The organism is Flavobacterium maritimum, assembly GCF_040049085.1.
In the GTDB taxonomy this organism is placed as follows: Bacteria; Bacteroidota; Bacteroidia; order Flavobacteriales; family Flavobacteriaceae; genus Flavobacterium; species Flavobacterium maritimum.
Genome location: NZ_JBDLZY010000005.1, coordinates 220581 through 278251 on the forward strand (window position 1 = coordinate 220581; position 57671 = coordinate 278251).

Consider the following 57671-nt stretch of genomic DNA (forward strand, 5'->3'; position numbering starts at 1 on the left):
TACATCATGCATACGACAAACTTCATAAAACTGGAAGCCAAGAAGCCTATGAAGGATCCTGTGGCGGCTTTCAAAGCCCTGTGATGATCTTTTGAATTGTAAATAAGTTCTCCAATAAAAGCGCCTACAAAAGGACCAATAATGAATCCCAAAGGTACGGGCGCAATAATCCCAACAATCAAACCGATATTCGTTCCCCAAATTCCATAACTACTACCTCCAAATCGTTTGGTTCCTTTGGCCGGAATGATATAATCTAAAATAGAAATAAGAATAGTGACCAATAAACTGATGCCTAAAATATAATAATTGGCCGGAACGGTATCCGTAAAATAGAGTAGTGCCAATCCAATCCAACTGATGCTTGGGCCGGGTAAAACGGGTAAAAAACTCCCGAAAATTCCAACAATCATGCATAGAAAACCGACAATCAAAAGAAGAATATCCATAAATTAATTTTTAGTATTTTTGAAAATTAAAATTGTACTTTTAAATAAATTTAAAACAGTTTTTGTTTCGTTAACGAATATGAGAAAAATATTTCCAATACTACTTTTATTAGTACTACTTTTTAACTCCTGTCAATATTTTGACCAACAAATCCCTTCGGAAAAGGAATTGTTGCAAAAGGAATTAAAATCAATTAATTGGAAAGAAGTTGATGAATATCCGTCGGTGGTAGATTGCGAAAAAATCGATAATAAAGAACAACGCCAACAATGCTTTTTTGAGATTTTAACGCAACTTATTCAAGAGAAATTAAGTGTTGACACCCTGTCTGTTTTGTATCCGGAACTGGATACCATCGAGGTTAAAGTGACTATTTTTCCAAATGCCACGATGAAATTTGAACCACAATTCCCAAAAGATTCCGTGGCTTACGACAAAATTAAAATTGACAGTATCCTCAAAACGCGTTTGGTTGATTTTCCAAAAGTAAATCCGGCTATCAAACGCGGTATTCCCGTAAAGACCCAATTTATACTTCCCGTTATTCTAAAAGTAGAGTAGATTTTATTCTGTTTTTTTTGAAGCTATTTACCTCGTCAGTTTGTTACGCTTGTGTCCAGTTATGCTATAGCCACGCAGAAAAAGCGAGGGATTTCGATACAATCTGGGCTGGAGCCGTAAAGAAAAACAATCATCGTAAACGCAATCTAGAACTTTCGCCCTTTCCATTCATATTTACCGAATAAGGAATACAAAGCGACACTCACACTAAAAAAAGGATACCATAAACTGCCCAAAACCAAATGGTGCAGTTTGGTTCTTGTCAAAAAACGATTGGCTTTTTTAATTAAAATGGCATCAATCGTAAACTTTAAGATAAATAATAATAAGACATTCTGAAAAGCGGTTAAGCCCAGCAACCAATAACCATAAGCCAAAAGCCAACACAAATTCGCCGCAAAAACCAATAATCCCAATGCTTTTCCGAAACCACTTTGATAGGAACTTGTTTTTGACGCCCACCGTACTCTTTGATAGAATAATGATCTCCAGGAATTCAAAGGTTTTGTAGTTACGATAGTGTTTTCAGACTTCAGATACTGAACTTTTTCAGGTGATTTTGCAACCGCTTTTTGCAGCAAAAAAACATCATCGCCACTGGCAATACCGTCATTTCCTTCGAAACCATTCAACTCTTGGAAAAAAGTTTTGGTATAAGCCAGATTGGCACCATTGCACATAAAAGCTTTTTGGATGCCAAAACTTCCAATCGTTGCTCCTTGCAGACTGGCCAAATCCAATTGCTGAAAATGATGTAAAAAAGAATCCTGACAATCGTAAGTAACGGCGCCGGCAATCATCGAAACAGCATGAAACTGAATATAATTATCTAATGTTAATAACCAGTTTTTGTCTACTGTACAATCAGCATCGGTGGTAATAATCCAATCAGTGGTTACCTGCTGCATGGCGCTTACAATGGCATCTTTCTTCGGCGAATTAGAAACCCGAATATTCTTTATTATCTGAATACTCAATACTGAATACTGTCCCGTCGCTTCGGGACTGAACACTTCTTCTGATTCATCATCAACCAGAATCACTTCAAACAATTCCACAGGATAATTCAATTTCGAAAAACTGTTTAACAGGATGGGCAGGTTTTTGGCTTCATTCCGGAATGGAACGATAATCGATAATTTGGTTTTTGGCTTTAAGCCAGTGTATTCAAAAGAATTGATTTTTGTGAATCCATAAATCAGCACAGCTATCGCTAAGCAATATAAGAGCATGATTATGTAGAAAACAAAAATCATATGGTGGTTTTGGTTTTAAAATTCAACACATAATAACTTCCTATTACTACCGGTAAAACCACATTCAGGAACCACATCAAAGTCGAGATAAAAATCACAATCCATTCGTTCACTCCTAATATTCCAAAGAAATAGACAGCGACACTTCCTTTTACGGCAAAGTCCAAAAATTGAAATGTAGGCAAGGAAGAAGCTAGGAAATAAACAGTGGTAATGGTGGCAATCAGTGTCAAATAAGGTAAATCAACATCAAAGGCCAGAAACAAAAAGTAGTATTGATGTGAAAAAACCAAATAGCGACAAATGGCCAAAAGGATGTTTTTTTGATGAATGAATTTTGGAATTTCGTTAATCTTGTGAATCATTTTTTCGATGGAATAGCCCTTGATAGTGATTTTTTTGACGGAAAATAAAACAACAAAAACGATTAGCAGAATTCCAAAAAGAACAATTACAGTTTTGGTGGTAATCACATTGTATTGGGCATTGAAATACAATAAACCAAAAATCCCAAAAATAACGGTTAAAACCATTTGGATTCCATTGCAAATCAGATTTAAGAACAAAACTTTTTTAGTGTCCTTTTTCTCAAAAAACAAAGCTTTTCCCGCATATTCTCCCACGCCATTGGGCGTAAAAAGTCCGGCGGTCAGAGCGGCAAGAACTTGTTTAGTCGCTTCAGCCAAGGATATTTTATGAATAAATCCAACTAATGTCTGCCATTTCAATATCTCAAAAAATCGATTCAAAACACTCAATAATAGAATAAAACTAATCCCGGAAACCGACTGGTTTTTTTGGAATAAAACAATGAATTTCTGCCAATCCAGTTTATCGTTATTGGCCAGTTGATTGTAAATAAAATAAAACGCACCACCTACAATCAAAAGTTTGATCAGAAGTACGAGGAATTGCTTAGTTTTGTGAGGTATTGAAATCATGAGTACAAAGTAAAGGAAAAACTAGTACACATTTCTACATGGTTTTCTAATCCGTATTGAAGTATCTTAAATAATAAAATAAACTTTGTGCCTTTGCGCCTTAGCGGTTTAAAAAAATGGCAAACGAACGCATCATATTAGGAATTGATCCAGGAACCACCATTATGGGGTTTGGATTGATCAAAGTCATCAATAAAAAAATGGAATTTTTGCAACTCAACGAATTGCAATTGTCCAAATATGACAACCATTATCAGAAACTGAAAATCATATTTGAGCGCACCATTGAGTTAATTGATACCCATAATCCAGACGAAATTGCGATTGAAGCACCTTTCTTTGGTAAAAATGTGCAATCGATGCTGAAGTTGGGACGAGCGCAAGGTGTTGCCATGGCAGCCGGACTTTCGAGAGATATCCCGATTACCGAATATGAGCCCAAAAAAATAAAAATGGCTATTACCGGAAACGGAAATGCCAGTAAAGAACAGGTGGCCAAAATGCTCCAGCAATTATTGGGGTTAAAAGAATTACCAAAAAACCTCGATTCCACCGATGGATTGGCGGCAGCGGTTTGTCATTTTTTCAACTCAGGAAAAATTGTTGCCGGTAAAAGTTATTCGGGTTGGGATGCTTTTGTAAAACAAAATGAAGAAAGGATAGAAAAATAGCGGTCAGTGGTCAGTTTTTTAGTGGTCAGTGTATGACTGGTGAAAATGGTGCTCAATAGGATTGGATAAAAGATAGTTTTCAGTTTTTAAAAATGTAGTATGAGATTTCAAGATTTATTAGCTTATAAAAAGTCGTTTGCACTAGCAATGAAGATTTTTGAAATTACAAAATCGTTTCCAAAGGAAGAAACCTATTCCTTAACAGATCAAATTCGACGTTCCTCAAGGAGTGTTCCCGTTACAATGGGTGAAGCATATAGAAAAAGGATTTACCCTAAACATTTTTATAGTAAACTGACCGATTCTGACGGAGAAAATTCAGAAACGCAAGTTTGGTTAGAGTTTGCCTTATCTTGTAAATATATTTCTGAATCTATTTACCAAGAACTTATTTCTGAAAGTTTAGAAATAGGAAAACTAATTAATTATATGATATTAAATCCTGAGAAGTTTGGAGTCAAAAAGGAGTGATCAGTGGTCAGTTTTTTAGTATTCAGTTGGGAATCTTAAATGTAGTGGTGAGTGTTCAGATTAGTAATATTCAGTATTGAATTAGACCACTTCCTTGAAGTCTAAGCATTTGAAAACTGACCACTGACCACTTTTTCAACTGATCACTTTCTTATAGTCTGATTACTAAAAAACTGACCACTGACCACTATTCCATGACTGACCACTAAAAAACTGAATACTGAACACTACTAAATGAGCGGCATTTACATTCACATACCATTCTGCAAGCAGGCTTGTCATTACTGCGATTTTCATTTTTCGACTTCTATGAAGAAGAAAGAGGAGATGGTTTTGGCTTTGGCCAAAGAAATTCAAATGCGTAAAAGTGAGTTTGAAAGCGATCCCGAATTCTCGGGAGTGGAAACTATTTATTTCGGAGGAGGAACGCCTTCGGTACTGAGTTCAGAAGAAATTAATTTTTTGATTGAAGCCGTATACCAGAATTATACTGTAATTGAAAATCCGGAAATCACCCTCGAAGCCAATCCGGATGATTTGTCAAGTGAACGGATAATGGAATTATCCAAAAGTCCGATCAATCGCCTAAGCATCGGGATTCAATCTTTTTTTGAAGAAGATCTCAAAATGATGAACCGTGCACATAATGCTGCAGAAGCCGCAAGATGTCTGGAAGAAGCTACCAAATATTTTGATAATATTTCCCTCGATTTAATCTACGGAATTCCGGGTATGAGTAATGAGAAGTGGAAACAGAACATTGAAACAGCTTTGTCTTTTGGAATTCCACATATTTCGAGTTATGCCTTGACCGTAGAGCCCAAAACGGCTTTGAATAAACTCATTCAAACCGGAAAAATTGCGGAACCTAAGGACGAAGTGGCTCAGGAACATTTTGCCATTTTGGTGGAAATGCTTGAAGCAAATGATTTTATCCATTATGAATTATCGAATTTTGGAAAAGCTAATTATTTTTCAAAGAACAATTCGGCTTATTGGTTGGGCAAAAAATACATAGGGATTGGTCCTTCAGCGCACAGTTATGATGGCGTTTCCCGTAGCTGGAATGTTTCGAATAACTCCCTTTATTTAAAATCCATTCAGGAAGATAAATTGCCCAATGAAATCGAAGTCCTTTCGGTTGCTGACCGTTACAACGAATATGTCATGACGGGTTTGCGAACGATTTGGGGCGTCTCTTTGGACAGAATTGAAAAAGAATTCGGAAGTAAATATTTAAATTATCTCACTAAACAAGTTCAGAAATTCTTGAATGACGGATTGGTTTCTATTGAAAACAATATTCTTAAGCCAACTCCAAAAGGAAAGTTTTTGACGGATGGAATTGCAAGTGATTTGTTTTATATAAATTCGGAGGTTTAACCGCAAAGTTCGCAAAGTTTTACGCCAGGAGTACTATTGTGTAATTAAATATTTTTCTTACATTTATTTCAAATAAAAATATGCAAACTAAGCTTTGCAACTTTTGTGTAAAACTTTGCGAACCTTGCGGTAAAATGGATTATGACTGAAAATGAATTATCTAGAGTTGTTTTTGATTGTGCTTTAAAAGTGCATCAAGCTTTAGGACCAGGTCTTTTAGAAAGTGCCTATGAAGAATGTTTGTTTTATGAACTAAAAAAGACCGGGGTTGAAATTAAAAAACAGAAACCTTTACCTTTGATTTATGAAGAAGTTAAATTAGATGTGGGATATCGTCTCGATCTTATAATAGAAAATAAATTAATTCTGGAAATAAAATCTGTTGATGTTTTAAATGACATTCATTTTGCTCAACTATTAACCTATTTGAAATTAACAAATTGCAAGTTAGGATTGCTTATGAATTTTAATGTTGTATTAATAAAAAATGGGATTAAAAGAGTCGTAAATAATCTATAGATAAATAATAATTTCTTTGCGAACTTTGCGTAAAACTTTGCGAACCTAGCGGTTAAAATTATGATAGCATTCATCAACAACGAATTTAATATTGATCTCTCGAAACCAATCGATATTTCGATTCCGTTAACCAATACTGACGAAAACCCAATTGCTTGGTATATCGATAAACCGGTAATTGAACCCGTTGTTTTTGGGGATTGGATAGGGAAAGTTTCTGAAGGAAAATCATCGACAAACTTTAATAACATTTTCTTCAATCCGCACGGACACGGGACGCATACGGAATGTTTGGGGCATATCACACGTGAATTTTACAGTATCAATCAATCGTTGAAACAGTTTTTCTTTTTGGCTGAATTGGTTTCGGTTATACCGGAAATGCAAGGAGAAGATTGGGTGATTACTTTAGATAGTATCTCGGCGGCGCTCGATGTGACATTAAAGTTAGACGCTCCAAAAGAAGCTTTAATCATTAGAACATTACCTAATTTCAAAATAAAAAAATCTTTAAAATATTCGAATACCAATCCGCCTTATCTGTCAGAAGATGCGGCGCGTTTCATTCGCGAATGCGGTATCAAACATTTATTGATTGATTTACCTAGCGTGGACAAAGAACATGACGAAGGTAAATTATTGGCGCACAAAGCATTTTGGAATGTTAAAAACGTCGATAATTTGAATGCCGATGCACGATTGGATTGTACGATTACCGAAATGATTTTTGTTGGTGATGAGGTGCCAGACGGCAGTTATCTGTTGAATTTGCAAATTGCCTCATTCGAAAATGATGCGAGTCCAAGTAAACCCATTTTATACAAACCCTTGACCCTTGAAGGGGAAATGGAGAATTAAAATAAAATACTATGATTTACTCCGCCAGTTCGCCCCATGGACTCGTGTCCGTTTCAACAGATAAGAAGAAACTGGATGTTCCTTTTATTCAGAATTTCTTAAAAGATATTTATTGGGCCGCTGCCAGAAGCATTGAAGAAGTTCAAACGACCATTGACAATTCTTTTTGTTTCGGAATTTATCTGGATGAGAAACAAATTGGTTTTGCGAGAGTGATAACAGATTACGTGGTCTTTGCCTATGTGATGGATGTGTTTATTACCGAAGAGCATCGAGGCAAGGGGTATTCTTCTATTTTGGTTGAAGCAATGATAAATGAACCACAACTGAAAGAGGTTAAGATTTGGAGATTAGCCACAAAAGACGCCCATTTTTTATATGAGAAATTTGGCTTTAATCAATTGGCGCATCCAGAAAGAATGATGGAAAAAATAGTATGATGCAAACAATTATCAAACTCGAAGAATTAGGCTTATTTGTGCTTGGAATTTATTTTTTCAATCAATTGGATTATGCATGGTGGTGGTTTTTAGTTTTACTGCTAGCGCCCGACTTGTCAATGATAGGTTATACTTTTGGGAATAAAGCCGGAGCATTTTTGTATAATTTGTTTCACCATAGAGGAATTGCTGTTATCGTTTATCTTGGAGGGATTTACTTTTCGAATGAACTTGTACAACTGACTGGAATTATTCTGTTTACCCATTCCAGCTTTGACAGAATGCTTGGCTATGGATTAAAATATGAAGCTGGTTTTAAATTTACCCATCTGGGGGAAATAGGAAAAAAAGAATAAAATGGATATACAGACTTATTTTGATTATTGTCTTTCTAAAAAAGGAGTGACGGAGCATTTTCCTTTCGATGAAGATACTTTGGTGTTTAAAGTAGGAGGAAAAATGTTTGCCTTGTCGTCTTTAAGCCAATGGGAAAAAGGAGCGCCATCGGTGAATTTGAAATGTGATCCGGAAAGGGCAGAGGAACTGAGAGCGGAACATGACGGCATTCAACCCGGGTTTCATATGAGTAAAGCACATTGGAATACCATTGCCATAAATCAGGATGTTCCAGATTCGCTTATCAAAGAACTGATCGATCATTCGTACGATTTGGTTTTCAAAAGTTTAACAAAGAAATTGCAAGGCGAAATTCAGGAATTAGAAAATTAGGCATTACTTTTGCGAAACAAAAAAAAACTTAGCCCTTAATAACTTAGCATCTTAGCACCTAAAAATAATGAAAGAACAATTTAAAAAGTTTTTAAACGAAGAACAAGATCCAAAAGCCATCGAAAAAATCGCTTCAAAACTAAGTGATATATTGATGAAAAATGAAGAAATAGGCTATATCGCCGTTCAAAAGAAACCTGCAATTACAGTATTACCGGACAGTATTGTGATGACCAATAAACGAATAATCATTTGCCAGCCTAAAAATTTGGGACTTTCGATGAATTTTATTGATTATACCTGGGATGAGATTGAAGGTACTTTTGTAAAAGAAAATATTTTAGGATCGGAGTTTTCTTTTTCGACCAAAACAGAAATGCAGGTTACGATTGATTACATTCCGAAAATTCAGGCTAGAAAAATCTTCACTTATGCTAAAGAACAATTGGATATTTTGAAAAACGGAGCTGTTTCGAATACTGCAATTGTAGAAGAAGTTCCAGTTGATGCAACAGAAGCAGTAGAAATTATTGAAGAAATGGAAACGGAGGAAGTGACCAGTTTTGCTGAAATAATGCCAGTTACGACGCCAGGTTTTCATCAGGAAGAACAATCTTTTCAGACTACAACGGCTCCTGCAAAAGATAAATCTTTGAGCGAATTATCACAAGATGAATTGTTTGAAAAACTCCAGAATTATAAAAAACTCCTTGATAACGGACTGATTCTGCAAGGAGAATACGATACCTTCAAAAAGGAGATTTTGAGTTATATGTAATTCGATCCCATTTTAAAAATTAAAACCCTGACTTGTTTTGCAAAGAGTCAGGGTTTGTTTTTTATAGTAAATTCCGATGTAAATGTTTTACAAAAAAATATTTAAAAAATTTGGGGCTGTGTAACATATGTTACAGTTATTACAGAGGAGTAGGAGTAACTTTATGTAATAATTTAAACGGATTTAATTATGACTACAACAGTAATAGTGGGAGGAAGTTTTGCAGGAATGACAGCTGCACTAGAAATTAAAAGAAAAGGTAAAAACGAGCACAAAGTTATATTGATCGATAAATCACCTTTGTTTTTATTTATACCATCACTTATATGGGTTCCTTTCGGGAGAAGAGACATTAAGGATATTTCATTCAGAAAAGAAGATATTCTAAGAAAAAAAGGAGTGGATTTTGTCAATGAAGAAGCATTGAAGATTGATGCAGCCACTCAAACAGTAGTTACCGATAAAGGAGAGTATAAATACGATAATTTGGTGATTGCAACCGGCCCTAAAGTAAAATATGATGTAGCTCCGGGGGTAGAAGAATTTGCGCATTATGTGGGAACACCAAACGGTGCTATGAAAATAAGAAAAGCATTAGAAGAATTTAAGAATAACCCTGGACCAATCGTAATTGGAGCGACACAAAATGCGGGATGTATGGGCGCCGCTTATGAATTCTTATTCAATATCGAAAAATGGTTGCGTGAACAAAACATCCGTAAAAAAGTAGATTTATATTGGATCACTCCAGAAGATTATTTGGGTCATTTCGGAATAGACGGAATGCCGATGGGAGAATCAATGCTTAAAGGGTTTATGAAAATGTTCAACATACATTATCGTACCGAAGTAGGCGTAAAAGAAGTCAAAAAAGATAAAGTTATTTTATCTACCGGTGAGGAATTACCTAGTGATTTTACCATGTTGATGCCTCCTTTCATCGGGGTGGATTTGGTAACCAATTCTCCAGATCTCCATGCAACACCAAGTGGTTATATTCCAGTAGGGGATGACTACAGACATCGTGATTATAAAAATATTTGGGCGGCCGGAATTGCCGTAGATGTGAAATTGCCCTTTACACCAAAAAGCGTTCCTTTTGGTTCTCCTAAAACGGGATATCCATCTGATGAAACCGGTAAAATTGTTGCCGAAAATATCATTAGAGTAGCTAATGGTGAAACGAAATTGGTTCGAAAAGAATGGGGCAGAATTCCCGGTCTTTGTATCATGGATGCCGGAAAAAAAGAGGTTATTATCTTTTCAACCTCATTATTCAAACCACGTTCTTTTGCGATTATGATTCCTAATGTGATTTTTGATTTTAATAAAGTGATTTTAGAAAAATATTTCTTGTGGAAAAGTAAAAAAGGATACGCTTTCCTTCCATAAATCCGTTACGTTTTTCTAAAATAAAAAACCTTTCAGTCCTAATTCATCGGGGATTGAAAGGTTTTTTATTGGTAGTTTTTACAAAATTTATAGGCTGCAAATAGTAAAAACAGCTTTTTTAGGTGTTTGCTTTTCTGTACTGCAAAGGTGAGGTGTTTTTTATTTCTTTGAATTTTCTGTTGAAATTAGAAATATTGTTAAACCCACATAATTCGGCAATTTCCAATACCGACAGTTCATTTCTCTTTGACAATAATTGTCCGGCATGTTCAATTCTGATTTCTATCAAAAACTGGAAGAATGATTTGTTGGTTCTTACTTTAAAATAGCGACAAAAAGCATTCTTCGTCATATTAGATATAGAAGAAATCTCTTCAAGAGAAATATTCTTTTGATAGTTATTCATTACATATTCAAAAACAGTTTGCATTCGTTTCCCTTCATTATCAGTGATTTTTTTGTCATAGATATAACTGGAAAGAGGCTTTTTGTCCGTTTTGGAAAGCTGCTTTATGGTCTCTAAAAAAGAAATGAAACGGTTGAATTCATTTTTGGACTTGTTTTTTTTGAAACATTTGACAATTTTTTTGGGACTGTTTTTGACAATAAATCCGTTTTTACAGTTTTCAAAAAAAGGTTGTATGGTTTTGAATGTGGGTAATTCAAAAAAATCTTTTCCAAAAGAATTATTTGTAAAAAAAAGAGTCAGCATGACCGATGATTCTTCTGAATTGGTGTCACTTCTAAACACATGAGGCAAGTTGCTTCCAATCACTAGAATATCGCCTTTTTGGTATTGTGTTACCGTATCTCCTACCAAAACAGTACCTTCTCCCTTTTCGATGTAACTTATTTGTGTTTCTTCATGCTGATGCAGCTTGTTGTAAAACGTAAGTACTCTATCTTCTTGATAGAGGAGTGCATCTTCTTTTGCCTTGGGTATTTTAAAAGGGAATACTTTCATATATGTAAATATTTATTCCTCAGCGGTCATATTTATCGCCTTTTTATTTACTGGTGTTTGCTTCACTGAGTTACTATTTTTCATAGGTGTTCAGCGAATTTCATTTATCTCACAATATCTTATTTTCATCGGAGTTCGATGATTATTCAATTGTTTGCAACAAACTTGTATTAATGGCGATTTCATGACCTGAAATTAATAGACCAAATATATGCTTTATCAACAAAAAATGCGCAAATATTACTCTGTTATTTTACATGTAAAACATATTAGGGTAATATAGTATTATTTTGTGCTAATTTATCAAAAGATTTATTTGTGTTTAGTGGGTAATTTTGAATTAAAAATAAATTAGACATTATGAGTATTCAATGGAAAGGCGTAATGCCGGCAGTTACAACGAAATTTACTGCAGATGATAAACTAGACTTCAATATGTTTGAAGTAAATGTAAAAGCACAGCTTGAAGCAGGTGTGGAAGGAATAATATTAGGAGGAACCTTGGGTGAAGCCAGCACATTATTAGAAGAGGAAAAACGCGAACTGGTGCGAGGAACCGTCAGTATGGTTCAGGGTTCCGTTCCCGTTATAATGAATATCGCTGAACAAACCACCCGTGGAGCCATTGAAGCCGCAAATAAAGCAGAGCAAGACGGAGCAAAAGGATTAATGATGTTGCCTCCAATGCGCTATAAAGCAACCGATCATGAAACGGTAATTTACTTTTCTGAGGTTGCAAAAAACACTTCCCTGCCAATAATGGTCTATAATAACCCGGTAGATTATAAAATTGAAGTTACGCTGGATATGTTTGAAGAGTTAATGAAATTTGATAACATTCAGGCGGTAAAAGAATCTACCAGAGACATTTCAAATGTTACAAGAATCATCAATCGTTTTGGTGACCGTTTGAAAATTCTTTCTGGTGTGGATACTTTAGCCTTAGAGAGTTTATTAATGGGTTCTCATGGTTGGGTTTCAGGATTGGTGGATGCTTTTCCTAAAGAAACAGTGGCTATTTATAAATTGGCGAAAGCGGGAAGAATTGATGAGGCATTAAAAATTTACCGTTGGTTCTTACCTCTTTTAGAATTAGATATCAACGCACAATTGGTTCAAAATATTAAATTGGCTGAAGTGGCTACCGGTTTGGGTACCGAATATGTTCGTGCACCTAGATTGCCTCTTCAAGGAGCTGAAAGAGAAAGAGTATTGGCAATTATCAGTGAAGGATTGCGAACAAGACCTGTTCTTCCTGATTTTAAAAGTTAATAATTGAGTTAATAATTGAGTTAAATTTGGTTTGTTTGAGGTCGATTAGGAGATAGCTTTCATATAGCTATCTTTTGATTCGGCTATTTTGATGTTTAGATACTTAAAATGCAATTCTGATTTTAGGTGTCAATTTTTAGCAAAAACGGTTTGTAAATTAAAATTAAGGTAATGATTACAGGAAAAAATTATATCGGAAGTCAGCTGAAAGGAAATGGAGCTAAAAGCTATAGAACATTTAATCCGCAGCTGAATATAGAAAATCCATGGGAGTTTACAGAAGCGACCCCAGAGGAAATAGAAGAAGCGATTACTTTAGCAGATCAGGCATTTAAAAGCTATAAAAATTGTTCCGGTAAGGAAAAAGCAGCTTTTCTAAATGCAATTGCAGATGAAATTTTAGCTCTGGGAGAGGAATTGTTAGAAGTATATTGTGCCGAGTCTGGATATCCGAGAGGCAGAGCTGAAGGAGAGCGTGGTCGTACTATTTTTCAGTTGCGATCCTTTGCAGAGATGCTAAATGAAGGGAGTTGGGTTGAAGCGACTATAGATACTGCTGTTTTAGACAGACAGCCTCTTCCTAAAGATGATTTGCGTAAAATGTTGGTTCCATTAGGACCCGTTGTAGTTTTTGGATCCAGTAATTTTCCCTTTGCGTTTTCAACCGCAGGAGGAGATACGGCCTCGGCTTTGGCGGCAGGTTGTCCTGTTATTGTAAAAAGTCATTCGATGCATATTGGTACCGGTGAAATGGTTGCGTCGGCAGTGATTAAAGCCGCCAAAAAGACCAATATGCCAGAAGGAGTATTTTCAAATTTGATTGGCAGTGGAGTGGTTTTAGGGACAAGTTTGGTAAAATATCCTTTGGTTAAAGCAGTTGGTTTCACCGGAAGTATCAAAGGTGGAAGGGCCTTATTTGATTTGGCCTCCCAAAGACCGGAACCTATTCCTGTTTTTGCAGAAATGGGAAGTATAAACCCTGTTGTTATTTTACCTAAAGCTTTAGAGAATGAAAGTGAAAAATGGGCTGCTACCTATGCCGGATCGATTACTTTGGGAACAGGTCAGTTTTGTACGAATCCAGGTTTGTTACTAGCCATTAAAGGAGATGATTTAAATAATTTCGCAGTCCAATTGGCTGAGGAAGTGGAGAAAATAGCGCCTTCCTGTATGCTTCATCCGTCTATTAAAGCTGATTTCAATATTGGAAAAGAAACATTACAATCCCAAAAAGGGGTCAATACTGTTGCGGAATATAAAGGGGAAATAGCACCTAATTTCGCATCACAAACGATACTTACGGTTGATGGGAAAACATTTTTGGAGAATCCAACCTTAAGCCATGAAGTTTTTGGTCCGTTTTCTATTCTGGTTCAGTGTGATGATGAAGCACAGTTGGTTTCCATCATTAATCAATTAGACGGTCAGTTAACAGGGACTATTATTTCGGGAGGTTCAGAGATTGAAAATTATGAAAAGGTTACGACAGCTTTGCAAAACAGAGTGGGCAGGATGATATTTAATGGTGTGCCAACCGGAGTAGAAGTTTGTCCTTCGATGATTCACGGTGGTCCATATCCGGCTTCTTCTGATTCGCGATTTACTGCTGTTGGAATCCATGCGGTAAAACGTTGGGTGAGGCCTTTTAGTTTTCAAAACTGGCCTGATAAACTATTACCTTTAGAATTGCAAAATGAAAACCCGTTAGGGATTTCTAGATCAGTTAACAATAAACAAACCCATTCACCTATAGTATAATGCCTAGAAAAACTTTTTTTTGTGTAGATGCACATACCTGTGGAAACCCCGTGCGGGTAGTTGCCGGTGGAGGTCCTAATCTTATTGGGGCTAATATGAGTGAGAAACGCCAACATTTTCTCAAAGAATACGATTGGATTCGGAAAGGATTAATGTTCGAGCCCCGTGGTCATGATATGATGAGCGGGAGTATTCTTTATCCGCCAAGTAATCCTGAAAATGATTTTGGAATACTTTTTATAGAAACCTCCGGCTGTTTACCCATGTGTGGCCATGGAACTATTGGAACCATCACCATCGCCGTTGAAGAAGGGTTGGTTACTCCAAAAGTTCCCGGGAAAATACGAATGGAAGCTCCTGCAGGATTGGTTCAGATAGAATACCAACAAACAGGTAAAAAAGTAGACTGGGTGCGCTTGACGAATGTTAAATCTTATCTGGCTGCCGAAGGATTGACTATCGATTGCCCTGAATTGGGTGAAATTATTTTTGATGTGGCTTACGGGGGAAATTATTATGCTATCGTGGATCCGCAACAAAACTTTTCGGGAGTACAGGATTTTACGGCTGGTAAAATTGTACAATACAGTCAGGAAGTGCGCAAACGAATCAACCAGAAATATCCGGATTTATTTATTCATCCAGAGAATGATACCATTCGAGATGTGAGTCATATGCTTTGGACAGGAGAACCCTTAGACCCAACATCGTCTGGTAGAAATGCCGTTTTTTATGGTGACAAAGCCATCGATCGTTCTCCGTGTGGCACAGGAACTTCGGCCAGATTGGCTCAACTTCATGCTAAGGGCAAGCTAAAAAAAGGAGAAGACTACATTCATGAAAGTTATATAGGCAGTAAATTTATAGGCAGAGTAGTAGAAGAAACCACAATAGGAGACATCAAAGCGATTGTTCCAAGTATCCAAGGATGGGCAAAAGTGTATGGGTATAATAATATTATAATTGACGACGAAGACGATCCGTATGCTTTTGGTTTTCAGGTAATTTAATTAAGTAATTTAATTTTATATTGTATTTATAATGAAGAAAGTAAGTGTGATAGGAGGAGGGATAATAGGGTTGTGTTCTGCGTATTATCTGGCCAAAGAAGGATATGAGGTAGTTGTTTTTGATAAATCGGATATGAGTGATGGTTGTTCCTACGGAAATGCAGGAATGATTGTCCCTTCGCATATTATTCCAATGGCCCAGCCGGGAATGATTGCGCAAGGTATGAAGTGGATGTTTGATAGCCAAAGTCCATTTTATGTAAAACCAAGATTAAGCTATGATTTGATAAAATGGGGATTGCAGTTTTATAAACACGCTACGCCTCAGCATGTAGAGAAATCAATGCCGGCGCTTAGGGATCTGGCTTTGTTGAGTAAAGAATTATTTCAGGATTTAGATCGTGACAATCATTCTTTTTTCTATGAAGAAAAAGGATTATTAATGCTTTATAAATCGGATAAAGTAGCTGAAGAAATAGAACATGAGGGCAAGGAAGCACAGCGTCTTGGACTTGAGGTAGATTTTCTTTCCAAGGAAGGGGTTTCGAAATTAGAAACAGGAACCCGAACGGATGTTATAGGTGGTGTGCATTATAAAAGTGATGCTCATTTGTATCCGCAAAAATTTATGCAATTCATAAAAGAGGAGCTGCAGCGCATGAATGTTGTTGTGCATACTGATACTCTGGTGAAAGATTTTAGAATGCAAAACAATCTGATTGCTGAAATCATTACCGACAAAGGGGAGTTTGAAACAGATGAAGTGGTGTTGGCTTCGGGATCTTGGAGTCCTGAGATTGCTAAAAAATTAAATATTGGGATTTCAATATTGCCAGGAAAAGGGTATAGTTTTACTTTGAATAACCGCGCTGAAAAACCTTCAATTCCTTCTATTTTATGCGAAGGAAAAGTAGCAGTTACTCCAATGAATACGGATATCCGTTTCGGAGGGACTATGGAGATTACCCATACCAATGATTTGAAAATAAATCAAAACAGACTTCAGGGTATTGTGAATAGTATCAATGAATTTTATCCTGATTTAAAAATCAACAGACCTGAAGAAAAAGATACTTGGTTTGGTTTCAGACCGTGTACACCTTCAGGATTACCTCTGATTTCCAAAGATAAAAAAGTATCAAATTTGGTATTGGCTACCGGACATGCCATGATGGGATTGAGTTTGGCGCCTGCAACCGGTAAAATAGTGACCGAAATTATTTCGAATAAAAAGACCTCAGTAGATACTCAAATGTTTCAATTATAAGCAATGCGATACGACAAAATAGCCTCTTCCTTATTTGTAGAAAACAGACAAAGGTTTTCTGAAAAACTAAAAAATAACAGTATTGCCATTCTTTCATCTAATGATGTGATGCCTACTAATGCCGATGATGTGATGGGTTTTGCCCAGAATAATGATTTGTTTTATCTGTCAGGAATCGATCAGGACGAAACCATTCTGCTAGTATATCCGGATGCTTTTAAGGAGGAAAACAGAGAAATTCTTTTTGTAAAGGAAGTAACAGAACACAGCAAGATTTGGGATGGTGATTTTCTAAACAAAGAAGAAGCTTTCCAAATTTCGGGAATAAAAAATGTAAAATGGATTCATGAATTCGAGAAGACGTTACAGCTTTTTGCTTTTGAAGCGGATACTTTTTATTTAGGCCATAATGAGCACATAAAAAGAACTACTTTTGAAATGACCACCAGACAAGACCGGATGATACAATGGTGTAAAGAAAAATACCCCCTGCATCATTATGATCGGGTTGCCAAGATCACACGGGAATTGAGACCCATAAAATCAAACGAAGAGATTGCGCTTATTAAAAAAGCGGTTGCTATAAGTGTCAAAGGGTTTAAGGGGATTTTGAAAACAGTTAAACCCAATTGTAAAGAATACGAATTAGAAGCGGAACTTATCTACGAAGCGATTAAAAACGGAGGAAACCGTCATGCTTTTAAACCCATTGTCGCTTCGGGGAAAAATGCCTGTGCTTTGCATTACAATTCTAATGACGGTATTTGTAAAGAAGGGGATATGGTTTTGGTGGATTTTGGTGTTTGTTACGGGAATTATAATTCAGATACCACTAGATGTCTTCCGGTAAACGGAAAATTTTCTCCTCGTCAGCGCGAGGTGTATCAGGCTGTTTTGAATTGTTTAAAAGAGGGTTCGAAATTATTAAAACCAGGTGTTTTATCAAGTGATTATGAAAAGCAAATGGCTTCTTTAATAGAAAAAGAGTTGATAGGACTTGGACTTTTATCCAAAGAGGAGATTGCGAATCAAAATCCGGATTCTCCCGCCTATAAAAAATATTTTATGCATGGGACGGCGCATCATTTAGGATTGGATGTTCATGATGTTGGTTTGTATTCCCGCCCGTTCGAAAAAGGGATGGTACTTACTTGTGAACCTGGGATTTATATTAGAGAGGAAGGAATAGGCTGTCGTTTGGAAAATGATTATCTGCTTACTGAAGATGGAAATATCAATTTATCCGAAGGGATGCCTATTGAAATGGATGAGATTGAATATTTAATGAAATAATGAAGGTGTAACAATTTATATATATTATTGACAAACCAAAACATATAAATGGAGAATGGAGTAACTTAGTCCAATCATTCTGTATTAACCAAGACCACATCAACACTATGAAAAAAACTTTTCTTATTTTTTATCTTTTTGTTCAAACGATGTTTGCGCAAAACACCATCAATATTGATGAACTAAACTGGTTGCCGGAATCCCATTCTTTTTGGGTGAATGAACAGGATAATATCGCAGTTTATGATGCTAAAAAGCTAACGGAGAATAAAATTGTTTTGACAAAAGACCAACTGAAAGCTGCGGGTTTTCAAGGGGAAATTGAAAAATTGGTGTGGAATGCCGCTAAGACCAAAGTACTGGTTTATACCAATTCTAAAAAAGTATGGCGCGGGAATACCAGAGGCGATTATTGGTATTTTGATCTTGCAACTGGAAAAGGGGTTCAATTAGGTAAAGGATTGGAAGCTTCTTCGCTGATGTTTGCTAAGTTTTCCAATGATAATATGAATGTGGCCTATGTGTCTAAACATAATATTTATTTGGAAAATTTACAATCAAATACCATCAAACAATTGACCAAAGACGGGACAGCTAAAATTATTAACGGAACTTTTGATTGGGTGTATGAGGAGGAACTTAGTTGCAGAGACGGTTTTAGATGGAGTCCTGACGGGAGCAGCATTGCTTTCTGGCGTGTGGATGCTACCGATACTAAATACCATTTGATGATCAATAATACAGATTCATTGTACTCTTATGTTGTTCCGGTTGAGTACCCGAAAGCAGGGGAAAAACCATCATCAGTAAAAATTGGTGTTATCAATTTGGCTTCTGAAAAAACGAATTGGCTGGCAATTCCGGGAGAAGCCAATAATAATTATTTGCCAAGAATGGAATGGACAGGCAATAATGAATTAATGGTAGTGCAATTAAACAGACATCAAAATGAAGCCACAATCTACAGCTGTAATTCAAATACAGCTAAGGCGTCTGTGATTTATCAAGAAAAATCAAGGGCTTGGATTGATGTTTTTGATATCTCATCGGGCATTTATGATGGATTTTCATGTACACTTGTAGATAACGGAAAATCTTTTCTTTGGAGTTCTGATGCTGATGGCTGGATGCATGTCTATAAAATAAGTATGGATGGTAAGAAAAAAGAACTGATCACAAAAGAGAAATTTGATTCTTATTTTTTAGCGTATAATAAAGAGACCAAAACTATTTATTCGTCATCGAGTCCGACGGATGCCACACAACGATATTTGTACGAAACGAATTTAGACACCAAAAAGACAAAACGTACCACACCAGCAGAATTTGATGGTACGAATGAATATACTTTTTCACCTGACGGAGCTTTTGCAAAACATACGAATTCAAATATTAACCGCAATTGGAATACGCGTTTGGTTGCTCTAAAAAACCATGAAAAGATTTTTCCATTGGGAAAAGATAATTTTACAAAACCAGAAAGAGACTATTCATTAGAGAAGTTTAAAGTAAAGACTGTTGATAATGTGGAGTTAGACGGAATAATGGCTAAACCATTGGATTTTGATCCAACAAAAAAGTATCCCGTTTTTTTCTATGTTTACGGAGAACCGATGGCGTCAGTAGCCAATGATCAACCATATTTTAACGATTTTATTGCTGCTTTGGTGCCGGCGGGTTATATCGGAATCGCTCTTGACAATCGTGGAACTCCTGTCATGAAGGGAACAGAATGGAGAAAATGTATTTATAAGAATATTGGAATAATCAATACACGTGATCAGGCGATGGCAGCCAAAGAAATCTTGAAATGGAATTTTGTCGATACTGATCGTGTAGCAGTTCACGGTTGGAGTGGCGGTGGTGCCGTAACCCTGAACTTACTGTTTCAATACCCAGAAATTTATAAAACAGGTGTGGCAATTGCTGCAGTGACTGACCAGCATTTTTATGATAACATATATACAGAACGTTATATGGGATTGCCGAATGAAAGCGAAGCGGCTTACAAACAAGCGTCTCCTATTACCTATGCCAAAAACCTAAAAGGAAATCTGTTATACATTCATGGTACGGGAGACGATAACGTACATTATAAAAATGCAGAAGTGCTTATCAATGAATTGGTAAAATACGACAAAATGTTCAATTTGATGATTTATCCGAATCGTACGCACAGCATCAATGAAGGAGAAGGGACAAGTCAACATTTGGGAAACACATTTATAAAATTTATTCTGGAATATTCTCCTCCTGGAGCAAAGTAGAAGTTTTTATTTAATAAAAAAAGAGGATGTCTTACACAGGCATCCTCTTTTTAGTTTATTCAATTTTGTTAGTATCCAAAAGGGTTGTCAATACTATGCATTGGGGTCGTAAACCATTTTGGGCCGTCTTTGGTCATATAAAAATGATCTTCGTGTCGAATTCCAAATTCTCCCGGAATACAAATCATAGGTTCGTTACTGACAACCATTCCTTCCTGCAGTACGGTGGTGTTTCCTCTTACCAGATACGGATGTTCATGGATGTCCAATCCGGTTCCATGACCCACACGATGAGGTAATCCAGGTAATTGATAATCGCCACTCAATCCTGCAGCAGCGAGAACTTTACGGGCTGCATCATCTACAGATCCGCAGGTAGCACCAATTTGAGCTGCATCAAAAGCGGCTTGTTGGGTTTGTTTTTCAAGATTCCAAATTTCTCGGTGTCTTTCTGTTGGTGTTCCATACACATAAGTTCTGGTAATATCCGAAAGATAGCCTTCCAATTGGCAACCGGTATCAACTAATACAATGTCGTTTTCTTTTAAATTCTGAGGAACGGTTACGCCATGCGGATATTGGGAATCATCTGAAAATAAAACGATACAAAAATACGATCCGGAAGGGATACCTGCTTTTATGTGAGCACTATTTATAAATTCGGTTACTTCTTTTACACTAATGCCCGGTCGTAGCATGCGCGCCACGGCTCGGTGTACTTCCATGGTGATGTCTTTGGCTCTTTGAATAATTGCAATTTCATTGGCCGATTTTTGAATTCGACAGCCCGTTGTTATCGGTTGTGCGTTAATAAAGTTGTAGGTAGGATTTGTTTTAGAAACACCGTCGACCAGGAAGTAAGCTGCGGATTCGTCAAGGGCAATGGTACCGTTTGTGATATTTTTGTTTTTTAATAAATTCCCCAGTAATGCGTAAGGAGATTCGTGTTCTTCCCAGCAGTTTATTCTTGCATCAACGGTCATATATTTTTTGAAAGTGCCGTCTTCAAATTTAGGTACGATGTATTCTAAACTTCCATCAGCATACAATAAAGCCCCGACCATTCTTTCAGACGCATTCCATTTGGTTCCCGTAAAATAATACAAGTTGGTTCCCGCATTGAGATAAACGGCTTTAATGTCCAAGTCTAGCATTAATGAAGCTGCTTTTTTTATTCGGTCTTGATATTCTTCCAATTGAATGGGTTGAACACCTTGGGTTCTGTTTGCTATTTTGTCTAATTCGATTTGGGCAGTAGAACCGCCAATTCCATTATTCATATAAAAGAGATTTAATTTTTTCGAGTTTATTTTATCTTAGAATAAAGCCATTTTTCATCGGGTCGTTCGGGTCAATAATAAAAGTATTCATTCCGGTAATATGTGCTGTTCCTTCTACTTGCGGAATAACCGCATTAAAAGGACCATACTCTTTTTCGGAAATCAACGAACAATTAAAAACACTTCCCGTAATACTTTCGATGGTCAGTTTACTATTGTAGTCTATTGTGTTGCGCGCTTTTTCGATAGCAATTCGCCCAGACACACCCGAACCTGTTGGGGATCGGTCTACTTCTCCTTCGGCAAAAACACACACATTTCGGCTGTGATTTTCTTTTTTTTGAGCGTCATCTATAAAGATGGTTCCATAGAGAAAACTCAAGTCAATTTCAAAAGGATGGAGTATTTCACTGTCTTGATGCATGACTGCCTGTTTTATTTCCATGCCTTTTTGAATGATGGTACGATAATCAGTATCGGTTAAAACAAATTTTAAGGTATTGTTTTTTCTTAAATCAACATAAGCATAGAATGCACCTCCATAGGCCAGGTCATAGATAACTTTACCTATTCCCGGAACATCCACTTCTCTGTCCAAGCCTACAACAAAACTGGGAACACAATGAAATCGAACTCCTGTTACCTCACCCAATTTTACAGCTACATAAGAGGTAATTCGTCCACACGGTGCATCTATTTCCAGTTTGTTTTCTCCTTCTTTAACCGTAATCCAGCCCATGTTTACCGCTAATGTGCTGATAGCGATAATGGCATGGCCGCACATGGTACTGTATCCTTCATTGTGCATGAATAGAATACCAAAATCGGCTGTTTCATCATTTGGCGGAAGCAAAATACAGCCATACATATCAGGATGACCACGGGGTTCAAACATTAAGGCAGTTCGTAAATAATCATAATTCTCTTTAATATCCCTACGGTATTCTAATACTGATTTTCCTTTCAATTCAGGAAAGCCGGAAACAATCACCCGCAGTGGTTCTCCTCCGGTGTGCATGTCGATTGTTTTGATTTGCACCCAATGTTGCGGTGCAATATAATCCGTATGTGAAAGAATGTTTTGGTACGTACTTGACATATTCGATTGTTTATTTGGAGATAAATTCATTATAAAAATAGGAGGCTGCAACCAGATCTTCTAAAGCATGCCCAACCGATTTAAAATAAGTGATTTCTGTTTCTGATGTTCTTCCTTTTTTGGAACCATTACACAGTTCGAATAGATCGGCTTTGATCGCTTCTGTTGTTAAGGTGCCGTTGTTTAATGGGATTACAATATCTCCACTTTCTTTTAGCCCTCCTTGATAGGTATCCAAAAACACCGATGATTTTGTAATTGCTTCATCATCGGCTTCCCGCATGTCTTTTTTATAAGCGCCAACCAAGTCAAGATGTTGTCCTTCTTTCAGCCATTTTCCAAAAACCAATGGAGTAGGCGATAAAGTCGCGCAGGATATAATATCAACTTCAGAAATTTTATCTTCTATGTTGGTAATTGCGGTGCAGCTATACGATTCGTTAACGAGAGTATCACAAACGGCTTGTGCTTTTTCTAGAGTTCTTCCCCAGACATATACTTTTGTAATGGGTCTGGTGCTGGCATGCGCTTGGATTAGGTTTTTTGCCAAAGCTCCGGTTCCTATCATTAATAAAGAAGAAGAATCTTCCCGAGAAAGATAACTGCTGGCTAATGCTGAGGTCGAAGCGGTTCGTTTTGTAGTTAATGATTTTGCGTCTAAAATGGCTTTTACATTGCCTTTATGAGCATCGAGATAAAGGTAGGTTCCTTGAATGGCCGGAAGATTATATTTGCCATTATTAGGGCTTACCGTTACAATTTTTACGCCCAAATCTACACCCGGATTAAATGCAGGCATTAGCAATAATGTTGAATCCTTATCTTCGGGAGGATTAGGGTAATCGTGGTGATGACGCATCGGTACTTGTATGGATGGCGTTGCAAAACCCTTTTTTAGACTTTCGATAAGTTGTTTGAAATTGCAATTGTTTTCTACAAACGAATCGGGAATGAGTTGAATAGTTTTCATTTTTGGAATAGATTTCCATAAAATTAAGTTATTTTTTTTTCTGTGCGTATTTCTAGTGTAAACATGATAAAATAGGTCAATATCGGGTTAATATAGTATTGGTTTTTGGTGAGTTGAGATAGTAATTTTAAAAAATAATTTAAACCAATGTAAGAATGAAAAAGATAAAAAATGTCTTATTCCCGTTGTTCGTAGTTTTTTGCTTCTATTCCGGTTTGGCGCAGACAGAAACTACTGTTGCAACTGATTTGAAGAAAAGATTGGAAGATTTATTTCCTAATGTTGCCATTACAGAAATGAAAAATTTGGAGGGCTATTCAGAATCGTATCAGTTGGTTTTAGAGCAACCTTTAGATCATGGGCACCCTGAAAAAGGGAGCTTTAAACATTTTATTTATCTCTCACATGTTGATTTTTCCAGCCCGATGGTAATTGAAACAGAGGGTTATGCTGCACGCTATGTGAAAAATGAAGTCAGCAAGTTACTCCATGCCAATCAAGTGATTGTTGAGTATCGCTTTTATGGAAAATCGAGACCCAATCCGGTTCCGTGGGAGTATTTAACAAATGATCAGGCTATTGCTGATTATCATGCTATAGCGACCAAATTGAAAGAATTGTATAAAGGAAAGTGGATTTCAACCGGAATAAGTAAAGGAGGAGAGACCACTTTGATTTATAAATCCAAATATCCTAATGATGTAGATGTTGCCATGCCGTATGTAGCCCCGTTGATTGATACGCAGGAAGACCCGAGAACCGTCACACATGTGAAAATAGTCGGTACCTCAGCATGTAGGGAAAAAATAAGTCAGTTTCAAAGAGCATTATTACAAAACAGAGAGGCTCTTTTGAAAGAGATTCAGGATTTTTCTGATCGTGAAAAGATGAGTTTTACCGAAGTTTCTATAGAGGAAGCCTTAGAATATGGCACTTTAGAATTTCCTTTTTCGTTTTGGCAATGGGGCGGTAAATGTGAAGATATTCCTGTCGGAGGAAGCACACCAAAAGAATTATTTGATTATCTGAATAAAATTGTTGGAATCGGGACGTATAATGATGCGACTTATTTTGAATTACTGCCATCGTACTACCAACATATGACGGAACTGGGATACTATGGTTTTGATTTTAGTCCCGTTAAGGATTTATTGAAAACTGTAAAAAGTACGTCCAATTCGCGGTTTGCGCCAAAGGAAGTGGTGATAAAATACAATCCAAAATACATAAAGAAGGTTCGTAAATACGTGGAAACGAAAGGAGATAAAATACTCTATATTTATGGAGGGTATGATACATGGGGTGCTTGTGCGCCAACGCCAAATCCTGATGTGGATGCTTTAAAAATGGTTCTTCCGGGTGGGAGTCACGGCACAAGAGTGAAAAATTTCCCGAAGGAGGATCAGGAAAAAATTATGGCAACATTGAATCGCTGGTTGCAGTAGAAAAAGATTTTTTGGATTTTTGTAGAAACCTTGAATTTTTTAGTTAGAACTGCGTACAGCTTAATGGTTCTACCAAGAATTGAATGGCTTTTGTGTTTTTAACAAAAAAAGATGGTAGAATAATTTTCGAAACTTTAGCTGTTTTAATTCAGAATAATTTATAGAAAAGGGATTTCAAATCATTGAAATCCCTTTTTTCGATTTATTTCTGAGGTATTATTTTTTAAATAAACTAATCAGGAAAAGTAAAATCCAAGCGCCAACAGCTGCAATTATAATTTGCCATAGTAAGCCACCACCGCCAATTCCTAATTTACCTGCAAGCCAACCTCCAAAAATACTCCCTATTATCCCTACAATTATATTACCGAATAAACCAAAGCCACTACCTTTCCATAGTTGCCCGCCTAGCCATCCAGAAATGGCGCCAATTAATAGAAAATAAAAAAATCCCATAGGTTTATTTTTTTAAGTTAATTAACCGAAGTTAACAAAAAAATCAACATAAAACACAATAAATCAGTATTTTATATAAATAAACTTGTGGTAAAATATTACCTTAAGACGTGGAAAGATCTAATTTCTTGATTATTTTTTCCTGCTTCTTGTTTTGTACTTAATTTTTATAGTGTTTTGATCTGCTTTTCAACAAAGTTATGAGATTGCTGTTCTAATAATTCGGTTGCGTTTTTTCTTTGCAAATCGTAGAGTTTCTTATCCTGAGCAATATCTTCGTAGACTTTGTCATGCATAGCTGCACTGGTTTTTACCAATAAAGTACGTTGGTATTTGTCTTGTTCCAAAGTTGCTTTTAAAGCAGTTTCCAAATCCTCCAGCTTATAATCGTATTCTCCTTTTGGAGATAAAAGTTTAGCAATTATTGGAGATGTTTCAATGGCTAAAAATAGCAGCATAATGAAAAAGGAAGGTAGCCAAGGCAATTCGTTCAGGGCGTTAATTCGTGCCATTAAACCGTCAAAACCTTCAATGATAGGTTGGGTTTCAGTAACTTTTTTGTCTAAATCGCCCTGCAATGTCTGAGAGGTTTTTTCTAATAAAGCAATTTTGGCTAAGTTGTTTTTCTGTAAAGTATCCAGTTCTTTTTTGGCCAAATCATGTTTGGCTATTTTTTCTTTAAAAACAGGGCCTTTCCCTAATCTCTTGGTTCCTGCAGTTCCTTCTGCTTCGGAAATGTAGGTTTCGTATAAGGTGTTTACTTCTTTTTCTTTCTTCGCGATTTCCGATTTTAAACTCGTGATTTCGGCTTTGTTTTTGTCTAAATCTGATTTGAAATAATTAGCCACTTCTTTTTTGTTGTTCAAAGCCATGGCATTTTTCTCTTTCAACAGAACGGTATTGATCTCTTTTTCGAAAATTTTAATCTCCAGAGGCTTCGAAATAACGATGGCAATGATAATCGCTAGAATAATTCGCGGTGTTGCCTGAAGAAATTCGCCCCAGAAAGAATCTCTTTTTCTGATCGTGGAAACAATAAAACGGTCCAGATTAAAAATAAGTAAACTCCAAACGACACCAAAAAGAATGGCGGGATATATATCGTCAAAAACGGTGAAGAGGGCGTAAGCACTGGCGATAAAAGCCATAACAGCAGTAAAGAAAACGGTGGCGCCAATACCAACAAATTTGGTTTGTTCACCTTCGGAGCAACCTTCGAGCAGGTTTTTATCAGCCCCGGAACAGAGGATAAAAAATTGTTTTAACATGATTGATTTGATTTGTCCCGATAACTGTTATCGGGTGATTGATTTTTGATTGATTGATTGTTTCGCCAGTTCACCTTTTAAGGGCGTCTGGAGATTGCAAATTTAGTACCAAAAAATGAATATTGGTATAAATACTTGATTTGTTTTCACTTAGAGTATTGCTTTGTGGGAAATAGTAGTTTTTTTGTAAAAACAAAAAGGAGCCGTTCGTAATGAACAGCTCCTTTCCTTTTTTGAATTTATAATTAACTTATGCTAATGGGGCTCCCGCCAAAATTTCTGAATTTGCGAAAGCAGCAAATTTATCAAAATTAGCTTTGAATTTTTGAGCCAATTCTACCGCTTTTGTATCGTATAATGCAGGATCTTCCCAAGTATTTCTTGGATTTAATATTTCATTAGGTACGTTTGGACAAGATTGCGGAATTGCAATTCCAAAGACATCATGATTTACGTAATCAACAGCCTCTAATTCTCCGTTTAGTGCTGCTGTGATCATCTCACGAGTGTATTTCAGTTTCATACGACTTCCTGTTCCGTAAGCACCACCAGTCCAACCAGTATTGATTAGCCATACTGTTACATTGGCATCTTTCATTTTTGTGCTTAGCATCTCAGCATATTTTGTTGGATGCAAAGGCATAAATGGCGCACCAAAACAAGCAGAGAAATTTGGTTGAGGTTCAGTAACCCCAGCTTCTGTTCCGGCAACTTTAGCAGTGTAACCAGAAATAAAATGGTAGGCTGCCTGACCTGGTGTCAATTTAGAAATAGGAGGCAAAATCCCGAAAGAATCAGCCGTTAAGAAAAATATATTTTTTGGATTGTGTCCTATTGAACCCGGTTGAATATTATCAATGTGATAAATTGGGTAACTAACTCTGGTGTTTGGAGTGATAGAAACATCTTGGAAATCAACTTCATTTGTTCCTTCTTTGAAAATCACGTTTTCCAGAATTGCACCTTTTTTGATGGCTCTAAAAATGTCCGGTTCGTTTTCTTCAGTAAGGTTAATTACTTTGGCGTAACAACCCCCTTCAAAATTGAATACGGTATTTTCATTGGTCCAGCCGTGTTCGTCATCACCAATTAATTTACGATTAGGATCGGCAGATAAAGTTGTTTTACCCGTTCCGGATAATCCGAAAAATATCGCAGTATCACCATCTTTTCCAACATTGGCACTGCAATGCATCGGTAAAGTGTTTTTGAAAACTGGCAGAATAAAATTCAAGGCTGAAAAAATTCCTTTTTTCATTTCTCCTGTATAACCGGTTCCTCCGATAAGAGCAATTTTTTTAGTAAAATCCAAAATGGCAAAATTACCTTGACGTGTACCGTCTACAGCAGGATCAGCAATAAAATGTGGTGCACAGATAACAGTCCATTCAGGAGTGAAATTTTCTAATTCCTTCTCTTCCGGTCTCAAAAACATGTTGAAGCAAAATAAATTTGACCAAGCTGTTTCTGTAACGACGCGAACATTCAATCTATAATTGGGATCAGCGCAAACATAAGTGTCACGCACAAAAACTTCTTTGTTTGAAAGATAGTCGGTCACTTTGTTTAACAAAGCTTCAAACGCTTCCGGTGCGAAAGGAATGTTTACATTTCCCCACCAAACATCGTTTTCTGTAATGCTGTCTTTTACAATAAATCGGTCCTGAGGAGAGCGACCTGTAAATTCGCCGGTGTTAATGGCTAATGCTCCGGTAGAGTTTTCAATTCCTTGTCCGGATTCTATCGTAATGCGGTGTAATTCTTCCGCAGGTAGTTGATAATGAATAGTTGGGTTTTGTATTCCTAAGTTTTGTAACGAAATCGATTGCGTAAATAAGGCGTAATTCTCCATAAATTTATAGTTGTGATTTGTTTATCAGACCGCAAAAGTATAAATTAATTTCAAAAAACCCTTTTGTATTTTATATTTTCTTTTTTGAAGCTCTTAAAAAGTCAAATATTAACATTCCCCAAGCGCTTATTAATAAGAAACCCCCGATAGGAGTTATAAAACCGATAACTTTAAAGTCGAAAGAAGTAAGGTCATTTGTTGCCAATAAATAGATCGAACCGGAGAAGAAAAGGACTCCAAAAACGACTAAATAATAGATGCTTTTTTTTGTTTTTTCGGACAGGCTCGGGAGCAGTCCGATGAATAATAAAAACAAGGCATGGTACATTTGATAGCGTACTCCGGTTTCAAAAGTAACAAGTTGTTCAACGGACAGTACTTTTTTTAGGGCATGTGCTCCAAAAGCGCCTAAAATTATGGCAATCATTCCCAAAACAGCTCCTGTAGAAATTATCTTTTTATCCATATCTGAATTTATTTAGTGCAAAAGTATTCCTTATAGGTGTAAGAGAAAAATTTTTTCAAGATTGTTTCGATGATTTTCATTTCTTTGAACAAATATATTTTTTATCATTTTTTTTACAAATTTGATTTTTTTTTCTTTTTAACAAAACTTATTTGTTATAAATATAACAATATTGTATGTTTGTGTTATATTTAACTAATTTATGAGAACAATTTTAATAATTGGTGCCGGAAGATCAGCTTCATCGTTGATACAATATCTCTTGAATAAATCAGAAAAAGAAGATTTACATCTTATAATTGGTGATTTGTCATTAGAGTTAGCACAAAAAAAAACCAATAATCATCCCAATGCCACACCCATTGCATTAGATATTTTTGATGAAAATCAAAGAAAAAATGCGATCCAAAAAGCTGATATTGTTATTTCGATGTTGCCGGCTCATCTTCATATAGAAGTAGCCAGAGACTGTATATTCTATAAAAAACATTTGGTTACAGCATCTTATGTAAGTGACGCTATGCAAGAATTAGACGCTGCTGCAAAAGAAAACAATTTGATTTTCATGAACGAAATTGGTCTTGATCCTGGGATTGACCACATGAGTGCCATGAAAATTATTGATGAAATCAAAGACAAAGGCGGAAAAATGCTTTTGTTTGAGTCTTTTTGTGGTGGATTGGTGGCTCCGGAATCAGACAATAATCTTTGGAATTACAAATTTACCTGGGCACCGCGAAATGTGGTTTTGGCAGGGCAGGGCGGAGCGGCTAAGTTCATTCAGGAAGGGGCTTACAAGTACATTCCGTATTGTAACTTATTCCGCAGAACCGAATTTCTTGATGTAGAAGATTATGGCCGTTTTGAAGCCTATTCTAATCGGGATTCCCTGAAATACAGGAGTGTGTATGGTTTAGATGATGTACTGACTTTATACCGGGGAACCATCCGTAAAGTCGGATTTTCTAAAGCTTGGAATATGTTTGTACAATTAGGTATGACCGATGACAGTTACATTATGGAAGACTCAGAAAACATGAGTTACCGACAGTTTGTAAATGCCTTTTTGCCCTATCATCCAACGGATTCTGTTGAAATAAAAATGCGATTAATCCTGAAGATTGATCAGGACGATATCATGTGGGATAAACTTTTGGAGCTGGATTTGTTTAGCCGAGAAAAAAAAGTAGGTTTAAAAAATGCCACTCCTGCACAGATTCTGGAAAAAATCCTTAGCGACAGCTGGACATTGCAACCAGATGATAAAGATATGATTGTCATGTACCATAAATTTGGTTACGAATTAAATGGCAAAAAAGAACAAATAGATTCCAAAATGGTATGCATTGGCGAGGATCAAACGTATACGGCCATGGCCAAAACAGTAGGTTTGCCGGTAGCAATGGCTACTTTATTGATATTAAACGGAAAAATAACTACTCCAGGTGTACAACTTCCAATTCGTAAAGAAGTGTATTTACCAATTCTGAGAGAGTTAGAAGAATATGGTGTTGTTTTCAAAGAGCAAAGCATGCCGTATTTGGGATACAATCCTGATAAAGATTTTAGCTAGTTTTTTTTTAGAATTATTAGTTTGTTAGATCCGCTTCTCCCTGTAAACACGGGGAGTTGCGGGTTTTTTTGTACCCCACAGATATACCGTAATTTCCTTTGGGCGTGACCCCAGCCAGCAAAAAGGGCTAGCAACAGTCCGGTCAGGGCCCTTTTCCTGTCTGCTGTCGGGCTATCCGCGCTACTTCGGTAGCTTGCTCCTATCCCTCACGCGAATCGTCCTGATAATGAGGAAAATCAATTTCAGGAAAAACAGCCGCCAAATAAGGAATTCTTTTAAATTTTATAAGATAATTTCTATATATTTGGTAAATATAAATACTGGCACCTGTCAGACAAAGCCACCCATTTTAGCATATACAAGTTAGGCGTCACTTTAAACAGAAATCACAGAATAAACCAAATGAAAAAAATAATTGACGGAAAAATAAATGATATTGAATACGATAAAACGGCGTGTAAAATTTTATGGATTTTGAAAGAAGCAAACATTTCCTCAAAAGATAAAGAAGAAGAAATAGATGTATGTGAAGGTTTCCGTAATGGTTGGCATATTAAAAATGCATTATCTGTGCCTACATTTCGAAAAATAATTTATGCAACATATGGAATCTTAAATCCGAACGTTGAATGGGAAAATGTACCTTTTGCAAATCAAGAAGCTTATGAAGTGGTTCAAAAGATTGCATATATCAACATTAACAAATTTCCTGCTGATTCTTCATCAAATGATTGGGAAATTAAAAAAGCATATAATGACGGAAAGTATGAACTTTTAAAACAAATTGAAGATTTAAAACCTAACATAATAATATTTGGAAACACATTAAAATATTTTGAAGAAGAGGATTTAGCCAAAATAAATTGGGATATTTCAAAAACAGAGAAAAAATACGCCGATAGCAATACTAATAATACAGCTTTTTATATAATTTCTCCTGATAAGATGTGTATAAATGCATATCATCCTTCATATCCTAAAATAGCAGACAAAACATATTGGGATGAAATTAGAAACACATTTAAAATTTGGAAATCGAATAAGTAACACAAAAAAAATGAAACTATTAAAAATTACTATTGTTGGTCTGCTAATTACATTATACTCTTGCTCCAAAATGGACACTAATAGCGGAAGTGGAAAGGTCAAAATTTTTAAGGAATTAAATAATTGGATTGTGGACAAAACAACATCCGAACCTACTTTGGATAAAAAAATTGAATTACAATTAGATTCAATCACTTACCAAGTTAAAACACATTCATTATATCCAGATGAATTAGAAATGGAGGTTATTAAAAAAACTGATATTGACCTAGAAAAAATTGTTAATGAATATAAGAAAAATGCCAATCCAGGCAAAAATTATGTATTAGACAATTTAAGTAAAAAAACCCAAACTGAACTGTTGGCTAAATTTAAAACCGATAACATTAGTTTTAGAGTACTTGCTTTAAGATTTAAAAATAGAATAACTGATAATCAACTTCAATTTGAATACCTGAACGTATTATTTGATCAAAATGGCGATTATAGACTTCTTGCAGATAGAACTAATCTCAATGATATTTCATCTAATGCCGTAGCAATTGCTGCCTTATATATTAATGATTTTATTAAACAGACTTTAAGTGAAATGAATAGTGAAGCAATTGTTGAGCAATCAAATTCAGATAGTAATATTACTTATTTAACAAAAGAGGAGTTTGCTACTATTATGCCATCAGGAAGGAAAGATTTTATGGAGCATAATTTAGAATGGATTGAGAAAACATACAAAGAGGATACCGAAAACATTAAGAACGATGAAACTTTAAGTTCAACAGATAAAGCAGATTATATAAAAGAAATTAAAAACGATTATGCTAAAAGAATTGAAGGTGTAAAAAGAGACGGAGAATGCAGATTCAAGTAAAAAAACGAACGCCTAACACACACTACAAGCAAGCTGGGCATTTGGCTCAATTGAAAATGGTTTGTATTTTAAAAATTAGTTTTTAACCGAAAGTTTAGGCTTTCTAATCCCAGCCTACGTGTAGCGCGGGGACGTTAGGCACAACTATAATGTAAAACTATAAAAATAAATTATAAATGAGAGAAGATTTAAAAAGACTAGTTTTAGAAACAGCTAAAATTAAAGCAAGAAGTTTAGGTTATAATTTAACATCTGTCGCTGAAGGAGATTTAAAAGGCTTTATCGACAATGGTATTGACAGAATGTCAACATCTGAATATTTATCAAACTCAGATAATCTTAGAGCATTAAATAATGTGGAAATTTTAATTGAAAGAATGTATTCTGACGCAAGATCAAGATCTATAAATGAAAGTTTAGATTATAAAAGTTTTTCAAATGCAAGAGCGAGTATTTGTCCTTTGTGGCCATTTTGTTAAATCATGAAAACAAACGAACAAAAAGCTTTTGATTTTGCAGCAGACACAACAAAGCAACTAATAACTTTAGCGACAGGTATAATTGCATTAACAATTACTTTTTCAAAAGATATTATTGGAGCATCTCAATTATCTAATTCAAGCTTAATTTTTTGGTCTTGGGGTCTTTTTATTTTTTCAATTATTTGTGGCATTTGGACTTTAATGGCTTTGACAGGAAATTTACAGCCTATGAAAAAGAAAACAAATGAAATAGAAAAAACAGAAGATCAAAAAGTTGAAGAAATAATAACTGAAGAATGTGAAATCAACATCAACATTAACACTAACAATGTAAAAATCCCTTCTGTTGTTCAAATTCTATCTTTTATTATAGCCCTAATTTTTACAGTCCTTTTTGGAATTAATTCTATCAAAAATTCAAATAATAAAAATGACAGTAACGAAGAATCTATAGAAGTAATAAAAAAAACAGAATACCAAATAGTTGAACCAAAGAAAACGGAAAAATTAACGTTCAAGCGAGAATAGCTGCGCCTACCAGCTACTACAACGGATTTGGGGCAATTGTCTTAATGGAAAATTGTTTTTGTATTTGGGATGATTTGCTTCGCCTGTTCGTCCCGATAATTATCGGGACTCGGGTGGCAAATCCGAAGAATGGGCTTAAATTAACCCCAAACCCGCTGTAGTACCAGAACGTTAACTGCAAGTACAGAACTACATGCCGTAAACAAAGAACTGACACGATTATGAAATTTATATTAACAATAATAACTTTTTCTCTACTTTCATTTGGTTGTATTGCACAGAAAGTAAATAATCTAAAAGTTGAAAAGGTTTACCTTGACAATGCTGACACAACAAAAAACCATTATACTATAATTTATCCACCCCATTTACCATGGAAAGGATACATGTTTTTAATCCCAGGACTTGGACAAACAGCCGAAAATGTTTTACAACAAACTGAACTACCGAAAAAATTAGCTTTGAATGGAATTTTGACGATTATACCAACTTTTCAGAATGGAGAATTATCTTTTGGTGTGGATAGTTTAAGTCAACAATCTTTTAATAGAATTTTAATAGACGTGACTTCTAAACATAAACTTATTGACCAAAGATTTTATGTTGGTGGATTTTCAATTGGCGGAAGTTGTGCGGTTAAATATGCAGAAAACCCAACTATAAAACCAACCGCAATTTTTGCGATTGACCCGCCACTTGATTTTGAACGAGTTTATAATTCAAGTAAAAGAGAGATAAGACTATCCGTAAACAAAAGTCCAGATGAAGAGAGAGTTTATACGATTGAGAAACTAGAAAAAGAAATGGCGGGTTCACCAAAAACTGCATTAAAAAATTATTATAGTATATCACCTTATTCATTTAACGACACAACCCAAACAGCTATTAAAAAAATAATAAAACTTCCTTTGAGAATTTACTCTGAACCTGATATTAATTGGTGGTTGAAAGAAAATGCAGAGGATTTCACAGGGATGAATGTTACGGAATGTTCGGCAATGATTAATGAATTGAATAGACTCGGAAATACTAAAGCAGAATTGATAATTACGCAAAATAAAGGATATAGAAAACCTGACAATAGTAAGCATCCGCATTCTTGGAGCATTGTGGACAATAATGAATTAATCGAATGGTTGTTAAAACAGAAATAAAGCCAGCAGGTAACAGCTACTACAACGGATTTGGGAAAAGTTGGTTTTGTATTTGGGATGATTTACTTCGTCTGTTCGCTATCGCTCGGGTGCTTCGTCTGTTCGTCCCGATAATTATCGGGACTCGGGTGGCAAATCCGAAAATAGGACTTAATTTAATCCCAACCTCGCCAAGCACCAGAGCGTTAACGGTAATACTAAACAGCAATTGACTATTAAAAGAAATTATGGTAAATAAATATTCTCTCCTTATATTATTTTTTGTGTTCTTAAACACTTCTAATTTGAAAGCGCAAACTCAAATGGAAATGAACCGAACTGCACACAATGATTTTAAGAAAGCTGATGCAGAACTTAATAAAGTGTATAAGCAAGTAATGAAAATTCTGAATGAGAAAGAAAAGAAACTAATGATTAAGGCTCAAAAAGACTGGCTGACTTTTCGTGATTCACATTGTGAATTTGAGATTGAGCAATATGATGGAGGAAGTATGCAACCGTTAATTCATTCTAACTGTTTAACAGAGCGGACAAACGACAGAATTGAAGACTTAAAAGCAATTTTAGAAGATGAAGCAAGATAAGTACTATCGCTAACAGCGGTTTCGCAAGATTTGGGTTTTAGGCTTGATTTAAGGTTGGTTTTGTATTTGAAAATTTTGTATCTAACCGAAAAATAAGTCTTAATTTAGTCCCAAACCCGCTGTAGTATCAGAACGTTGTGCGTCAGTTTATTGAAGTAACATAATAATAACAATAACAAAAGAATATGAGAAATTTAGCTTACACGATTGTATTAACATTAATCGCGAATTTTAGTTTTAGTCAAGAAAGTGCTCAACCAGAAACAAAAACTTATGATTCAAAATTAGTTGGTTGTTGGAAGGGTTCAGAGGTTGGACAACAACAAAAAGGATTAAGTAAATATTGGGTTTCTTGTAGATTCGAAAATGGTACAAGCACATTATTGTTTGTATCAATTGATAAAAATGGCGAAATAACACAAGAGACAGAAAATGGGAAATGGTGGGTAGAAAATGGAAAATATTATGAATTGCACAATTATGATGGAGTAACAGATGTTTACGATTATGAAATAATTGAAGATAGCGTGAAATTTAAATCAATAGAATTAATGGGGAAAAAGGATTCAACTTATTCTTTCTTTGATTACAAAATTCAAGAAGATTAAATAAAAAAACCGAACGCACAACAGCTACTACAACGGATTTGGACAATAGGCTTAATGGAAAGTTGGTTCTGTATTTGGGATGATTTACTTCGTCTATTCGTCCCGATAATTATCGGGACTCGGGTGACAAATCCGAATAATGGGCTTAATTTAATCCCAAACCCGCTGTAGTACCAGAACGTTGACGGAAACCCAAAGAAAAGAATGGAAGACAAAATTTCGATCACATATAAAAATTTAATAAAATTCTCAGGTTCTATTTTGAGTTTAGGAAGCCCAATAATAGACAAGCGAATTGAAGAGTTTGAAAATATAATTGGATATAAACTGCCGAAAGATTTTAAGTGGTTTATTGAAAAAAATAATGGCTTTTCTTTATTCGGAAATGAAGTTAATGGACTTGGAGAAGAGTTTTTAAATGCTTCCCTTGACAAAGTTTATAATTTTGAAAATTCAGAAGTTGAAAATCCAATGCCAAAATATTTTTTACCATTTTCTCCTGATGGTTATGGAAATCATTATTGTCTTGATTTTTCTCGAATTGAAAATGAAATTTGTCCAATTGTTTTTTGGCAACACGATTTTAAATACGAAAACTTAACCGAAGTTGAAACTTGTAATGATAGTTTCGTTGATTGGGTCAATGAAGTGTTAATTGAGTGGACACTTGAAGAATATAATTATGATGGAACTGAAAAGTAAAATGGGTTACCCGCCAACAATTACTACAACGGATTGGGCAATTGGCTTAATGGAAAAATAGTTTTGTATTTGGGATGATTTACTTCGTCTATTCGCTATAGCTCGGGTGCTTCGCCTGTTCGTCCCGATAATTATCGGGACTCGGGTGGCAAATCCGAATAATTGACTTAATTTAATCCCAAACCCGATGTAGTACCAGAACGTTGGTGGCAAGTTAACCTCAAAATTCCGCTAAAATGGAAATGATAAAAAATTCCGCAAAATATTTCTTTATTGTTATAACTATTCTATTGTGCAATTGCAAAGGCAAAAACGATACAGAAATAAATCTAAACGGATACTACGGAATGAGTCAATATTTCCAATCTAAAAACACGAATACTAATTATGTTGAAACGTTTCTACTGAAAATTGACAAAAACAAAATAAAAATGTTTGGAACTGTTCAAACTTGGGGAAATAGTTATAGTTACAAACTTAATAGAACAAAAGATACTATTCTGTTAGGACAAAATACTAAAATTTACGGTAAAATTGATGATCATAATATTCTATATTTTGAAACCAACTTAGATAATAAAATCAAAAAAATAGAATACAAAAAAATACCGAATATTGAAAAAATAGTCGAAAAAGATGGAATCAATAGTGTAAAGTTAGGAAATCTATTAAGTAACTTATTAATCGTTGGGAAATATAAATACAAAAACAAAATCATTACTTTTAACAAAGAAGGAACTGTTGAAAATTTGGATGAATTTCGTAATTATCGGATTAGACCAAGATTAGGGACTTGCTCTTATTATGATGATAGAATAATAGAAACTGAGAATGGAACTTGGAAGTATCAAAAGAAAAATGAGAATCTAATTTTAAACAAATACTCAGCCAAAAGAGACGAATATGAAATGTATATTTTAGGAAATGAGAAAATTGAACTTGAAAAAATAACCAGCCACTAACACACGTTTCAATCGATTTTCGAATTTAGTGGAATTAGCGTTTTTAATTGTGTTTTCGTTAAGCCGAAAATACTCTGCTATTAATTCCGCTTGAAGCGTGGGAACGTTGGCGGTAATATGACTCACTAAACTAAAATTGAAAACAAATAAAAAAATCTTTATGAAAGTTACTATTTGCACTTTATTCTTTATTCTAATTTCACATACAACTTTGTTTAGTCAAACTATTGACAAACTAAAAATTGATAATACTGAAATGCCTAAAGAGTATTCTATTTCAGAAACTCCAAATTGCATTTCAATTCAAGCGTGTATGTTTTATAAACAGACTGATATGTACAGTATGTTTCTTGGAAAAATAAAAAATAAATCTGTTCAAAATTTTGAATGCAAAAACGATAGCGGAAGTATAATGTATTTTGAGTTTGAAGAGGATTTTAAAGGAGAAGGTTTTTTAACTGGATTATTATGGGGACAAGCAAAAAAACCAACAAAAGAACATCCAGAACAAATCTTTACAAAAGGCAAATTTTTAGTCATTTGGAGTTTTAACGACAAAAGTGAACTTCAGAAAATATCTGAAACCAAAGTGAAACAAGTACTAAATTAAAAATACTACCGTCAACAGTTACTACAACGGATTTGGGCATTAGGCTTAATGGAAAGTTGGTTTGTATTTGTGAGAATTTAATTAATCCGAAAATAAGGCTTAATTTAGTCCGAAACCTGCTGTAATACCAGAACGTTGGTAGTAAGCTTAACAAAAATCGTAGATGAATAACGAAAAATGGAAAGAAATATGCTTTTTGCTATCCGAAAATATTCGGACAGAAATTAGCGAAAGTGATTTTGAGCAAAATGTAATTCAATCCTTGCGAGTTTTAGATTGGAAAGAATATTCTGGAGATTTACAAATTCGTCCATCATTTCCTATTGGTGCTTCAAACAGAATTGTTCCTGATATAGTTATAAATTCAGCAGAAAAGAAAAACTTATTTGTAATTGAAATCAAACAACCAAATATACCGCTGAATACTAAATTTCAACAACAGTTATTTTCTTATATGCGCCAATTAAAACTTCAATATGGTGTTTTAATTGGTCAAGTTATTCAAATATTTTATGATGGAGATTTAACAGAATATGACGAACCAGTTCTACTTGAAACGATTGATTTTGAAAAAAATAGTCAAAAAGGACAAAAATTTGTGGAATTATTTAACAAAGAGAATTTCAGTTATAACTCATTAAATACATTTGCACAAAATTCACTGAATAAAATCAATAGAAAAAATGAGCAAAAAATATTGTCGCAGATAATCTTATCACCTGATTACGAACCGAAAATTTTAGAATTAATTAAACTTGACTTTCTAAATAAGTATGACGGAGAAATAATCGACAATGTCCTGCAAGGGTTATCCATAAACATTACAACAAAGAATCCAACTGAAGTTGGAATACCAAAAATTCAAACCGATATTTCCGAACAGTCTGAAATTAAAAGTTCGAGAGACAAAACAAAATACATTATTAACGGAACAGGAACAAAACTTGCGAAAAACAAATTTGTTTTAGAATTAGTTCGAGCTTATTTAAAAGAAAAACCTTTAAATTTTAGCAGTCTTAAAAATATTTTTCGTGACGAGTATCAAGGTTCAACCGGAGTTATTAACGAACTTGAATTAGTAGAAACAAAATATGCCAATAAATCTAATAAAAGACATTTTACTGGAAATGAAAACATATTGGTAAGCAATGATAATGTAAAGTTTGTAGTTTCGACAGAATGGGGTAAAGGAAATATTGATAATATTGTTGATTTGGCTAGAAAAGAAGGGTTTAAAATTGAAGAAGTTTAAACTAAACCTACAAAAAGCCAGCTACTAACAAAGGCTGCTACAACAGATTTGGGTAATTGGCTTAATGGAAAGTTGGTTTTGTATTTGGGATGATTTACTTCGTCTATTCGCTATCGCTCGGGTGCTTCGCCTGTTCGTCCCGATAATTATCGGGACTCGGGTGGGGAATCCGAAAACAGCGCTTAATATAGTTCCAAACCCGCTATAGTGCGAGAACGTTAGCGGTCATTGCAGCTGACAATCCAACTAGTCCTAACTCTGACAAGTCAAGTTCTGAATTTGTAAAACAGTTTGATAAAACAAAGAGATTACTCTTCTAATGTTTTCTATAAACAATAATTATTTATTGTTTATCAATAAATAATTATTACATTTGCAGCAGTAGAATCTAAAAATCTAGAATTATTATGAAAAGAATTTCAACAATATTTCTTCAGGCAGTAATCGTGCTTATTGGCATTGTGGCGCTTGCCATTTTGATTCGGCTTCCCTTAACCGAGGGAAGAGCCGTAAACTTAGATTTGGTCAGCATTTATTCTGATCCGTTCATCTTGTATGGATATGCAGCATCAATCCCTTTCTTCTTTGCGCTGTATAAGACGTTCAAATTGCTAGGATACATCGGACAAAATAAAGTATTCTCAACTAATGCTGTTGGAACTTTAAAGAGTATTAAGTATTGTGCAATTGTATTAAGTATTTTAATTGTGACGGCAGGACTATACATAAAGATATCCCATAATAAGGAGGATGACCCTGCGGGTTTTATTGCTATTTGCATAGTGACGACTTTTGCTTCTATCGTAGTTGCAACTGCTGCAGCAATATTTGAAAAAATCTTGCAGAATGCCATAGATATGAAATCTGAAAATGACTTAACAATTTAACCATGCCAATCATTGTAAACTTAGATGTGATGATGGCAAAACGAAAAATTTCGCTGAATGAACTTTCTGAAAGAGTTGATTTGACATTATCTAACCTCTCTATCTTAAAGACGGGTAAGGCGAAAGCAATTCGTTTTAGCACCTTAGAAGCAATTTGTAAAGCATTAGATTGCCAACCAGGTGACATTTTGGAATATGTAAACGACAAAAAAGCAACAACGAACCGCTAACACGGGTTTTGCGTCAGCCGGACTGACGTGCAAACTTGGAGTTTTATGCTTCTATTCAACATTTCTGGCAGACAGTTTTGTACTCCGTAAGCAAAGCCCGAGAACGTTGCGGGTCATTGTAACTATAGACACAAACAATTAAAAACAGACATTATGGAAAAACAATTTTATGCAGTTTATTTGAACCCTTCAAGACCTGACTTTGCAATGACAATGACAGACATTGAAAGAGTAATTATGGGACAGCACGTTGCTTATTGGACAGAAAAAATGAAGCAAGGTAAAGTTTATGCTTTCGGACCTGTTATTGACCCAAAAGGAATTTATGGACTTGGAGTTGTAGCGGTAGACAATGAACAAGAACTAAAGGACATCATCGCAAACGACCCTGCTGGAAAAATAAATAAGTACGAGTATTTTCCAATGAGAGCTGTCGTGCCTACTATTTCAATCGGCTAATAGCAACTTTCGTCCAGAAATTGTTTTTGGCTCGACAATTATTTTATTGCGGACAATTGCGCAATGGGACGACGAGCGAAAGAAAATCAACGAACCGCCAACAGCTATTACAACGGATTTTGGCCATTGGCTTAATGGAAAAATTGTTTTGTATTTGGGTGTTTTGCGACAACCGAAAGAGAAATTCAATTTTTTATAGCTATATCCGAAAGTAAATTGCCTTCTTCGTATTTTTTCACTCCAATTAATTTACCTTTTTCGTTATAAAATTTCCATTCGCCATCATAAAACCAATGGGTTTGTATCGTGTCTGTGGTTGTTTTTGTTTGTCCCTTTGATTGGGTTTTTCCGTTTTTATGGTAGGTTGTTGTATGACAAACATTGTGTTTGTAATTTTCTTTTTTGATGAGTTTTCCATTCAGATAATACCGCCATTTTTTTACAGGATCTCCCTGATGGTATTTTCCAACCGATTTATAATGAGCGCTGTCTATGGAATAGTTTTCTATCCAAAGACCTTCTCTTTTTTTAGCGATTTTTTGATTGATTGGATTTGTTTTACAACCGAGTACTACTAGTAAGAATGCAAATGAAATGAAAAGATACCGCATAGTTTGAAATTTTCTGAAGGAAATAGTTTTATAAATATAAGAATATTATGATGGAATTTAAAAATAAAACATCTAGTGTAGCAGGAGGTTGCGTTAGGGGTAGGAGCGGCATCCTTTTGCATAATGCAATGAAGCAAAAGATACAGCGGATGACCCGACCGTAGGGAACGCCCAAAAAAAAAATCCGCTCATTGCTGAACGGATTTTAGATATTTTTCTTTGTGACTTAGCTTTTGCAGTAAAACTACTTGCTTAATTCTACAAAATATTTATAAAATAACGGAATGGTTTCGATTCCTTTTAAATAATTGAAAATTCCGAAATGCTCGTTTGGAGAGTGAATGGCATCACTGTCTAAGCCAAAGCCCATCAGGATTGTTTTGCTTTTCAGTTCTTTTTCGAATAAAGCCACGATAGGAATACTTCCTCCGGAACGTACCGGAATAGCAGGGACTCCAAAGGTTTCGGTATAGGCCATGTTGGCGGCTTTGTACCCGATGCTGTCAATTGGGGTCACATAACCTTGTCCGCCATGATGTGGTTTTACTTTTACAGTAACTCCTGCGGGAGCAATGCTGATGAAATGTTTGGTAAACAATTCGGTGATTTCTTCCCAATCTTGATTAGGAACCAAACGCATAGAGATTTTAGCAAAAGCTTTGCTGGCAATCACGGTTTTGGCGCCTTCACCAGTGTAACCTCCCCAGATTCCGTTGACATCCAGTGTTGGTCGGATAGAATTTCTTTCGTTGGTCACATATCCTTTTTCACCGTACACATCATTTAGGTCTAGTGCTTTTTTATATTTTTCTAAATTGAAAGGAGCTTTGGCCATTTCGGCTCTTTCTTCCAGAGATAATTCTTCTACTTTATCATAGAAACCCGGAATGGTAATGTGGTTGTTTTCGTCGTGAAGGGAGGCAATCATTTTGGCTAAAACATTTATGGGATTAGCTACAGCGCCTCCGTACAAACCGGAATGCAAGTCACGATTAGGTCCGGTAACTTCAACCTCTACATAACTCAAACCGCGAAGTCCGGTGGTGATAGAAGGCTGTTGATTGGAGATCATTCCGGTATCCGAAATCAAAATCACATCATTTTTTAGTTTTTCCTGATTGCGTTCTACAAACCAGCTCAAACTTTTGGAACCAATTTCTTCTTCGCCTTCAATCATAAATTTTACGTTACAAGGCAAAGTATTCGATTGTACCATGTACTCCAATGCTTTTACATGCATGTACATTTGGCCTTTGTCATCACAGGATCCGCGGGCAAAAATGGCACCTTCGGGATGGATTTCGGTTTTTTTGATAACAGGTTCAAATGGAGGAGAAGTCCATAATTCCATTGGATCTGGTGGTTGCACATCATAATGTCCGTAAACCAGAACAGTGGGTAAATTAGGGTCAATTATTTTTTCACCGTAGACAATTGGGTAGCCTGGTGTGTCACAAATTTCAACAAATTCACAACCTGCTTGCTCCAAACTGGCCTTTACAGCATCGGCTGTATCAAAAACATCTTGAGAGTAAGCAGTGTCTGCACTTACGGATGGAATTTTCAATAATTCTATTAATTCATTGATAAACCGATCTTTGTGTTGTTGAACGTATGATTTTATATTTTCCATATTGGGTATTTTTTTTATGGTTTCAAAAGTACAAAAAAGAGTATGAATATTTTTTGCATAAATTGCTTTGAAAGTTAGAAGATATGTTTATATTTGCACTCACAATTTCGCGGATATGGTGAAATTGGTAGACATGCCAGACTTAGGATCTGGTGCCGCAAGGCGTGTAGGTTCGAGTCCTATTATCCGCACCGAAAAGCTTCTCAATTTGAGAAGCTTTTTTTTTTGGTCTATGATTAAAACTGCCGTTTGTGTAAAAAGTCATCCTGTCAAAATAACTATTCAAAGCTTTTTAAATTGAAAATCTAACTTACATGAGCTTATAGGGCTTATAGTGTTCAGAAAAAATCCTAAATAAGAAAGCTGCGGATTATACATAAAGATTGGATTGAAGACTGGATTGCGAGAAGAACTGAAATAACATCCTTTATTTTTCTCCTTTAATAGATTTTCGGATAGCTATTGGGATTGTGGTTATGACCAAATTTAAAATGTATTACTCTATTTCAAACGCGTCTTGCCAGACAGCCAATATTTCTTTCTAATAAATTCAACTCATTACTCCTAGTTGTTAGAGTCGTAAATGACTCAAATTTTTGCTACTATTAAATGAAATAGCCCATCGTAAATAGTAAAGGTTGACGAACCAGTGAAAAACAGTACCCTTAGTTTACTATTTAAACATTTTTTTTGCCGTACAGGAATATCTTGACATTAAAAATGTTAATTATGTTAAAAAAAGGGTAATATAGTACTATCATGTGGTAATATTAGCATTTTTGTGAACTCCGATTTAACATAGATTTGTAAGTGTAAATAAAACACTAATCAAAATTATTAACCAAAATGTTAAATTATGAGACTAATCACACAAAGCTTTGGGATTATAGAGAACTTTCTTTTGAAGAAGAAAGTGGTCTCTACGATACTCTTTCTGTTTGTAGTTTGTACTTCATTTTCCCAACAGAAGATAAAAGGTACAATTAAAGATATTAATAATATTCCGATACCCGGAGTATCTGTACTTGAAAAGCAAACCAATAATTCAGTAATCTCTGATTTTGACGGAACTTTCGAAATCAACATCAAAGGAACAAACCCCACATTAATTTTTTCATACGTTGGGTTAAAAACAAAAGAAGTTAAGGTAAGTGGTCAAAGTACAATAAACGCAATTTTAGAATCGGAGGTAAGTGAATTGTCTGAAGTTGTTGTTATTGGTTACGGAACACAAAAGAAGGGACAAGTGACCAGTGCCATTGCAACTATAAAAGAAAAAGATTTTACACAAGGGGCTGTTCGAGATGCTTCGGAACTTATTAAAGGGAAGGTTGCAGGTTTAACTATTTCTAACGGATCGGGAGATCCTTTGGCGACTCCTACTGTTTCTTTGCGTGGAATATCTTCTTTACAAGGGGGTACGACTCCGTTAGTTTTAATTAATGGAATTCCAGGATCATTTGATAGTGTGGCGCCCAATGACATCGCTTCCATTGATGTACTTAAGGATGCATCCGCAGCTGCAATTTATGGTACACGAGGGGCCAATGGAGTTATTTTGATAACAACAAAAACGGTGGGGCGTGATGTGCCAACAACTTTGTCGTATACGGGTTATACTGCCATGTCAGATTTTGGTAAAGAAGCAAATTTTTTAGACGCATCGCAATACAGAAAATTGCTTGCCGATAATGTAAAGATGCCTTTTATAGATGAAGGATATGACACAGACTGGCTTGATGAAATTTCAAGAGGCGGCTTGAATATCAACCATAATATTAACATGAAAGGTGGTAGTGCAAAATCAAACTATATTGCCAATGTTAATTACGGAAATCAAGAAGGAGTATTTTTAGGTTCCTATACCAAAGAACTTAGGGTCTCTTTTGATGTAAATCATTATATGTTTGATGATAAATTAAAATTCAATCTTAATGTAGTGAGAGGAACACAACAATCAGGAGGATTTGATACTAATGTTTACAGACAGGCTTTAATTAGAAATCCTACGGCAAGACCACAAGACGATAATGGAGATTGGACACAAACCAGTAGATTTCAATATTCTAATCCGGTGGCTTCCATTTATGAGACTGACCGAATGAATGAGGCTGACAATACAAGATTATCAGCTGGATTAACATTGACCTTATTACCAGGTTGGGATACCGATTTGCGTTTATCATCTGTAAAAAACTCTGGTTTGAGTGGTTATTACGAAACTAAAAAGCATTATTCTAATACGGTTCAAGGAAAAAATGGTGTGGCTTCCAGATCAGATAGCAGAGAAGACTTAGATATATTGGAATTTACTTCAAAATATGCTAAAACATTTGATAAACACAATTTTTCTGTCTTAGGTGGATATAGTTATCAATACAATATGTCTCAAGGAGGATATGCTTACAATTATAATTTTCCAACAGATGCTTTTTCGTATAATAATTTAGAAGAAGGTCAAGCTCTTTTAGACGGAAAAGCTTTTATGGACAGTTATAAAGAAGACAATAAGTTAATTGGTTTTTTTGGAAGAGGTAGTTATTCTTTTGATAATAAATACCATTTGTTGGCTAGTGTTAGAAGGGAAGGGTCTTCTAGATTTGGAGACAATTATCAATGGGGAACTTTTCCATCAGTTTCTGGAGGATGGACAATTAGTAATGAATCTTTCTTAAAAGATGTTTCGGTTGTAAATAATTTAAAATTGCGTGCAGGATATGGTGAGACCGGAATCATTCCGAATTCTTCTTATATGTCTCAAACCTTATTAAACTATGAAGGCTATTTTTATAATAATGGCGCATGGGTACAAGGTTTAGTGCCTGCCAGTAATCCAAATCCTGATTTACGTTGGGAAAAATCACAAGAAATCAATTTAGGGGTCGATTTTTCACTTTTAGATCATCGCATAAGCGGTAGTGTAGACGTGTATCATAAAAAAACTAAAGATATGTTGTGGGATTATAATGTTCCTGTTCCTCCTTATTTATATGGTGTTATAACTGCGAATGTTGGTAAAATGGAAAATAAGGGGATTGAAATCTTATTAAATACTGTTCCTGTTAGAGTGAAAGATTTTGAGTGGGATTCAAGTATGACATTTTCTCACAATGAAAATGAGCTTACCAGCCTTTCTAATGATTTGTATGAAATCGAAGGGAATTACATAAACGTTGGAAATACGGGTGACCCTATTTCGTTTTCAACACATCGATTAGAAGTGGGACAGTCAATAGGTAATTTTTGGGGACTTAAAACGGTAGATATTACAGATGATGGAAAATGGATAATTGAGACCAAAGACGGTACTAGAAAAACACTAAATGAAACATTATACAATGATGATAATAAACAATATTTAGGAAATGGAATCCCGAAATTTAATGCAGGATGGACGAATACATTTAAATATAAACAATTTGATTTAGGTGTGGTTCTAGTGGGAGCTTTTGGTTTTCAAATTCTGAATTACCAACGTATGTTTTATGAAAATCCGACCATTAATTACAACATGTTAGACTCATCTCAAGATTTAGTTTATGGAAAAGCAAAATTGAATTACTCGCAAACTTATGTTAGTTATTACATCGAAGATGGAGATTATGTGAAACTGGATAATGTAACCTTTGGTTATAATCTGGATGTAAAAAAATTAAAGTTTGTTAATTCGGCCAGAGTATATGCATCGGGTGCAAATTTGGCAACTTTTACAAATTATAAAGGTATAGATCCTGAAATAGCAGGAGGAAATGGTTTGACTGCCGGTAACGATAGTCGTGACAAGTATCCGACTACAAGAACATTTACTTTGGGAATTAATGTAAACTTTTAAATAAAAAAAGATGAAAAAGTTAAATAGAAAATATAAAATAGCGCTATTAAGCCTTGTGTTTTCCTGTGCAGCATGTACAGATTTAGATGAGACTGTTTATAGTAATGTTACAGCCGAAGGAACAGTTTTTACTTCGGCAGATATTGCCAATATTATAGCGCCAGCTTATACAGCATTTAGAAATATTTACTGGGATTGGGATGGTCAATTTGATATTAGCGAGGAGTCTTCAGACTTAATTGTAACACCATTTAGAAATGGAATAGGTTGGGGTGATTATTATATTACGATGCACCAACATACTTGGGGACCAACGGTCAGTCATGCAGAAGCTGGTTGGTATTATGGTTATCAGGGTGTTTTTAAAATTAATAAGGCAATATATCAAATCGAGAATTTAAAAAATTTAGAAAATGCCGATGTCTATATTAAGGAGTTAAGAGCTTTGAGAGCAATTTATTATTACATTTTATATGATAATTTTAGAAACATACCTATCGAGACAAATTTTATAAATCCTCCTGGTTATTTGCCTAAACAGAGTACAAGCCAAGAAGTTTTTGATTTTATAAAAACGGAACTTACAGAAGCGATGCCTGCTTTAAGAGATGATAACAGCACCGCATCGTATGGTAAAGTGACCAAATGGGCAGCCAAAATGACCTTGGCAAAGTTATACCTTAATGCTGAGGTGTATTTAGGAACGCCAAAGTGGAATGAAGCTTTAAGCGAAGTAAATGATATTATTAACAGTGGTAAATTTAGTTTAGCACCCAATTATCTGGATTCATTCGCCATCAAGAATGAAGGTTCGCCGGAAGAAATTTTGTCAATTCCGTTTGATGAAAAATATACAGGGGGGTCTTATTATCCATTTAAAACACTTTACCCGGCAAGCCGAGCTACATTTGGCATGCAAGATTCTCCTTGGGGAGGAAGCGGAGCTATTCCTCAATTTATTGATACTTATGATGTTGATGATGCCAGGTTAAAGGATTGCTGGTTAGGAGGATTGCAATACACTAAATCAGGCGCTCCGTTGTTATTGGAAGACGGGACACAATTGAATTATATTAATTATATGTCAGAGGTTAATGGTACCGAGTATAATGAAGGATATCGCTTAGTAAAATATGAGATAGGTTCAGGAACTTCTGTTAACAGTTCTAATGATGTTCCATTTTTCAGATATGGGGATGCTTTAATGATAAAAGCAGAGTGTTTGTTAAGAACCGGAAATGCAGCCGAAGCGGCAACTATTGTAAGTGAGGTAAGAGCCCGAAATTTCAAAACAAATCCAACGAAAGCGGTCGTTACAGGAGCTAAATTAATGGGAGGAAGCACCTATAAATATGGGGAGTACTCTTATGGTACAATAACCAAATTTGAAGGTGGGGCGGACATTCAGTATGGTGGATTGCTTGACGAGTTGGCTTGGGAATTTGTTGGAGAGCATCATAGAAAACAGGATTTGATTCGTTTTGGAGTTTATACTAAAAAATCATGGTTCTCACATAAACCTAATGGAGATTTTAGAATTTTATTCCCTATTCCTCAAAGTCAAATGGATGCCAATCATAATTTGGTTCAAAATCCAGGGTATTAGTTGTTCCTTTAAATTAAAGCAATTCGTAATGTGAGATCTAGTTCGTTTTGTGTTGCGAATTGCTTTCAATTAATTTTTAAATGATTATAAAAATATTTACGGTTGTTTTACTAGGTTACTTGTAAGTGTGTGGAGAAGCCGTCCCTAATTTTTTGGGATGGCTTTTTTTTTAACGTGTACTAAAAATAAAGAAAATGAAAAAGAAATTTTTAATAGCCCTGTTACTGGCTCAGTCTATATTTACTTATTCCCAAGAATTTACTGATTTGGCCAAAACGCCACCGATGGGCTGGAATAGCTGGAATAAATTTGGCTGTGATGTAAGCGAAAAACTGATAATGGGAATGGCCGATGCGATGGTGAAAAGTGGCATGCGTGATGCCGGATACAACTATATAGTAATTGATGATTGTTGGCAAATTGGGAGAGATAATTCAGGTAATATAATTGCTGATCCAGAACGTTTCCCATCAGGAATGAAAGCTTTGGGGGATTATATCCATAGCAAAGGATTGAAATTTGGTATTTATTCTTGTGCCGGTTCCAAAACCTGTCAATCGAGACCCGGTAGTAGAGGGTATCAGTTTCAAGATGCCAAAAAATATGCGGAATGGGGTGTGGATTACTTAAAATACGACTGGTGTTTTGATGAAGGTCAAGACGCAAAATCAGCATATAAAACCATGAGTGATGCATTAAAAGAGAGTGGGAGACCAATGGTGTTTTCAATTTGTGAATGGGGCGGAAGTAAACCTTGGGAATGGGGAGAAGGAATAGGTCACTTATGGCGTACTACGGCTGATATCAGAGACTGTTACCAATGTACTTTTGACTGGGGAGGATTAGGGATTTTAGACATTATAGACAAACAAGCTGACTTGTGGAAATATGCCGGCCCGGGACACTGGAATGACCCTGATATGTTAGAAGTAGGGAATGGCGGAATGACTTTTGACGAAAATAAAACCCATTTTTCAATGTGGTCAATGTTAGCTTCTCCTTTAATGGCAGGAAATGATCTTCGAGATTTAGATCCTGTTACGGCACAAATCTTAATGAATAAAGAGGTTATTGCTGTTAATCAAGATGCAAAGGGGCAGCAAGCACGTAGATTTATGGATATGGGGGAATATGAAATTTGGGCAAAACCATTGGCAGACGGAAAGGTTGCTGTTTGTTTTTTAAATCGTACTAACACTGTATGGAACTTAAATTATGACTGGAAAAAACAGACCATGTATTTTGTTGAAGAGGTAAATATCAGAAAACAAGCTTACGATGTAAGAGATGTTTGGGAACATAAGTCCATTGGGAATACCGAAAGTAAACTAGTGAAAAGCATACCCGCGCATGGCGTTTTGATGGTTGTCCTTTCAAAAAAATAGAGATGGATCCTAGTCTAAAAAAGAGAATAATATGAAAAATTGTATTTTGCTATTGTTTGCTTTTCTTCTTTTTTCTTGTTCAGAAAGTGCTTCCATGCCTAAGAATAATGAGGTGATAACTCCTCCAGCAAATTTCCCTTACGTTTTTGGAAAAGAACCCGTCGGCGGAAAGCAAATTTATGTGCCGAAAGAATTGCAAAATAATAATTTTGATTCAAAAAGCAGTAAATGGTGTTACCAAAGAAGTGCTTCCTCCGACAATATTATTGTTTTTTGGGAAGAAGGTTTTGGGTCTAATCCGGCAACTGCCCAAAAGGAAAGTATGAGAATTAATATCGAAGAACTCCTTACGAAAGCGGAGAAATTTTATACTTATTACTGCGATGAGATGAAATTTGTAAATAAAGGGAATTCGAATACAGACAAGTATCGAATGATTGTCATGTTGATTTATCAAGATGAATGGCTGGCAACAGGGTCAGGTTATGATGATGTTATTGGTGCTTTGTGGGTTAATCCGTCTACAACTGTGAGTTCGCTGAGTCATGTAATAGCACATGAATTTGGACACACATTTCAATATCAGGTAAAATGTGATGGAAGTTATGGTTTTCGAGATCAAAATTATGTAGGAACCTTTTGGGAACAGTGCGCACAATATATGTCATGGCAGTTATATCCTGATGATAAAGTTAGGGATTTGCCTTTTTTTCTAAAAAATACTTATAAAAACTTTTCGCATGAAGATATAAGATACGAATCGATTTATCTTATGGAATATTGGAAACAAAAGCACGGAACAGAATTTTTGGGAAAGCTCTGGAAAGAAGGGGTAAACGCAGAGCATCCTTTGCAGGTTTATAAACGAATCACAAACATAACCCAAGATCAGTTGAATGACGAAGTCTTTGAATACGCTTGCAGGAATATAAGCTGGGATTATCCACTCGGCGCTCATAATACTGGTTTTATTAATTCACTGCCAAAATCTCAGCAAGAAGAATACAGACATAAAACAAAATTGATTCTTTCGGCGGATAACTATTATGAGATTTCCGCAGATCAAATCCCTCAAAGTTATGGTTACAATGCGATAGAACTTGAGGTGCCAAAAGTTGGTACCACCGTTTCAATTGCATTTGAAGGAATTGATAATAAGTGGAAGTCTATAGCGGGATGGCGTTTTGGATTTGTAGCTGTAAAAACAGATGGTAAAGCTGTTTATGGTGAAATGAAACGTGATTCAAAAGCTACTGTTTCGTTTACTGCTACAGATGATTTAAAAGAATTTTGGCTAGTGGTAACGGGCGCGCCAACGGAACATATCAACCATGTTTGGGATGATGACAGTAGTAATGATGAAAATTTTACGTATAAAATAAAGCTGACAAATACGAGTCTAAAATAACATCAAGCTCAAAAATAAATATTTTGAATGATGCTTACCTGCTCACTTTTATAGTACAATTCAAGTTTGCGGGTAAGCTATTTAATAAAGTAATTATGAAACGAAAATTAGGGTTTAAAATAGGATTATTTGCAAGCATATTGGTGTTTCAATTACTGCTATCTTGCAAGAGTAATGCAGAAATAGCCTCTCATCATGCGGTCAAAATGGATTATACTGTTTCGATGGAGGAACCGGAGTCACATTATCTGGATGTTCGTTTAGAATGTGAAGGGATAGCTACCACTCAAACCAATTTTATACTTCCGGTATGGTCACCAGGGTATTATTTGATTTTAGATAATCCAAAGTATATTGTGGATTTTGATGTAATTGATGGCGATGGAAATAAATTAGCTTGGCATAAAAAATCAAAAAATGCTTGGGTAGTTGAAAATGGAAACCAAAAAAAGATTACAATTAGTTACCGTTTTTTTGCTAATCGAAAATCGGTTGCCGAATCCTATGTTGACAGTGAAAAAGCATTTATTATGCCTAACAATGTTTTTATGCATATCGAAAACCAAATAAATAATCCTGTACAAGTGACTTTTAATCCTTATAAAAAATGGAATAAAATTTCAACAGGATTGAAAAGGATAAAAGAGGGGACGAATACTTTTTCTGCCAATAATTTTGACGTGCTGTATGATAGTCCGGTTTATATTGGAAATCAACTGACGATAGATTTTCAACATGAAGGCAAATCATATGGTTTGGCTATTGCAACTCCGCAGGGTTTAGAGGAAACGAAATTTGTTACTGATTTAAAAAAGATTATTGGTACAACAACTTCCATAATGAAAGACATCCCATACGATTATTATAGTTTCATAATGATGGAAGCGGGAGGCGGAGGATTGGAACATTGGAATTCTCAGGCGGTTTTTACCAACGGATCATTTAATTTTAAAACAAAAGAAGAATATACTGATTTTTTAAATTTTATTACACATGAATATTTTCATTTATACAATGTAAAAGCGATAAGACCGGTAGCGTTAGGGCCTTTTGATTATAATAAAGAAAATTATACAGACATGCTTTGGGTTTCTGAGGGATTGACGGTCTATTATGAGTATGTAATAATGATGAAAGCTGGTCTGCTGGATGGACATGAAGCTTTGAATTATTTAAGTGAATCGATAAAAAGATATGAAAATAGTGAAGGGCACAAGCACATGTCACTTGCGCAATCAAGTTTTGATATCTGGTTGAATTTTTTCAATAATGACAGTAATGCCAAGCAAACAACTATTTCCTATTATGACAAAGGGCCAATTATAGGTTTTCTGTTAGATTTAGAAATCAGAAATGCAACCATGAATCAAAAATCTCTGGATGATGTGATGCGATTTTTGTACAATCAATATTATTTAAAAGAAGGCAGAGGGTTTACTAATTCAGAATTTTGGTCAGTTTGCGAAAAAATTTCAGGAAAACCAATGGATGAAATCAAAGAATATGTTGATACGGTAAAAGACATTGATTACAAAAAATATCTGGAACATGGGGCACTTCAGATAGATTTAAGTCCGATTAATTCGGATGCTGAAAGTGAAAAATTTACCAAAAAGAATTATAAATTATTTGAAAAACAGCAAGGAAGTCAATTACAATTAGACATTAGGAAGTCGATTTTTCATTTTTAAAAAATGTATTAGAATTGTGAGCGGTACGTGGAGGGAGAAACTCCTTTTAGTTCCTTGAATTTTCGATTGAAATTCGCAATGTCCTGAAATCCACAAAGTTCTGATATAGAAGAAATGGAGAGGTCTTTATTATTGTTTAATAATTTACAGGCATTCTCGATACGTACTTCAATTAAAAATTGAAAAAAGGTCTTGTTAGTTCGTTTTTTAAAATAGCGACAAAAAGCATTTTTACTCATATTGGCTTTTTCTGCAACTTCTTCCAAAGTAATCGGTTGATGAAAAAACTCGATAGCATGCTCAAACACTGCACTCATTCTTTTACCCTCGTCATTGGTGTATTTTTTTCTATAAACAAAAGAGGATAGGGGCGACGTCTCTGAATGAATAATTAGATTTATAATTTTAAAAAAAGTAGCAATACGTTGAATCTTGTTTTGTTGCTTTAATTTATTAAAATGATTGGTGATTTTTTTTTGATTGGATAAAATTTTCATTCCATATTCAGAGTCTTTAAAGAAATCATGAATATTGCTCATATCCGTAAGATTAAAGAAGTCCTTTCCAAAAGATGTTTTTGTGAAAAACAGGGTAAACATTTCTGATTCTGGAGAGGCTCTCAGGTCACTTCTGAAAACATGCGGTATGTTTTCGCCAATCACTAAAATATCATTTTCTTTATAGTCATTGATAGAATCTCCAACAATTAATGAACCACGACCTTTTACAATCAAGCTGATTTGAATTTCTTCATGTTCATGAAGTTGGTCATAAAAAACGGGCTCTCTATCTTCTTGGTAAATAAGAGCTTCTTTTTCAGATTTTGGTATTTTAAAAGGTAAAACTTTCAAGGGTGCTTTTTTAAAGTATGTAAATATTATCAAAAAAATGGTAAAAAGCAATAGTATGTGGTAATATAATACTGTTAAAAATCATTGATGTTTAAAATATCCTGTATGATTTATTGTAATATTTTGGTTTTACTGCTTATCAAGTAAATGGGGTAAAATAATCTTAGTATGTGGTAATATTGACATTTATTTTAATTTCAGTTTGATATAAGTTTACAAAAGTTAAAGAATACTCGTAAAATTTGTAGTGTAAATGTTAAATTGGTTGTGTTTAATTCAATAAAAGTTGGATTTTTATCTAATAATTCACAATAAATAAAAAGTCAAACAGAACTAGTTTGGCAAGAAAAATAAAAATTCCAATTTCAAGGAAGAAATTTACTAAGCCGCCGTTCTGTCGTAAAGAATGACTTTTGTATGGTTAGGGACGACAAATTTTTTAAATAACTTTTTTATAATAAAACAAAACTAAACAAACCAAAATGGAAGAAAACAATACGGAAGAATTTAAAAAAGAACTAGGGCTTTTCGACGGAACTATGCTGGTTGTGGGCTCGATGATTGGGTCGGGAATATTTATTGTAAGTGCTGATATTGCCCGGCAGGTGGGTTCAACAGGTTGGCTGATACTAATTTGGCTTATTTCGGGAATTATCACAATGATTGCTGCAGTTAGTTATGGGGAACTCAGTGCTATGTTTCCAAAAGCCGGAGGGCAATATGTATATCTTAAAGAAGCCTATAATAAATTAATTGCCTTTTTATATGGGTGGAGTTTTTTTGCAGTAATACAAACGGGTACAATTGCGGCTGTTGGGGTAGCTTTTTCAAAGTTTACCGCCTATCTAATTCCTGCTGTCAGCGATGAGAATATTTTTTTTGAAATGGGGAATTTTAAACTCAATGTTGCCCAAATCGTTTCCATTGTTACCATCATTTTTCTTACCTATTTAAATACACGTGGCGTTAAAAACAGCAAGCTTTTGCAAACCATTCTTACTGTTATAAAAATCGCATCCATTTCCGGATTAATTATTTTTGGATTTATTCTGGCTGCCAAAGCTGATATTTGGAATGCCAATTGGACCAATACCTGGATTCCAAAAACCTTAGATACAGATACAGGTTCTTGGTTGCCTATTGGAGGAACAGCTTTGATTTCTGGTATTTCGGCTGCTATGGTAGGAACTTTATTCTCGAGTGATTCTTGGACCGGGGTTACTTTTATTGCCGGCGAAATTAAAAATCCAAAACGAAATGTTGGATTGAGTATGTTTCTGGGGACATTGATTGTAACACTGATTTATGTACTGACCAATATAATGTATGTTGCGGTTGTCCCCTTAAACGAAATTGCTACAGCAAAATCAGATAGGGTTGCAGTTGTTGCTTCCCAATATATTTTTGGTGATATTGGAACTCTAATTATAGCCATAATGATCATGATTTCGACATTTGCCTGCAATAATGGATTGATTATGGCTGGTGCAAGAGTCTATTATACGATGGCAAAAGACGGTTTGTTCTTTAAAAAAGCGGCACATCTTAATGAATTCAGTGTCCCTTCCTGGGCTCTTTGGGCACAATGTCTTTGGGCTTCGGTTTTATGTCTAACGGGTAAATATGGTGATTTACTTGATTTTGTTATTATCATTGTGCTTATTTTTTACATTCTCACCATCTATGGTATTTTTATTCTTCGTAGAGAAAAGCCAGAATTAGAAAGACCATATAAAGCGTTTGGTTATCCATACTTGCCATTCGTGTATATTATAGTAGCTTCTGCGGTATCTGTATCGCTCTTATTTACCAAATTTTCTACCTGCGGTTGGGGAGTATTGATAATGTTATTAGGAATACCAGTTTACTACTTCATAAAAGAGAAGGAGTGATTCTTTTTTTTGAAGATATTTCTAGTTCGGAATAATTAGGCATCAAATTATAGTAACTAATAAAGTTCTAGCTTAAAATAACCATGTTTTAATCCCTTGGGGTTATCTTGGGGTAATATAATATTAGTATTAGTTAATATTAGCTAATAGGCATCAATGGAATTTAAATACTTTTATTAATATTTAAATTATGGGGACAACTAGTAAAAAAATAAGTGTTATTTTAACACTTTTGATGTGTTATTTGAGTTCAGCTCAAGGCACTTTGGAGGATTACAAAAAGGCAAATGCCGTAGATTCGCTATTCAAGAATAAGGTGATTAATTCTCCTAAAGAGTTTCATTGGATTGGAAAAGAGCTGCTATGGTATGTTAATAATGCCAGAGAAGGGAAGGAATATTTTTTGGTTGATTCAAAACAAGGTAAACAATCTCTTGCGTTTGATCATAGTCGTTTGGCAGCATCTCTTTCTAAAGAGTTAGGAAAAGAAATATCCGCAAACGAACTCCCTATTGATAATTTAGAATTTAATCAGGAGTTATCAGAGTTTGTATTTACAACGGACAGTCTTAAAATTTCTTGTGATTTAAATACGTATCAGCTTAATAAGATAAAAGGCGGGTATAAAAAGCCAGTAAAAAAAGAGGACTATTGGGGAGGTAATTTTGATGAGTTAGGAAATAAGCCTGTAGGCTCTCCAGACTCACTTAATATTGCGTACATAAAGAATTATAATCTTTATATGCAAAACTCAAAAACAAAAAAAGAAATTCAGTTGAGTTATGATGGATCAAAAGGATTTTATTATTCCTCTTATATGCAATGGTCACCAGATAGCCAAAAAATTATGGCTTACAAAGTCAGACCGGGTGAAGAGCATAAAATATATTTTGTAGAATCAAGTCCAAAGGATCAATTGCAGCCCAAATTACAGAACCGCGATTATTTAAAACCAGGAGACCAATTGCCATTCAAAAGTCCACAGTTGTTTTCAATTGCTTCAAAAAAGCAAACGCCTGTCGAGACCGATTTATTTCAGAATCAATATGATATTTCGGGCATAGAATGGAAAGACGATAGCAGTGGTTTTACTTTTGAATACAATCAAAGGGGACATCAGGTGTATAGAGTTTTGGAAGTAAATGCCACTGATGGAAAAGTAAAGGTTTTGATAGAAGAAACCAGCCCAACATTTGTTGAGTATAGTGGTAAAAGATTCCGATACGATGCTAAAAAAAGTAAAGAAATCATTTGGGCCTCAGAAAGGGATGGTTGGAATCATTTGTATTTATACGATGCGGTTACGGGAAAAGTAAAAAATCAAATTACTAAAGGAAATTGGCCTATAAGAGAAATCATAAAAGTTGATGAAGAGCAGCGACAAATTTATTTTACGGCAAGTGGTTTAGATAGTGATCAGGATCCTTATTTGCTACATTATTGCAGAGTAGATTTTAATGGAAAAAATTTCAAGCGATTCACCTCAGAGAACGGAAATCATAAAGTGACTTTTTCACCAGATTATAAATACTACGTAGATCAATATTCGAGAGTTGACATGGCTCCTGTTTCAGTTTTAAAAGGCGTGGATAATCAAAGAGCAATTTTAACATTACAACAAGCGGATATTTCGGAATTAAAGAAAATTGGATGGATTGCCCCAGAAGTTTTTACTGCAAAGGGGAGAGACGGAAAAACAG

55 protein-coding genes and 1 tRNA gene (2 of these 56 cut by a window edge) are annotated in these 57671 nt (G+C 35.2%); 41 read left to right on the top strand and 15 right to left on the bottom strand.

All coding sequences use genetic code 11. The features are described 5' to 3' along the window. Positions 1-449: the 5' portion of a DUF456 domain-containing protein gene (locus tag ABEB23_RS12270; RefSeq protein ID WP_348812893.1), read on the bottom strand. 52 nt of this gene lie to the left of the window's left edge; 449 of the gene's 501 nt are visible here — the first part of the coding sequence; it begins with the start codon at positions 447-449; its stop codon lies beyond the left edge, outside the window. Positions 450-528: 79 nt separating this feature from the next. Between ABEB23_RS12270 and ABEB23_RS12275 the strand changes: the two genes are divergently transcribed. After that, positions 529-1011, top strand: a complete 483-nt coding sequence (locus ABEB23_RS12275) for a hypothetical protein (protein WP_348812894.1) — start codon at positions 529-531, stop codon at positions 1009-1011. Positions 1012-1157: 146 nt separating this feature from the next. On the opposite strand, the gene ABEB23_RS12280 is transcribed toward ABEB23_RS12275, so the two are convergent. Both ABEB23_RS12280 and ABEB23_RS12285 read right to left on the bottom strand, forming a co-directional pair. Continuing rightward, a complete protein-coding gene (locus ABEB23_RS12280; RefSeq protein ID WP_348812895.1) occupies positions 1158-2243 on the bottom strand; it encodes a glycosyltransferase family 2 protein in 1086 nt (361 codons plus the stop codon). 20 nt (positions 2244-2263) lie between these two features. Then, the gene (locus ABEB23_RS12285; RefSeq protein WP_348812896.1) at positions 2264-3208 is read right to left on the bottom strand and encodes a hypothetical protein; all 945 of its coding nucleotides are present in this window, start codon (positions 3206-3208) and stop codon (positions 2264-2266) included. A gap of 116 nt (positions 3209-3324) precedes the next feature. On the opposite strand from ABEB23_RS12285, the gene ruvC reads away from it, so the two are divergent. Both ruvC and ABEB23_RS12295 read left to right on the top strand, forming a co-directional pair. Next, on the top strand, positions 3325-3879 hold the full coding sequence (gene ruvC, locus ABEB23_RS12290; RefSeq protein ID WP_348812897.1) for a crossover junction endodeoxyribonuclease RuvC: 555 nt from the start codon (positions 3325-3327) through the stop codon (positions 3877-3879). Between the two features lie 99 nt (positions 3880-3978). Further along, positions 3979-4350: a four helix bundle protein gene (locus ABEB23_RS12295; protein ID WP_348812898.1), complete on the top strand. Its 372-nt coding sequence runs from the start codon at positions 3979-3981 to the stop codon at positions 4348-4350. Positions 4351-4515: 165 nt separating this feature from the next. Here the strand turns inward: ABEB23_RS12295 and ABEB23_RS12300 are convergent, their stop codons facing one another. After that, positions 4516-4647 carry a hypothetical protein gene (locus tag ABEB23_RS12300; protein ID WP_348813094.1) on the bottom strand — a complete coding sequence of 44 codons (132 nt, stop codon included), beginning with the start codon at positions 4645-4647 and terminating at the stop codon, positions 4516-4518. On the opposite strand from ABEB23_RS12300, the gene hemW reads away from it, so the two are divergent. From hemW to ABEB23_RS12340, 8 genes are all read left to right on the top strand, one after another. Beyond that, positions 4585-5733 (top strand): radical SAM family heme chaperone HemW, encoded by a 1149-nt coding sequence (hemW, locus tag ABEB23_RS12305; RefSeq protein ID WP_348812899.1) that lies wholly within the window; start codon positions 4585-4587, stop codon positions 5731-5733. The genes ABEB23_RS12300 and hemW overlap by 63 nt on opposite strands. Before the next feature lie 141 nt (positions 5734-5874). After that, positions 5875-6252: a GxxExxY protein gene (locus tag ABEB23_RS12310; protein WP_348812900.1), complete on the top strand. Its 378-nt coding sequence runs from the start codon at positions 5875-5877 to the stop codon at positions 6250-6252. Positions 6253-6312: 60 nt separating this feature from the next. Further along, complete coding sequence (locus ABEB23_RS12315; RefSeq protein ID WP_348812901.1) at positions 6313-7110, top strand: cyclase family protein; 798 nt, start codon at positions 6313-6315, stop codon at positions 7108-7110. A gap of 11 nt (positions 7111-7121) precedes the next feature. Then, the gene (locus ABEB23_RS12320) at positions 7122-7550 is read left to right on the top strand and encodes a GNAT family N-acetyltransferase (RefSeq protein WP_348812902.1); all 429 of its coding nucleotides are present in this window, start codon (positions 7122-7124) and stop codon (positions 7548-7550) included. Next, positions 7550-7906 (top strand): DUF4260 domain-containing protein, encoded by a 357-nt coding sequence (locus ABEB23_RS12325; RefSeq protein WP_348813093.1) that lies wholly within the window; start codon positions 7550-7552, stop codon positions 7904-7906. The genes ABEB23_RS12320 and ABEB23_RS12325 overlap by 1 nt, the downstream gene beginning before the upstream one ends. A gap of 1 nt (position 7907) precedes the next feature. Beyond that, positions 7908-8279, top strand: coding sequence for an MmcQ/YjbR family DNA-binding protein (locus ABEB23_RS12330; protein WP_348812903.1), 372 nt, complete (start codon positions 7908-7910; stop codon positions 8277-8279). 67 nt (positions 8280-8346) lie between these two features. Continuing rightward, a complete protein-coding gene (locus ABEB23_RS12335; protein ID WP_348812904.1) occupies positions 8347-9057 on the top strand; it encodes a PH domain-containing protein in 711 nt (236 codons plus the stop codon). A gap of 189 nt (positions 9058-9246) precedes the next feature. Next, the gene (locus tag ABEB23_RS12340; RefSeq protein WP_348812905.1) at positions 9247-10449 is read left to right on the top strand and encodes an NAD(P)/FAD-dependent oxidoreductase; all 1203 of its coding nucleotides are present in this window, start codon (positions 9247-9249) and stop codon (positions 10447-10449) included. Between the two features lie 118 nt (positions 10450-10567). Here the strand turns inward: ABEB23_RS12340 and ABEB23_RS12345 are convergent, their stop codons facing one another. Next, complete coding sequence (locus ABEB23_RS12345) at positions 10568-11413, bottom strand: AraC family transcriptional regulator (RefSeq protein WP_348812906.1); 846 nt, start codon at positions 11411-11413, stop codon at positions 10568-10570. 360 nt (positions 11414-11773) lie between these two features. On the opposite strand from ABEB23_RS12345, the gene ABEB23_RS12350 reads away from it, so the two are divergent. From ABEB23_RS12350 to ABEB23_RS12375, 6 genes are all read left to right on the top strand, one after another. Further along, positions 11774-12685, top strand: a complete 912-nt coding sequence (locus ABEB23_RS12350; protein WP_348812907.1) for a dihydrodipicolinate synthase family protein — start codon at positions 11774-11776, stop codon at positions 12683-12685. Between the two features lie 171 nt (positions 12686-12856). Then, on the top strand, positions 12857-14443 hold the full coding sequence (locus tag ABEB23_RS12355; protein WP_348812908.1) for an aldehyde dehydrogenase (NADP(+)): 1587 nt from the start codon (positions 12857-12859) through the stop codon (positions 14441-14443). Continuing rightward, complete coding sequence (locus tag ABEB23_RS12360; protein WP_348812909.1) at positions 14443-15453, top strand: 4-hydroxyproline epimerase; 1011 nt, start codon at positions 14443-14445, stop codon at positions 15451-15453. Before ABEB23_RS12355 ends, ABEB23_RS12360 begins: the two co-directional genes overlap by 1 nt. Positions 15454-15484: 31 nt before the next feature. Beyond that, positions 15485-16720, top strand: coding sequence for an NAD(P)/FAD-dependent oxidoreductase (locus ABEB23_RS12365; RefSeq protein ID WP_348812910.1), 1236 nt, complete (start codon positions 15485-15487; stop codon positions 16718-16720). A 3-nt stretch (positions 16721-16723) separates the two neighbouring features. Next, positions 16724-18013 carry an aminopeptidase P family protein gene (locus ABEB23_RS12370; protein WP_348812911.1) on the top strand — a complete coding sequence of 430 codons (1290 nt, stop codon included), beginning with the start codon at positions 16724-16726 and terminating at the stop codon, positions 18011-18013. A gap of 107 nt (positions 18014-18120) precedes the next feature. Next, on the top strand, positions 18121-20280 hold the full coding sequence (locus tag ABEB23_RS12375) for a S9 family peptidase (RefSeq protein WP_348812912.1): 2160 nt from the start codon (positions 18121-18123) through the stop codon (positions 20278-20280). Between the two features lie 68 nt (positions 20281-20348). Here the strand turns inward: ABEB23_RS12375 and ABEB23_RS12380 are convergent, their stop codons facing one another. The 3 genes from ABEB23_RS12380 to lhpI are packed head-to-tail and all read right to left on the bottom strand — an operon-like array spanning position 20349 to position 23629. Continuing rightward, positions 20349-21560: a M24 family metallopeptidase gene (locus tag ABEB23_RS12380; RefSeq protein ID WP_348812913.1), complete on the bottom strand. Its 1212-nt coding sequence runs from the start codon at positions 21558-21560 to the stop codon at positions 20349-20351. Positions 21561-21591: 31 nt separating this feature from the next. After that, the gene (locus ABEB23_RS12385) at positions 21592-22659 is read right to left on the bottom strand and encodes a proline racemase family protein (protein WP_348812914.1); all 1068 of its coding nucleotides are present in this window, start codon (positions 22657-22659) and stop codon (positions 21592-21594) included. A gap of 10 nt (positions 22660-22669) precedes the next feature. Beyond that, the gene (gene lhpI / locus ABEB23_RS12390) at positions 22670-23629 is read right to left on the bottom strand and encodes a bifunctional Delta(1)-pyrroline-2-carboxylate/Delta(1)-piperideine-2-carboxylate reductase (protein ID WP_348812915.1); all 960 of its coding nucleotides are present in this window, start codon (positions 23627-23629) and stop codon (positions 22670-22672) included. 155 nt (positions 23630-23784) lie between these two features. Between lhpI and ABEB23_RS12395 the strand changes: the two genes are divergently transcribed. Further along, a complete protein-coding gene (locus ABEB23_RS12395) occupies positions 23785-25074 on the top strand; it encodes a S28 family serine protease (RefSeq protein ID WP_348812916.1) in 1290 nt (429 codons plus the stop codon). Between the two features lie 216 nt (positions 25075-25290). On the opposite strand, the gene ABEB23_RS12400 is transcribed toward ABEB23_RS12395, so the two are convergent. The 4 genes from ABEB23_RS12400 to ABEB23_RS12415 form a co-directional block, all read right to left on the bottom strand. Then, entirely contained in the window at positions 25291-25530 is a 240-nt protein-coding gene (locus ABEB23_RS12400) for a GlsB/YeaQ/YmgE family stress response membrane protein (protein WP_348812917.1), read from the bottom strand. Between the two features lie 167 nt (positions 25531-25697). Beyond that, the gene (locus tag ABEB23_RS12405; protein ID WP_348812918.1) at positions 25698-26798 is read right to left on the bottom strand and encodes a DUF4407 domain-containing protein; all 1101 of its coding nucleotides are present in this window, start codon (positions 26796-26798) and stop codon (positions 25698-25700) included. 250 nt (positions 26799-27048) lie between these two features. Next, positions 27049-28650: a phosphoenolpyruvate carboxykinase (ATP) gene (gene pckA, locus ABEB23_RS12410; protein WP_348812919.1), complete on the bottom strand. Its 1602-nt coding sequence runs from the start codon at positions 28648-28650 to the stop codon at positions 27049-27051. A 70-nt stretch (positions 28651-28720) separates the two neighbouring features. Beyond that, positions 28721-29116 (bottom strand): DUF423 domain-containing protein, encoded by a 396-nt coding sequence (locus ABEB23_RS12415; protein ID WP_348812920.1) that lies wholly within the window; start codon positions 29114-29116, stop codon positions 28721-28723. 202 nt (positions 29117-29318) lie between these two features. Between ABEB23_RS12415 and ABEB23_RS12420 the strand changes: the two genes are divergently transcribed. The 15 genes from ABEB23_RS12420 (at position 29319) to ABEB23_RS12490 (ending at position 41062) form a co-directional block, all read left to right on the top strand. Continuing rightward, positions 29319-30689 carry a saccharopine dehydrogenase family protein gene (locus ABEB23_RS12420; protein WP_348812921.1) on the top strand — a complete coding sequence of 457 codons (1371 nt, stop codon included), beginning with the start codon at positions 29319-29321 and terminating at the stop codon, positions 30687-30689. Between the two features lie 402 nt (positions 30690-31091). Then, positions 31092-31736: a hypothetical protein gene (locus tag ABEB23_RS12425; protein WP_348812922.1), complete on the top strand. Its 645-nt coding sequence runs from the start codon at positions 31092-31094 to the stop codon at positions 31734-31736. Continuing rightward, a complete protein-coding gene (locus ABEB23_RS12430; protein ID WP_348812923.1) occupies positions 31693-32604 on the top strand; it encodes a hypothetical protein in 912 nt (303 codons plus the stop codon). Before ABEB23_RS12425 ends, ABEB23_RS12430 begins: the two co-directional genes overlap by 44 nt. A gap of 176 nt (positions 32605-32780) precedes the next feature. Next, a complete protein-coding gene (locus tag ABEB23_RS12435) occupies positions 32781-33083 on the top strand; it encodes a hypothetical protein (protein WP_348812924.1) in 303 nt (100 codons plus the stop codon). Positions 33084-33086: 3 nt separating this feature from the next. Further along, the gene (locus ABEB23_RS12440) at positions 33087-33614 is read left to right on the top strand and encodes a hypothetical protein (RefSeq protein WP_348812925.1); all 528 of its coding nucleotides are present in this window, start codon (positions 33087-33089) and stop codon (positions 33612-33614) included. A gap of 221 nt (positions 33615-33835) precedes the next feature. Then, on the top strand, positions 33836-34768 hold the full coding sequence (locus ABEB23_RS12445; RefSeq protein WP_348812926.1) for an alpha/beta hydrolase: 933 nt from the start codon (positions 33836-33838) through the stop codon (positions 34766-34768). Between the two features lie 284 nt (positions 34769-35052). Continuing rightward, on the top strand, positions 35053-35352 hold the full coding sequence (locus ABEB23_RS12450; RefSeq protein ID WP_348812927.1) for a lysozyme inhibitor LprI family protein: 300 nt from the start codon (positions 35053-35055) through the stop codon (positions 35350-35352). A 185-nt stretch (positions 35353-35537) separates the two neighbouring features. Then, complete coding sequence (locus tag ABEB23_RS12455) at positions 35538-35960, top strand: hypothetical protein (RefSeq protein ID WP_348812928.1); 423 nt, start codon at positions 35538-35540, stop codon at positions 35958-35960. Positions 35961-36164: 204 nt separating this feature from the next. After that, the gene (locus tag ABEB23_RS12460; RefSeq protein WP_348812929.1) at positions 36165-36662 is read left to right on the top strand and encodes an SMI1/KNR4 family protein; all 498 of its coding nucleotides are present in this window, start codon (positions 36165-36167) and stop codon (positions 36660-36662) included. 236 nt (positions 36663-36898) lie between these two features. Further along, on the top strand, positions 36899-37624 hold the full coding sequence (locus ABEB23_RS12465; RefSeq protein ID WP_348812930.1) for a hypothetical protein: 726 nt from the start codon (positions 36899-36901) through the stop codon (positions 37622-37624). Positions 37625-37760: 136 nt separating this feature from the next. Continuing rightward, a complete protein-coding gene (locus ABEB23_RS12470) occupies positions 37761-38234 on the top strand; it encodes a hypothetical protein (protein WP_348812931.1) in 474 nt (157 codons plus the stop codon). A gap of 163 nt (positions 38235-38397) precedes the next feature. Next, positions 38398-39486, top strand: coding sequence for a type I restriction enzyme HsdR N-terminal domain-containing protein (locus tag ABEB23_RS12475; protein ID WP_348812932.1), 1089 nt, complete (start codon positions 38398-38400; stop codon positions 39484-39486). Between the two features lie 407 nt (positions 39487-39893). Continuing rightward, on the top strand, positions 39894-40373 hold the full coding sequence (locus ABEB23_RS12480; protein ID WP_348812933.1) for a DUF2975 domain-containing protein: 480 nt from the start codon (positions 39894-39896) through the stop codon (positions 40371-40373). A gap of 2 nt (positions 40374-40375) precedes the next feature. Then, positions 40376-40603: a helix-turn-helix domain-containing protein gene (locus tag ABEB23_RS12485; protein ID WP_348812934.1), complete on the top strand. Its 228-nt coding sequence runs from the start codon at positions 40376-40378 to the stop codon at positions 40601-40603. A 153-nt stretch (positions 40604-40756) separates the two neighbouring features. Further along, positions 40757-41062, top strand: a complete 306-nt coding sequence (locus ABEB23_RS12490; protein ID WP_348812935.1) for a YciI family protein — start codon at positions 40757-40759, stop codon at positions 41060-41062. 185 nt (positions 41063-41247) lie between these two features. On the opposite strand, the gene ABEB23_RS12495 is transcribed toward ABEB23_RS12490, so the two are convergent. Both ABEB23_RS12495 and ABEB23_RS12500 read right to left on the bottom strand, forming a co-directional pair. After that, complete coding sequence (locus tag ABEB23_RS12495; protein WP_348812936.1) at positions 41248-41673, bottom strand: toxin-antitoxin system YwqK family antitoxin; 426 nt, start codon at positions 41671-41673, stop codon at positions 41248-41250. Between the two features lie 244 nt (positions 41674-41917). After that, entirely contained in the window at positions 41918-43306 is a 1389-nt protein-coding gene (locus ABEB23_RS12500; protein WP_348812937.1) for a dipeptidase, read from the bottom strand. 109 nt (positions 43307-43415) lie between these two features. Between ABEB23_RS12500 and ABEB23_RS12505 the strand changes: the two genes are divergently transcribed. From ABEB23_RS12505 to ABEB23_RS12530, 6 genes are all read left to right on the top strand, one after another. Continuing rightward, positions 43416-43497, top strand: a tRNA-Leu gene (locus ABEB23_RS12505). Between the two features lie 665 nt (positions 43498-44162). Further along, on the top strand, positions 44163-47138 hold the full coding sequence (locus ABEB23_RS12510) for a SusC/RagA family TonB-linked outer membrane protein (protein WP_348812938.1): 2976 nt from the start codon (positions 44163-44165) through the stop codon (positions 47136-47138). 10 nt (positions 47139-47148) lie between these two features. Continuing rightward, positions 47149-48744 (top strand): RagB/SusD family nutrient uptake outer membrane protein, encoded by a 1596-nt coding sequence (locus tag ABEB23_RS12515; protein WP_348812939.1) that lies wholly within the window; start codon positions 47149-47151, stop codon positions 48742-48744. 194 nt (positions 48745-48938) lie between these two features. Next, a complete protein-coding gene (locus tag ABEB23_RS12520) occupies positions 48939-50129 on the top strand; it encodes a glycoside hydrolase family 27 protein (RefSeq protein WP_348812940.1) in 1191 nt (396 codons plus the stop codon). 31 nt (positions 50130-50160) lie between these two features. Further along, positions 50161-51537 carry a DUF6055 domain-containing protein gene (locus ABEB23_RS12525; protein ID WP_348812941.1) on the top strand — a complete coding sequence of 459 codons (1377 nt, stop codon included), beginning with the start codon at positions 50161-50163 and terminating at the stop codon, positions 51535-51537. Between the two features lie 95 nt (positions 51538-51632). Continuing rightward, positions 51633-53228: a M61 family metallopeptidase gene (locus ABEB23_RS12530; RefSeq protein WP_348812942.1), complete on the top strand. Its 1596-nt coding sequence runs from the start codon at positions 51633-51635 to the stop codon at positions 53226-53228. Between the two features lie 8 nt (positions 53229-53236). On the opposite strand, the gene ABEB23_RS12535 is transcribed toward ABEB23_RS12530, so the two are convergent. Further along, positions 53237-54079, bottom strand: coding sequence for an AraC family transcriptional regulator (locus ABEB23_RS12535; RefSeq protein ID WP_348812943.1), 843 nt, complete (start codon positions 54077-54079; stop codon positions 53237-53239). Positions 54080-54561: 482 nt separating this feature from the next. Between ABEB23_RS12535 and ABEB23_RS12540 the strand changes: the two genes are divergently transcribed. Together ABEB23_RS12540 and ABEB23_RS12545 are read left to right on the top strand one after the other, a co-directional pair. After that, positions 54562-55971: an APC family permease gene (locus ABEB23_RS12540; protein WP_348812944.1), complete on the top strand. Its 1410-nt coding sequence runs from the start codon at positions 54562-54564 to the stop codon at positions 55969-55971. Positions 55972-56161: 190 nt separating this feature from the next. Continuing rightward, positions 56162-57671 carry the 5' portion of a S9 family peptidase gene (locus ABEB23_RS12545; protein ID WP_348812945.1) on the top strand. The gene runs 743 nt beyond the window's last position, so only the first 1510 of its 2253 coding nucleotides appear in the window; it begins with the start codon at positions 56162-56164; its stop codon lies beyond the right edge, outside the window.

What these genes read in the sequence shown, in the direction of transcription:
- ABEB23_RS12465 (WP_348812930.1), top strand. Translation starts at nt 36,899, where the DNA reads ATGGAAATGATAAAAAATTCCGCAAAATATTTCTTTATTGTTATAACT.
- ABEB23_RS12475 (WP_348812932.1), top strand. Translation starts at nt 38,398, where the DNA reads ATGAATAACGAAAAATGGAAAGAAATATGCTTTTTGCTATCCGAAAAT.
- ABEB23_RS12320 (WP_348812902.1), top strand. Translation starts at nt 7,122, where the DNA reads ATGATTTACTCCGCCAGTTCGCCCCATGGACTCGTGTCCGTTTCAACA.
- ABEB23_RS12415 (WP_348812920.1), bottom strand. Translation starts at nt 29,116, where the DNA reads ATGGATAAAAAGATAATTTCTACAGGAGCTGTTTTGGGAATGATTGCC.
- ABEB23_RS12335 (WP_348812904.1), top strand. Translation starts at nt 8,347, where the DNA reads ATGAAAGAACAATTTAAAAAGTTTTTAAACGAAGAACAAGATCCAAAA.
- ABEB23_RS12420 (WP_348812921.1), top strand. Translation starts at nt 29,319, where the DNA reads ATGAGAACAATTTTAATAATTGGTGCCGGAAGATCAGCTTCATCGTTG.
- ruvC (WP_348812897.1), top strand. Translation starts at nt 3,325, where the DNA reads ATGGCAAACGAACGCATCATATTAGGAATTGATCCAGGAACCACCATT.
- ABEB23_RS12350 (WP_348812907.1), top strand. Translation starts at nt 11,774, where the DNA reads ATGAGTATTCAATGGAAAGGCGTAATGCCGGCAGTTACAACGAAATTT.
- hemW (WP_348812899.1), top strand. Translation starts at nt 4,585, where the DNA reads ATGAGCGGCATTTACATTCACATACCATTCTGCAAGCAGGCTTGTCAT.
- ABEB23_RS12485 (WP_348812934.1), top strand. Translation starts at nt 40,376, where the DNA reads ATGCCAATCATTGTAAACTTAGATGTGATGATGGCAAAACGAAAAATT.
- ABEB23_RS12425 (WP_348812922.1), top strand. Translation starts at nt 31,092, where the DNA reads ATGAAAAAAATAATTGACGGAAAAATAAATGATATTGAATACGATAAA.
- ABEB23_RS12395 (WP_348812916.1), top strand. Translation starts at nt 23,785, where the DNA reads ATGAAAAAGATAAAAAATGTCTTATTCCCGTTGTTCGTAGTTTTTTGC.
- ABEB23_RS12300 (WP_348813094.1), bottom strand. Translation starts at nt 4,647, where the DNA reads ATGAAAATCGCAGTAATGACAAGCCTGCTTGCAGAATGGTATGTGAAT.
- lhpI (WP_348812915.1), bottom strand. Translation starts at nt 23,629, where the DNA reads ATGAAAACTATTCAACTCATTCCCGATTCGTTTGTAGAAAACAATTGC.
- ABEB23_RS12380 (WP_348812913.1), bottom strand. Translation starts at nt 21,560, where the DNA reads ATGAATAATGGAATTGGCGGTTCTACTGCCCAAATCGAATTAGACAAA.
- ABEB23_RS12325 (WP_348813093.1), top strand. Translation starts at nt 7,550, where the DNA reads ATGCAAACAATTATCAAACTCGAAGAATTAGGCTTATTTGTGCTTGGA.
- ABEB23_RS12310 (WP_348812900.1), top strand. Translation starts at nt 5,875, where the DNA reads ATGACTGAAAATGAATTATCTAGAGTTGTTTTTGATTGTGCTTTAAAA.
- ABEB23_RS12375 (WP_348812912.1), top strand. Translation starts at nt 18,121, where the DNA reads ATGAAAAAAACTTTTCTTATTTTTTATCTTTTTGTTCAAACGATGTTT.
- ABEB23_RS12360 (WP_348812909.1), top strand. Translation starts at nt 14,443, where the DNA reads ATGCCTAGAAAAACTTTTTTTTGTGTAGATGCACATACCTGTGGAAAC.
- ABEB23_RS12385 (WP_348812914.1), bottom strand. Translation starts at nt 22,659, where the DNA reads ATGTCAAGTACGTACCAAAACATTCTTTCACATACGGATTATATTGCA.
- pckA (WP_348812919.1), bottom strand. Translation starts at nt 28,650, where the DNA reads ATGGAGAATTACGCCTTATTTACGCAATCGATTTCGTTACAAAACTTA.
- ABEB23_RS12495 (WP_348812936.1), bottom strand. Translation starts at nt 41,673, where the DNA reads ATGCGGTATCTTTTCATTTCATTTGCATTCTTACTAGTAGTACTCGGT.
- ABEB23_RS12365 (WP_348812910.1), top strand. Translation starts at nt 15,485, where the DNA reads ATGAAGAAAGTAAGTGTGATAGGAGGAGGGATAATAGGGTTGTGTTCT.
- ABEB23_RS12445 (WP_348812926.1), top strand. Translation starts at nt 33,836, where the DNA reads ATGAAATTTATATTAACAATAATAACTTTTTCTCTACTTTCATTTGGT.
- ABEB23_RS12405 (WP_348812918.1), bottom strand. Translation starts at nt 26,798, where the DNA reads ATGTTAAAACAATTTTTTATCCTCTGTTCCGGGGCTGATAAAAACCTG.
- ABEB23_RS12510 (WP_348812938.1), top strand. Translation starts at nt 44,163, where the DNA reads ATGAGACTAATCACACAAAGCTTTGGGATTATAGAGAACTTTCTTTTG.
- ABEB23_RS12525 (WP_348812941.1), top strand. Translation starts at nt 50,161, where the DNA reads ATGAAAAATTGTATTTTGCTATTGTTTGCTTTTCTTCTTTTTTCTTGT.
- ABEB23_RS12480 (WP_348812933.1), top strand. Translation starts at nt 39,894, where the DNA reads ATGAAAAGAATTTCAACAATATTTCTTCAGGCAGTAATCGTGCTTATT.
- ABEB23_RS12540 (WP_348812944.1), top strand. Translation starts at nt 54,562, where the DNA reads ATGGAAGAAAACAATACGGAAGAATTTAAAAAAGAACTAGGGCTTTTC.
- ABEB23_RS12460 (WP_348812929.1), top strand. Translation starts at nt 36,165, where the DNA reads ATGGAAGACAAAATTTCGATCACATATAAAAATTTAATAAAATTCTCA.
- ABEB23_RS12345 (WP_348812906.1), bottom strand. Translation starts at nt 11,413, where the DNA reads ATGAAAGTATTCCCTTTTAAAATACCCAAGGCAAAAGAAGATGCACTC.
- ABEB23_RS12455 (WP_348812928.1), top strand. Translation starts at nt 35,538, where the DNA reads ATGAGAAATTTAGCTTACACGATTGTATTAACATTAATCGCGAATTTT.
- ABEB23_RS12275 (WP_348812894.1), top strand. Translation starts at nt 529, where the DNA reads ATGAGAAAAATATTTCCAATACTACTTTTATTAGTACTACTTTTTAAC.
- ABEB23_RS12440 (WP_348812925.1), top strand. Translation starts at nt 33,087, where the DNA reads ATGAAAACAAACGAACAAAAAGCTTTTGATTTTGCAGCAGACACAACA.
- ABEB23_RS12280 (WP_348812895.1), bottom strand. Translation starts at nt 2,243, where the DNA reads ATGCTCTTATATTGCTTAGCGATAGCTGTGCTGATTTATGGATTCACA.
- ABEB23_RS12370 (WP_348812911.1), top strand. Translation starts at nt 16,724, where the DNA reads ATGCGATACGACAAAATAGCCTCTTCCTTATTTGTAGAAAACAGACAA.
- ABEB23_RS12355 (WP_348812908.1), top strand. Translation starts at nt 12,857, where the DNA reads ATGATTACAGGAAAAAATTATATCGGAAGTCAGCTGAAAGGAAATGGA.
- ABEB23_RS12295 (WP_348812898.1), top strand. Translation starts at nt 3,979, where the DNA reads ATGAGATTTCAAGATTTATTAGCTTATAAAAAGTCGTTTGCACTAGCA.
- ABEB23_RS12285 (WP_348812896.1), bottom strand. Translation starts at nt 3,208, where the DNA reads ATGATTTCAATACCTCACAAAACTAAGCAATTCCTCGTACTTCTGATC.
- ABEB23_RS12340 (WP_348812905.1), top strand. Translation starts at nt 9,247, where the DNA reads ATGACTACAACAGTAATAGTGGGAGGAAGTTTTGCAGGAATGACAGCT.
- ABEB23_RS12515 (WP_348812939.1), top strand. Translation starts at nt 47,149, where the DNA reads ATGAAAAAGTTAAATAGAAAATATAAAATAGCGCTATTAAGCCTTGTG.
- ABEB23_RS12500 (WP_348812937.1), bottom strand. Translation starts at nt 43,306, where the DNA reads ATGGAAAATATAAAATCATACGTTCAACAACACAAAGATCGGTTTATC.
- ABEB23_RS12400 (WP_348812917.1), bottom strand. Translation starts at nt 25,530, where the DNA reads ATGGGATTTTTTTATTTTCTATTAATTGGCGCCATTTCTGGATGGCTA.
- ABEB23_RS12490 (WP_348812935.1), top strand. Translation starts at nt 40,757, where the DNA reads ATGGAAAAACAATTTTATGCAGTTTATTTGAACCCTTCAAGACCTGAC.
- ABEB23_RS12530 (WP_348812942.1), top strand. Translation starts at nt 51,633, where the DNA reads ATGAAACGAAAATTAGGGTTTAAAATAGGATTATTTGCAAGCATATTG.
- ABEB23_RS12330 (WP_348812903.1), top strand. Translation starts at nt 7,908, where the DNA reads ATGGATATACAGACTTATTTTGATTATTGTCTTTCTAAAAAAGGAGTG.
- ABEB23_RS12520 (WP_348812940.1), top strand. Translation starts at nt 48,939, where the DNA reads ATGAAAAAGAAATTTTTAATAGCCCTGTTACTGGCTCAGTCTATATTT.
- ABEB23_RS12435 (WP_348812924.1), top strand. Translation starts at nt 32,781, where the DNA reads ATGAGAGAAGATTTAAAAAGACTAGTTTTAGAAACAGCTAAAATTAAA.
- ABEB23_RS12315 (WP_348812901.1), top strand. Translation starts at nt 6,313, where the DNA reads ATGATAGCATTCATCAACAACGAATTTAATATTGATCTCTCGAAACCA.
- ABEB23_RS12430 (WP_348812923.1), top strand. Translation starts at nt 31,693, where the DNA reads ATGAAATTAGAAACACATTTAAAATTTGGAAATCGAATAAGTAACACA.